Origin of the sequence: Sphaerospermopsis torques-reginae ITEP-024 (assembly GCF_019598945.1) — a bacterium.
In the GTDB taxonomy this organism is placed as follows: Bacteria; Cyanobacteriota; Cyanobacteriia; order Cyanobacteriales; family Nostocaceae; genus Sphaerospermopsis.
This window is the reverse complement of record NZ_CP080598.1, coordinates 3,690,583-3,748,253: the sequence shown is the minus strand read 5'-3', so window position 1 is coordinate 3,748,253 and position 57,671 is coordinate 3,690,583. Positions and strand designations below refer to the sequence as shown.

The 57,671-nt window shown below is 38.2% G+C and carries 52 protein-coding genes, 1 tRNA gene and 1 pseudogene (2 of these 54 only partly in view); 32 read left to right on the top strand and 22 right to left on the bottom strand.

The window, feature by feature from the left end:
- From hflX to gshB, 3 genes are all read left to right on the top strand, one after another.
- On the top strand, positions 1-521 hold the end of the coding sequence (hflX, locus tag K2F26_RS17435; protein ID WP_220611927.1) for a GTPase HflX. The gene continues 1,216 nt to the left of window position 1, outside the view; 521 of the gene's 1,737 nt are visible here — the last part of the coding sequence; the start codon falls outside the window, past its left edge; it ends in the stop codon at positions 519-521.
- Between the two features lie 143 nt (positions 522-664).
- Positions 665-934 carry a glutaredoxin 3 gene (gene grxC / locus K2F26_RS17430; RefSeq protein ID WP_220608807.1) on the top strand — a complete coding sequence of 90 codons (270 nt, stop codon included), beginning with the start codon at positions 665-667 and terminating at the stop codon, positions 932-934.
- A 448-nt stretch (positions 935-1,382) separates the two neighbouring features.
- Complete coding sequence (gene gshB, locus K2F26_RS17425) at positions 1,383-2,360, top strand: glutathione synthase (protein WP_220608806.1); 978 nt, start codon at positions 1,383-1,385, stop codon at positions 2,358-2,360.
- A 278-nt stretch (positions 2,361-2,638) separates the two neighbouring features.
- Here gshB and ftsZ read toward each other — a convergent pair whose 3' ends face one another.
- From ftsZ to K2F26_RS17405, 4 genes are all read right to left on the bottom strand, one after another.
- The gene (gene ftsZ / locus K2F26_RS17420) at positions 2,639-3,952 is read right to left on the bottom strand and encodes a cell division protein FtsZ (RefSeq protein ID WP_220611926.1); all 1,314 of its coding nucleotides are present in this window, start codon (positions 3,950-3,952) and stop codon (positions 2,639-2,641) included.
- Positions 3,953-4,535: 583 nt separating this feature from the next.
- On the bottom strand, positions 4,536-5,717 hold the full coding sequence (locus tag K2F26_RS17415) for an RNA-guided endonuclease InsQ/TnpB family protein (protein ID WP_220608805.1): 1,182 nt from the start codon (positions 5,715-5,717) through the stop codon (positions 4,536-4,538).
- Positions 5,718-6,024: 307 nt separating this feature from the next.
- Entirely contained in the window at positions 6,025-6,918 is an 894-nt protein-coding gene (locus tag K2F26_RS17410) for a cell division protein FtsQ/DivIB (RefSeq protein WP_220608804.1), read from the bottom strand.
- Positions 6,919-6,988: 70 nt separating this feature from the next.
- Complete coding sequence (locus tag K2F26_RS17405) at positions 6,989-7,354, bottom strand: hypothetical protein (RefSeq protein WP_220608803.1); 366 nt, start codon at positions 7,352-7,354, stop codon at positions 6,989-6,991.
- Positions 7,355-8,027: 673 nt separating this feature from the next.
- Here K2F26_RS17405 and K2F26_RS17400 point away from each other — a divergent pair.
- From K2F26_RS17400 to K2F26_RS17360, 9 genes are all read left to right on the top strand, one after another.
- On the top strand, positions 8,028-8,861 hold the full coding sequence (locus tag K2F26_RS17400; RefSeq protein WP_220608802.1) for a photosystem II manganese-stabilizing polypeptide: 834 nt from the start codon (positions 8,028-8,030) through the stop codon (positions 8,859-8,861).
- Between the two features lie 887 nt (positions 8,862-9,748).
- Positions 9,749-10,525, top strand: a complete 777-nt coding sequence (locus K2F26_RS17395) for an RNA polymerase sigma factor SigF (protein ID WP_220608801.1) — start codon at positions 9,749-9,751, stop codon at positions 10,523-10,525.
- Between the two features lie 158 nt (positions 10,526-10,683).
- Positions 10,684-10,908, top strand: a complete 225-nt coding sequence (locus K2F26_RS17390) for a hypothetical protein (protein ID WP_220608800.1) — start codon at positions 10,684-10,686, stop codon at positions 10,906-10,908.
- Positions 10,884-11,135: a hypothetical protein gene (locus tag K2F26_RS17385; RefSeq protein ID WP_220608799.1), complete on the top strand. Its 252-nt coding sequence runs from the start codon at positions 10,884-10,886 to the stop codon at positions 11,133-11,135. The genes K2F26_RS17390 and K2F26_RS17385 overlap by 25 nt, the downstream gene beginning before the upstream one ends.
- Positions 11,136-11,240: 105 nt before the next feature.
- Positions 11,241-14,576 (top strand): Eco57I restriction-modification methylase domain-containing protein, encoded by a 3,336-nt coding sequence (locus K2F26_RS17380; RefSeq protein ID WP_220608798.1) that lies wholly within the window; start codon positions 11,241-11,243, stop codon positions 14,574-14,576.
- Between the two features lie 448 nt (positions 14,577-15,024).
- On the top strand, positions 15,025-16,428 hold the full coding sequence (gene leuC, locus K2F26_RS17375) for a 3-isopropylmalate dehydratase large subunit (protein ID WP_220608797.1): 1,404 nt from the start codon (positions 15,025-15,027) through the stop codon (positions 16,426-16,428).
- 129 nt (positions 16,429-16,557) lie between these two features.
- Positions 16,558-17,166, top strand: coding sequence for a 3-isopropylmalate dehydratase small subunit (gene leuD, locus K2F26_RS17370; protein ID WP_220608796.1), 609 nt, complete (start codon positions 16,558-16,560; stop codon positions 17,164-17,166).
- Between the two features lie 114 nt (positions 17,167-17,280).
- On the top strand, positions 17,281-17,733 hold the full coding sequence (locus K2F26_RS17365; protein WP_246605405.1) for an EVE domain-containing protein: 453 nt from the start codon (positions 17,281-17,283) through the stop codon (positions 17,731-17,733).
- 111 nt (positions 17,734-17,844) lie between these two features.
- Positions 17,845-18,078: a DUF3134 domain-containing protein gene (locus tag K2F26_RS17360; protein ID WP_220608795.1), complete on the top strand. Its 234-nt coding sequence runs from the start codon at positions 17,845-17,847 to the stop codon at positions 18,076-18,078.
- Positions 18,079-18,253: 175 nt separating this feature from the next.
- Here K2F26_RS17360 and K2F26_RS17355 read toward each other — a convergent pair whose 3' ends face one another.
- Positions 18,254-19,660, bottom strand: coding sequence for a lysophospholipid acyltransferase family protein (locus K2F26_RS17355; RefSeq protein WP_220608794.1), 1,407 nt, complete (start codon positions 19,658-19,660; stop codon positions 18,254-18,256).
- Between the two features lie 409 nt (positions 19,661-20,069).
- Here K2F26_RS17355 and K2F26_RS17350 point away from each other — a divergent pair, with 409 nt between their 5' ends.
- A complete protein-coding gene (locus K2F26_RS17350; protein ID WP_220608793.1) occupies positions 20,070-20,702 on the top strand; it encodes a class I SAM-dependent methyltransferase in 633 nt (210 codons plus the stop codon).
- Positions 20,703-20,712: 10 nt separating this feature from the next.
- On the opposite strand, the gene K2F26_RS17345 is transcribed toward K2F26_RS17350, so the two are convergent.
- Positions 20,713-20,785 (bottom strand) — tRNA-Ala (locus tag K2F26_RS17345).
- 97 nt (positions 20,786-20,882) lie between these two features.
- Between K2F26_RS17345 and trhO the strand changes: the two genes are divergently transcribed.
- The gene (trhO, locus tag K2F26_RS17340) at positions 20,883-21,833 is read left to right on the top strand and encodes an oxygen-dependent tRNA uridine(34) hydroxylase TrhO (RefSeq protein ID WP_220608792.1); all 951 of its coding nucleotides are present in this window, start codon (positions 20,883-20,885) and stop codon (positions 21,831-21,833) included.
- 306 nt (positions 21,834-22,139) lie between these two features.
- Here trhO and K2F26_RS17335 read toward each other — a convergent pair whose 3' ends face one another.
- The 4 genes from K2F26_RS17335 to K2F26_RS17320 all read right to left on the bottom strand — a co-directional run bounded on the left by K2F26_RS17335 (position 22,140) and on the right by K2F26_RS17320 (position 24,138).
- Entirely contained in the window at positions 22,140-22,826 is a 687-nt protein-coding gene (locus K2F26_RS17335) for a Crp/Fnr family transcriptional regulator (protein WP_220608791.1), read from the bottom strand.
- A 207-nt stretch (positions 22,827-23,033) separates the two neighbouring features.
- Entirely contained in the window at positions 23,034-23,357 is a 324-nt protein-coding gene (locus tag K2F26_RS17330; protein ID WP_246605404.1) for a type II toxin-antitoxin system RelE/ParE family toxin, read from the bottom strand.
- Positions 23,358-23,360: 3 nt separating this feature from the next.
- Positions 23,361-23,627, bottom strand: coding sequence for a prevent-host-death family protein (locus tag K2F26_RS17325; RefSeq protein WP_220608790.1), 267 nt, complete (start codon positions 23,625-23,627; stop codon positions 23,361-23,363).
- A gap of 184 nt (positions 23,628-23,811) precedes the next feature.
- Positions 23,812-24,138, bottom strand: a complete 327-nt coding sequence (locus K2F26_RS17320; protein ID WP_220608789.1) for a helix-turn-helix domain-containing transcriptional regulator — start codon at positions 24,136-24,138, stop codon at positions 23,812-23,814.
- A gap of 290 nt (positions 24,139-24,428) precedes the next feature.
- Between K2F26_RS17320 and hcp the strand changes: the two genes are divergently transcribed.
- A complete protein-coding gene (gene hcp / locus K2F26_RS17315; protein WP_220608788.1) occupies positions 24,429-26,063 on the top strand; it encodes a hydroxylamine reductase in 1,635 nt (544 codons plus the stop codon).
- A gap of 59 nt (positions 26,064-26,122) precedes the next feature.
- Here the strand turns inward: hcp and K2F26_RS17310 are convergent, their stop codons facing one another.
- The 4 genes from K2F26_RS17310 to K2F26_RS17295 all read right to left on the bottom strand — a co-directional run bounded on the left by K2F26_RS17310 (position 26,123) and on the right by K2F26_RS17295 (position 29,468).
- On the bottom strand, positions 26,123-26,389 hold the full coding sequence (locus tag K2F26_RS17310; RefSeq protein WP_220608787.1) for an NIL domain-containing protein: 267 nt from the start codon (positions 26,387-26,389) through the stop codon (positions 26,123-26,125).
- 232 nt (positions 26,390-26,621) lie between these two features.
- Entirely contained in the window at positions 26,622-27,473 is an 852-nt protein-coding gene (gene cysW / locus K2F26_RS17305; RefSeq protein WP_220608786.1) for a sulfate ABC transporter permease subunit CysW, read from the bottom strand.
- Positions 27,460-28,329 (bottom strand): sulfate ABC transporter permease subunit CysT, encoded by an 870-nt coding sequence (gene cysT, locus K2F26_RS17300; RefSeq protein ID WP_220608785.1) that lies wholly within the window; start codon positions 28,327-28,329, stop codon positions 27,460-27,462. The genes cysW and cysT overlap by 14 nt, the downstream gene beginning before the upstream one ends.
- A 47-nt stretch (positions 28,330-28,376) precedes the next feature.
- The gene (locus K2F26_RS17295) at positions 28,377-29,468 is read right to left on the bottom strand and encodes a sulfate ABC transporter substrate-binding protein (protein WP_220608784.1); all 1,092 of its coding nucleotides are present in this window, start codon (positions 29,466-29,468) and stop codon (positions 28,377-28,379) included.
- Between the two features lie 292 nt (positions 29,469-29,760).
- Here K2F26_RS17295 and K2F26_RS17290 point away from each other — a divergent pair, with 292 nt between their 5' ends.
- The 5 genes and pseudogenes from K2F26_RS17290 (at position 29,761) to K2F26_RS17270 (ending at position 35,767) form a co-directional block, all read left to right on the top strand.
- Positions 29,761-30,816: a sulfate ABC transporter substrate-binding protein gene (locus K2F26_RS17290; protein WP_220608783.1), complete on the top strand. Its 1,056-nt coding sequence runs from the start codon at positions 29,761-29,763 to the stop codon at positions 30,814-30,816.
- Positions 30,817-30,964: 148 nt separating this feature from the next.
- On the top strand, positions 30,965-32,128 hold the full coding sequence (locus tag K2F26_RS17285; protein WP_220608782.1) for a GuaB3 family IMP dehydrogenase-related protein: 1,164 nt from the start codon (positions 30,965-30,967) through the stop codon (positions 32,126-32,128).
- A 353-nt stretch (positions 32,129-32,481) separates the two neighbouring features.
- Positions 32,482-32,820: pseudogene (gene trxA, locus K2F26_RS17280) on the top strand (thioredoxin); the annotation flags it as partial.
- Positions 32,821-33,085: 265 nt separating this feature from the next.
- The gene (locus K2F26_RS17275; RefSeq protein WP_220608780.1) at positions 33,086-34,156 is read left to right on the top strand and encodes an LOG family protein; all 1,071 of its coding nucleotides are present in this window, start codon (positions 33,086-33,088) and stop codon (positions 34,154-34,156) included.
- A gap of 288 nt (positions 34,157-34,444) precedes the next feature.
- Positions 34,445-35,767 (top strand): D-alanyl-D-alanine carboxypeptidase, encoded by a 1,323-nt coding sequence (locus K2F26_RS17270; protein ID WP_220608779.1) that lies wholly within the window; start codon positions 34,445-34,447, stop codon positions 35,765-35,767.
- Between the two features lie 301 nt (positions 35,768-36,068).
- On the opposite strand, the gene lptC is transcribed toward K2F26_RS17270, so the two are convergent.
- The 3 genes from lptC to metG form a co-directional block, all read right to left on the bottom strand.
- Complete coding sequence (gene lptC / locus K2F26_RS17265) at positions 36,069-37,202, bottom strand: LPS export ABC transporter periplasmic protein LptC (RefSeq protein WP_246605403.1); 1,134 nt, start codon at positions 37,200-37,202, stop codon at positions 36,069-36,071.
- Positions 37,203-37,300: 98 nt separating this feature from the next.
- The gene (locus tag K2F26_RS17260; RefSeq protein ID WP_194059606.1) at positions 37,301-37,930 is read right to left on the bottom strand and encodes a LabA-like NYN domain-containing protein; all 630 of its coding nucleotides are present in this window, start codon (positions 37,928-37,930) and stop codon (positions 37,301-37,303) included.
- A gap of 151 nt (positions 37,931-38,081) precedes the next feature.
- A complete protein-coding gene (gene metG, locus K2F26_RS17255) occupies positions 38,082-39,683 on the bottom strand; it encodes a methionine--tRNA ligase (protein WP_220608777.1) in 1,602 nt (533 codons plus the stop codon).
- A gap of 932 nt (positions 39,684-40,615) precedes the next feature.
- On the opposite strand from metG, the gene K2F26_RS17250 reads away from it, so the two are divergent.
- Positions 40,616-41,425 (top strand): alpha/beta fold hydrolase, encoded by an 810-nt coding sequence (locus K2F26_RS17250; protein ID WP_220608776.1) that lies wholly within the window; start codon positions 40,616-40,618, stop codon positions 41,423-41,425.
- A 528-nt stretch (positions 41,426-41,953) separates the two neighbouring features.
- On the opposite strand, the gene K2F26_RS17245 is transcribed toward K2F26_RS17250, so the two are convergent.
- Positions 41,954-42,253 carry a hypothetical protein gene (locus tag K2F26_RS17245; protein ID WP_193941146.1) on the bottom strand — a complete coding sequence of 100 codons (300 nt, stop codon included), beginning with the start codon at positions 42,251-42,253 and terminating at the stop codon, positions 41,954-41,956.
- Positions 42,254-42,399: 146 nt separating this feature from the next.
- On the opposite strand from K2F26_RS17245, the gene K2F26_RS17240 reads away from it, so the two are divergent.
- The 7 genes from K2F26_RS17240 to K2F26_RS17205 all read left to right on the top strand — a co-directional run bounded on the left by K2F26_RS17240 (position 42,400) and on the right by K2F26_RS17205 (position 49,302).
- Positions 42,400-43,872, top strand: coding sequence for a leucyl aminopeptidase (locus tag K2F26_RS17240; protein WP_220608775.1), 1,473 nt, complete (start codon positions 42,400-42,402; stop codon positions 43,870-43,872).
- 521 nt (positions 43,873-44,393) lie between these two features.
- On the top strand, positions 44,394-45,419 hold the full coding sequence (gene plsX / locus K2F26_RS17235) for a phosphate acyltransferase PlsX (protein ID WP_220608774.1): 1,026 nt from the start codon (positions 44,394-44,396) through the stop codon (positions 45,417-45,419).
- A 133-nt stretch (positions 45,420-45,552) separates the two neighbouring features.
- Positions 45,553-46,554, top strand: coding sequence for a beta-ketoacyl-ACP synthase III (locus K2F26_RS17230; RefSeq protein ID WP_220608773.1), 1,002 nt, complete (start codon positions 45,553-45,555; stop codon positions 46,552-46,554).
- A 150-nt stretch (positions 46,555-46,704) separates the two neighbouring features.
- Positions 46,705-47,586 carry an ACP S-malonyltransferase gene (gene fabD, locus K2F26_RS17220; protein ID WP_220611923.1) on the top strand — a complete coding sequence of 294 codons (882 nt, stop codon included), beginning with the start codon at positions 46,705-46,707 and terminating at the stop codon, positions 47,584-47,586.
- Positions 47,587-47,655: 69 nt separating this feature from the next.
- Positions 47,656-48,282 carry a nucleotide-binding protein gene (locus K2F26_RS17215; RefSeq protein ID WP_220608772.1) on the top strand — a complete coding sequence of 209 codons (627 nt, stop codon included), beginning with the start codon at positions 47,656-47,658 and terminating at the stop codon, positions 48,280-48,282.
- 8 nt (positions 48,283-48,290) lie between these two features.
- On the top strand, positions 48,291-48,749 hold the full coding sequence (locus K2F26_RS17210; RefSeq protein WP_220608771.1) for a hypothetical protein: 459 nt from the start codon (positions 48,291-48,293) through the stop codon (positions 48,747-48,749).
- On the top strand, positions 48,721-49,302 hold the full coding sequence (locus tag K2F26_RS17205) for a hypothetical protein (RefSeq protein WP_220608770.1): 582 nt from the start codon (positions 48,721-48,723) through the stop codon (positions 49,300-49,302). The genes K2F26_RS17210 and K2F26_RS17205 overlap by 29 nt, the downstream gene beginning before the upstream one ends.
- 110 nt (positions 49,303-49,412) lie before the next feature.
- Here the strand turns inward: K2F26_RS17205 and K2F26_RS17200 are convergent, their stop codons facing one another.
- A complete protein-coding gene (locus tag K2F26_RS17200) occupies positions 49,413-49,604 on the bottom strand; it encodes a DUF2795 domain-containing protein (protein ID WP_096566750.1) in 192 nt (63 codons plus the stop codon).
- A gap of 304 nt (positions 49,605-49,908) precedes the next feature.
- Between K2F26_RS17200 and K2F26_RS17195 the strand changes: the two genes are divergently transcribed.
- The 3 genes from K2F26_RS17195 to K2F26_RS17185 all read left to right on the top strand — a co-directional run bounded on the left by K2F26_RS17195 (position 49,909) and on the right by K2F26_RS17185 (position 51,121).
- Positions 49,909-50,547, top strand: a complete 639-nt coding sequence (locus tag K2F26_RS17195; RefSeq protein ID WP_096566754.1) for a lysophospholipid acyltransferase family protein — start codon at positions 49,909-49,911, stop codon at positions 50,545-50,547.
- Positions 50,548-50,648: 101 nt separating this feature from the next.
- Complete coding sequence (locus tag K2F26_RS17190; RefSeq protein WP_220608769.1) at positions 50,649-50,945, top strand: DUF2288 domain-containing protein; 297 nt, start codon at positions 50,649-50,651, stop codon at positions 50,943-50,945.
- On the top strand, positions 50,942-51,121 hold the full coding sequence (locus K2F26_RS17185; RefSeq protein ID WP_220612022.1) for a hypothetical protein: 180 nt from the start codon (positions 50,942-50,944) through the stop codon (positions 51,119-51,121). Before K2F26_RS17190 ends, K2F26_RS17185 begins: the two co-directional genes overlap by 4 nt.
- 62 nt (positions 51,122-51,183) lie before the next feature.
- Here the strand turns inward: K2F26_RS17185 and K2F26_RS17180 are convergent, their stop codons facing one another.
- From K2F26_RS17180 to K2F26_RS17170, 3 genes are all read right to left on the bottom strand, one after another.
- Positions 51,184-55,023 carry a serine protease gene (locus K2F26_RS17180; RefSeq protein ID WP_220608768.1) on the bottom strand — a complete coding sequence of 1,280 codons (3,840 nt, stop codon included), beginning with the start codon at positions 55,021-55,023 and terminating at the stop codon, positions 51,184-51,186.
- 138 nt (positions 55,024-55,161) lie between these two features.
- The gene (locus K2F26_RS17175; RefSeq protein ID WP_220608767.1) at positions 55,162-55,689 is read right to left on the bottom strand and encodes a COP23 domain-containing protein; all 528 of its coding nucleotides are present in this window, start codon (positions 55,687-55,689) and stop codon (positions 55,162-55,164) included.
- 88 nt (positions 55,690-55,777) lie between these two features.
- The gene (locus K2F26_RS17170) at positions 55,778-56,899 is read right to left on the bottom strand and encodes a S1C family serine protease (protein WP_220608766.1); all 1,122 of its coding nucleotides are present in this window, start codon (positions 56,897-56,899) and stop codon (positions 55,778-55,780) included.
- Between the two features lie 502 nt (positions 56,900-57,401).
- Here K2F26_RS17170 and K2F26_RS17165 point away from each other — a divergent pair.
- Positions 57,402-57,671, top strand: partial view of an endonuclease MutS2 gene (locus K2F26_RS17165; RefSeq protein ID WP_220608765.1) — the 5' end (the start) only. The gene runs 2,232 nt beyond the window's last position; 270 of the gene's 2,502 nt are visible here — the first part of the coding sequence; the start codon lies at positions 57,402-57,404; its stop codon lies beyond the right edge, outside the window.

The window sequence follows — 57,671 nt, the reverse complement described above, 5'->3', positions numbered from 1 at the left end:
CTGTGGCCTTGGTGGGTTATACCAACGCGGGCAAGTCTACCTTGCTCAACGCCCTCACTAACGCGGAAGTATATACAGCCGACCAACTTTTTGCCACACTTGATCCCACCACCCGTCGTCTGATTATTGCTCATGCGGATACAAATGAACCCCAGGAAACCTTAATTACAGATACTGTAGGGTTTATTCATGAATTACCAGCTTCTTTAATGGATGCTTTTCGCGCCACTTTGGAGGAAGTTACCGAAGCAGATGCCCTACTACATTTAGTAGATTTGTCTCATCCTGCTTGTTTGAGTCATATTCGGTCAGTTCGGGATATTCTTGCCCAAATGCCTATCACTCCTGGTCCGGCATTAGTTGTATTTAACAAGATCGATCAAGTCGATACTGAAACTCTGGCTTTGGCGCGAGAAGAATTTCCTTTGGCGGTGTTTATCTCAGCTAGTCAACGTTTAGGTTTAGAAACACTACGCCTACGCCTGTCCCAGTTGATTCAATATGCAGTAGACGGCGGTTGAGCTTGAAAATTGAGCTTGAAAATTTTAGATTTTGGATTTTGGATTTTGGATTATTTTTCGGTAGCTCTTGCATCGTTCTGGCCAAGGATGGGACAGAAGCTACCTTTTATAATTGAAAAGTATTTGCTCAACTTGAGGATGTTATGACTGCCAAAGTAGAAATCTACACTTGGAGTACCTGCCCATTTTGTAACCGTGCCAAAAACCTACTATTAAATAAAGGCGTTGATTTCATCGAATACAACATTGATGGAGATGAGGTAGCAAGAAATGAAATGGCTCAAAGAGCAAATGGAAAGCGTTCTCTGCCTCAAATTTTTATCAATGATCATCACATTGGTGGTTGTGATAATCTTTACACTTTAGACAGCACAGGCCAACTGGATACTCTTCTTGGAGGTTCTAAGGTTTAGGTCAAGCGTCTTGAGACTCCCCCACCAACCTAAAGGTGTAGCGGGAGATTCAAGTTTTCTTAGAAACCTGCTTTTTGGAATTATCAGTAGGGGTTGCTGAGAAAGTTTTTCCGTTAGGGGATAAGAGTCAGGAGTCAGGAGTCAGGAGGAGATTTCAAGATTTCTTTTCCATATCTCGAACTCAATAAAAGTGCAAGGCTTCGCCGTGAGCGTTAGTGGTCACTGACCACCTTTAACCTTTGATTTATCTAGGTTTTGCACTTTTTCAGCAACCCCTAAGTACCAGCAAGTATAAAAGTATAGACTGCTAGGTGTACAGGCATTGATTTGAATACCGGCATCCTTAAATCAGCTTTGCCCGCAGTTCATCACCCGTTAAACCTTGGGTTGTAACGTGATTTTTAGATCCATAACAATTAAATTTTTTTTGATAATTGAGGTAGAAAGGGTGAAACTGGCTTTTATTATTGATCCCATCCATCAGCTTGACCCTTGCCATGATACGAGTGTTGCCCTCATGGAAGCAGCGCAAATTCTTGGTCATGAAGTTTGGATAACCCAAGCGAATTTGTTAAATGTTGTGGATAGCAAAGCTTGGGCTGTTTTACAGCAAGTAGAACTTGTACCAGTGGAATTAATAGAGGGACGTTGGGTAGCCGCAAATCCTTGGTATAAGTTAGGTTCTAGCCTCTTCACTGCTTTGGAGTCAATGGACGCTGTATTTATGCGGACAGATCCACCAGTAAACGATTCCTACCTCTATGCTACTTATATTTTGGATTACATTGACCAAAATAAAACCCTGGTAATTAACAACCCCAATGGTATCAGAGCCGCAAATGAAAAAATGTATGCCTTGCAATTTACTCAAGCCATCCCTGAAACCATTGTGAGTGCTGATAAAAAGGTGATCCGCCAATTTGTAGAAGCTAAGGGTGCAACAGTTCTCAAACCATTGGGCAACAAAGCTGGGGAGGGGATTTTATTTTTACAATCAGGCGATCGCAATTTTAACTCAATAGTCGAACTCAGTACCCTCCAAGGTCGATTACCAGTAATGGTACAAAACTATTTACCCGCAGCTAAGGACGGAGACAAGCGAATTATCTTGCTCAATGGCGAACCCATTGGGGCGCTCAATCGCCTTTCTAGTGGCAGTGATTTTCGCAATAATATGGCCACGGGTGGTACTGTTGCTAAAACAGAAATTACCGCAAGAGAACAGGAAATTTGCACCTTATTGGCGGAAAAACTGCGTCAAGACGGCTTGATTTTTGTTGGTATTGACGTGATTGGTGGCTACCTCACAGAAGTCAACGTTACCAGTCCCACGGGCATCCGAGAAATTGATCGCCTAGATGGTACTCACCTTGCTCATCAGGTTATTCAGTGGCTAGAGCAGGTGACAGGTGCTACGCCACGGTGACAGGTGACTGGGGAAGAAAATTTTAGATTTTAGATTTTAGATTTTAGATTGGAATTGACAAAAACAATCCAAAATCCAAAATCCTTTCATTGAATTACCAATTACCAATTACCAATTACCACTGACTAAATAGAAAAAAACTCCAATAAAATATGGGGTAGGCAACTAAATTGCAGACCCCTATCCTGGTGATAAACGTAAAACTAAGAAATTGTATAAAGCACAAACGCCAGAACTGAGACTGCAAACTTAATCTAAAATCTCAAATCTACAATTACTTAATTTTTAGGTGGCGTGCGTCGTCGTTGGAGAAAATCAGGAATATCTAAAATCGGTTTTTCTTTAGGCTCAGGAGTTGAGGTTGGTTGATTAACAGTTGGTTGATTAACAGTTGGTTGATTAACAGTTGGTTGTACTCCTGGCTTCCTGGGAGATGGAGTAACTACTCTGGGAGTGGACACAGTTTGTTGTGGCGCAGCTTGAATTTCTCCGGTAAACCCAGTCGCAATCACGGTAATTCTGACTTCTCCTTGCAGTCTGTCATCAATCACTGCGCCGAAAATAATATTGGCATTGGGATCAACCACCTCATAAATTGTTTCCGCAGCCGCATTCACTTCATGCAGAGTGAGATCACTACCACCAGTGATATTGAAGACAACTCCTCTAGCACCTTCAATAGAGCATTCTAATAATGGTGAGGAAATCGCGGCGATCGCAGCTTCTCTAGCTCTAGATTTACCAGAACTCACGCCAATCCCCATCAATGCTGATCCTGCATCTGCCATGACTGCTCGCACATCGGCAAAGTCCACATTCACCAAACCAGGAATCGTAATAATATCAGAAATACCCTGTACCCCTTGACGCAACACATCATCCGCATAGCGAAAAGCCTCTTGTACAGGTGTTTGTTCAGGAATCACCTCTAACAACTTATTGTTAGGGATAATAATCAGAGTATCAACCCGACTTTTTAATCCTTCAATACCCTGCTCGGCTTGGCTGGTGCGTCGCCGTCCTTCAAATACAAACGGACGGGTCACTACACCCACAGTCAAAGCGCCCATTTCCTTGGCCACTTCCGCCACAATTGGCGCTGCACCTGTTCCCGTACCTCCACCCATACCAGCGGTGATAAATACTAAATCAGCACCTTCTAAAGCGGTAGCAATTTCATCACGAGATTCTTCCGCTGCCTTTTGACCAATGGCAGGATTACCCCCCGCACCTAAACCCCTGGTCAGTTTTTGCCCAATTTGCAAACGACTGGGAGCGCCAGCTAAAGTCAAGGCTTGGGCATCGGTGTTAATTGACCAAAATTCCACCCCAGAAACATCAGATTCAATCATGCGGTTAACAGCATTACCACCGCCTCCACCAACACCAATAACTTTAATATTGGCGACTCGTCCCGGAACAATTTCACCGATCCGGCTACTTTCCGTCATCTTTTTACTGTCGTTACTTTGGGCAAAGTTTAGCCCGGAACTACCAAAGGGATTATTAGAGTTAACTGGCAAAGATAACCCTGTTTGTCCCACAGATTGGGCATTTTTATAAGTAAGCTCTTGGTTATTATCAAATGTCATTGGCTTGATGAAGGTAGATAAACGACTTTTTTTGGTGTTATTCACCTAAGATTCAACTATAGTTGAGTTGGAGACTGTCACCGTCTATGACAATGTTTTTCATTGTTCTGCTCTGTAAAACCTAGACAAGTCTAGACCTTTACTTTTGACTTCAAGGGGAGCATGGGAGCGGTTATCCTTCTGTAAGTCTCTGTAAGTCTCTGTAAGTTTTGGCGCTGTCTGCGAGACGTAATCATCATTAGCTATGGGATCATTTGGCAATTTAGGCGATCGTCTATGGCTTAGAGCAAACTGGGCTGTCAGCATTGCGCTTTGCACCATCGCATAACTAATTCTAGAAAAGTATACCTACATTGTCCGAAAATCGGTTTATAAGTAGTCATGCAAAATAAATTGCACATTTCATTTACCCGTCTTCCTTGTCTGGTAAAGGATACAGAGTTTCCAAATAAGAAATTAATTTTGCACAGGTACTTATAACTTGATCTAGACATTAATAGTTTCTATACTATGTTGCTAAATTTTCCCAGTATTGCTTCGTGAATTTGATGCTCAATATCCGATACAAAAAAGCTAACTAATGCTAACAAAAGTCGGCTTTTTCTTCCTGTTTCACCCTAGCAGTGTCGGCACTATCTAGTCCACAGGCTAACACGATCAATCTGACCGCTTCTTTTTTTAAATTCATCGCAGCGTTTAAATTTCTGTCACATTCAAAACCAGATCTGTCACATTTAAACACTCTTTGAGATAATGACAGTGATGATTTTTTCTCTCCACAAGTAGATGTAGAGACTTTATATATAAAGTCTCTACTGGGATAAAATCTATCCACAATTACTAACTTACTGCCATACAGTTGTGTTTTGTATTCTAGCTGCCTTCTAAATTCATAAAAGCCCATATCCGCAATAGCTTTTGATAATTTCCCATTTGCTAACATTCCTGATACATTCAAATCTTCTATCCCTATAACCGCGTGGTTTTTGCTGATATAGGTGGTGATTTTATGTAATGTATCTTTTCTGATGTTGGCTATTTTTTGGTGTAATCTCGCTATTTGGATTTGTGCTTTTCTATAATTATTTGAACCTATGAGTTTATGTCGGTTCAAATATTGCATTCTTGCTAGTTTATCTTCATACTTTTTATAGCTTTTTACACCATTGAATATTTCTCCTATTGATAATGTCGCTAGATGATTTATTCCTAAATCTACTCCTACAAACTCTTGATTTTTCTGTGTTTGAGTCGTTCTCACCTCCTGTTTCCACGAGATAAACCACTTATCAGCTTGTTTACTGATGGTGACAGATTTCGGTTTATATCCAGTCGGGAGAATTTCATAAGTTTTCAGCCAACCAATGACAGGAACTTTTACCTTTCTGTAGTCAATTTTTATTGACCCATCTAAGGTAAAAGAATCATGTCTCCCTTTTTTCTTAAACTTAGGAAATCCTTTACTTTTTTTCAAGAAGGCTTTCAAGGCATCTGAGAGATATCTTAATGCGTATTGAGGTGCGCATTTAGACACTTCATAATACCAAGGATGGGTAGATTTAATGGCTGCTACTAACCATTTATGTAAATCTATGGCTGTGGGAAATTTGATTTTGTCTTGAGGATTAAGTTTGTTATGTAACAATACCTGTTGACAAAGTGCTAAACCTTGATTCCAAGCGTGTCTGGCTACTCCTGCGTGTTGCGCCAGTAGTAGTCGTTGTAGCTTGTTAACTTTGAGTTCGGTTTTGAATCCTAGTAGCATACAGTGATTTTACTGTAATTCTGTCACAAAGCGAAAAGATGACAGGAAATTTTCAGCAAATGTGAGTATTTGTTAGTCTTAGTTAAGAAAACAGTAGACTGCTACTAACCCTTGATTTTTCATCGACCTGCATAAAGATTATCTCCAAGAAGTTTCTATTATTTATCCTGCCATTTTAATCAAAAGTTCATGCCAATTTTTATTTCAATAGTGCGAACCGTAAAACTCACTAATATTTTTATCCTCAAAAACTGGTTTCTGCACTCAAACAGGCTAAAGCTTGTTAGGTATCTGGGAAGTTAATTTGTTATTTTTGGTTCATTTGTACTAAAGGTTGGTCAGGATTTTTGATATCAATATAGGCTAATTGTTTGGGCTTGAATTTTGCTGGTAAATGCCGCATTTGCACAAGTAACTGGATTTTTTCCGGTAATTGGGCATTAGGAACACCAAGATGCACATTTCCTAATTCTGTTGTCAAAATTAAATTTGTGGGATCTTGGCAATCAATTTCCATCACTTTAACAGAACTCTGACTGACAGCTTGATAAAGTTCAGTCCAATAGGGGCAATATTTTTCTGGTGAACCAAGAACTTTGAGGGTAGGCAATTTACCTGTGGGGTTAAGTGCAGTGTATTTTGCTAGAGGAATCAAAGCGCCACTAGCATCTAGTAAACTGACATCATCCTGTTTGCTTCCAGCAGGAGTATTTTGCAAACATGAAGATGTTGCTTGTTTGCCAGAGTTTGCCGAAGATTGAGGCTGAGTATTGCAACTGGTTATGCTTTGCTTTGGTAGGGTGTGAATCATTGCCACTGGTAATCTCTCTTGAATTTCAATAATTAAACCAGGAGGAAACAGACGACGGCTTACAGTGGCTTGTGCAATAGCGGGTTGTGCTTCTAAAGTTTCGGCAATTGCAGAAGGTTCTATTCGCCACAAAGATTGGGGATAGGACAGCGCCAACAGCGATTGAATAGTTTGCTCGGATAATAATTGATTGCCTGATTTTATGACTATTTGTGCAGGTGTTTTTAACACCCACATTGGTTGGAGTGTTACCCAGAGCAATCCACCTGCTAGACTACTGGCAGCGAGTGTTCGCCAAATAGTGTGGATGATTTTTATTTGCTGCTGCCTACGTAATTTTTTACGGCGTTGAGCTAAATTATTACGGGAAATTGATACTATACCGGACATGAAAACCCCTTTCTGGTTTGAGTCTAATTCCTGAAAACCACGGTGCTTGGTGATTGATCAACTCTTGAGCTTACCATTCTAACCAGTTATCAGTATCACAGGAGTCGTTGGTGTTTTGGATAACAGGAGTTTTTTCATTACTTTCTACTGGTAAATTCACTAGAAATTCTTGTAATCGCATACGTTCAATATAAGGCCAACCTCCCTCAGACTCAATATCTCTGAGCAGTGCGTAGAGTCTTTGGCGGTTATCAGGCAAACTATCTTGAAAAATTCCATCACGAATCTCTTTATGTAACTTTTCCAATTGTCTCAACAAAGATAATAATGCTGTAACATTGCCTTGGCAAGCTTGAGCCGCTTCTTGCACCGCAGCGGCGATCGCTTGCAACTTAGCAGATAAATTCCCCGATGGCAAATTTTGGTCATTGTTCATGTAATTTTCTGCTGCTGTTCTATAAAAGTAATACAATACCCGAAACACCCGAAAAAAGGGAGGATGGGCAGGGGTAAGAGCGAAATCACAAAAAGCCAGCGAAAATCAAGCGAAGAACTACTAATGACGAGGCGCTAATTGTCAATTGATTGATGCCAATGTGAATGGTAGTTTGAATATTGTACGTAAATTAATCCCCACAGATTTGATGTGAGGGCTTAGTTACGTTTTAGTAAATTTTGGAAATTCATTTCCGACCAACCAATAGCATCAGAGAAATCTTATGCTTGTTGGCACTATAACTTGGCTGATTTCCCTATCAAACCAGAAATTGTATGTACTAACAATACATATATAATACAGGATAATTGGGGTCATGCCGCTTTTACCTGATGTAAGAGCAAAGCGCGAAGTATAGCCTACTTCGCATTAATAACAGATGCCTTGAGGCGTTTCTGTGTTGTGGTCTACTCATCCATTTAGCCAAACCCTGCCAAATGCCACTCAGTAGACTGTTGGTTTGAAGCTAAGGAAAAAAAGCAACTTCCATCTAACTCTGATGAAAGAAACTGCTGCTTCTGAAGCTAAACCTGAAAACTCAAAACGGAATGCGTTTTATTACGTTTAGTAGAGCCGTTTTACAACTTAAATATTAATGACATTGAGGTTGACCATGAGGTATCGCGCTTTAATAGTTGCATTCTTAGCTTTATGCTTGGGGCTGATAACGGCTTGTAGTGATGCGCCTTCATCTAGCAGCAGAGACTTGCTGACTTACGAACAAATTCGAGGTACTGGCTTGGCTAACAAATGCCCTCAGTTGGCAGAAACAAGCCGTGGTTCTATTGCTTTGGATAACAGTCAGTTCTACACCATCAAAGAACTGTGCTTAGAACCTACCAATTACTTTGTCAAGGAAGAACCTGCTAACAAACGGCAAGAAGCTGAATTTGTAGCTGGTAAATTGGTGACTCGTAACACATCCACTATTGATCAAGTACAAGGTGATTTAAAAATCAACCCAGATAACAGTCTGACCTTTGTAGAAAAAGATGGTCTTGATTTCCAAGCTATCACAGTCAAACTTCCTGGTGGTGAACTGGTACCTTTCTTATTTACTGTCAAAAACTTGATTGCACAAACACAGCCTAATTTGACCAGCATTAATACTTCTACTGATTTTGAAGGTAAGTTTAAAGTTCCTTCTTATCGTGGTGCTTCTTTCCTAGATCCCAAAGGTCGTGGTGTGGTCAGTGGTTATGATAATGCTGTGGCATTACCAGCCCAAGCCGACGATGATGATTTGACACGAGCTAATGTGAAGCGTACAGAAATCCTCAATGGCAAGATTTCTTTACAAGTAGCTAAAGTAGACAGTTCTACTGGCGAAATAGCTGGTACTTTTGAAAGTATACAGCCCTCTGATACAGATTTGGGTGCTGGCGAACCTAAAGAAGTTAAGATTCGTGGTTTATTCTACGGTCGCGTAGAAACAAATCGCGGTTAAATTCCTGTTGTTATAGCACGAGTCAGGAGTCAGGAGGAAGCAGTGCGGTCTTAGTCACGCCACTCCCTTCAAGCCGGGAACCCCGTCCACAGGGGTGGCTGCTCAAATGAAGCAACTGCCGTTCAAGAGTCAGGAGTAAAACCCTTTTTTACTCAATACCTTTGCCATTTTCCCGTAGGTTGGGTTGAACGAAGTAAAACCCAACGTAAACTCAACGTATTTGTTGGGTTTCGTTCCTCAACCCAACCTACAAATCAAGATATTTTTGATTTTGGCGAAGGTATTGTTACTAGGAGTTTCATGATTAATTGATGTCCTAACTACTCTGTCTACAGCTATAAAAAAATTCATCCAACTGCCCTGCTTTTTGAGAGGGTAGTTGGTTTTTTTTTAGACTGGTAAACTTTTGGCTGATTTCTCATCACCTGTGATTTTTCCGTAAAAAAACAGTTGTCAAATTCATGTTTTGGGAAATTAGATGAATTTATTCAAATCAAATACGTACTATTACTAATCAATAATTTTTATTAATTTAGAAAAATAATAGATAGAATTTTTGGCTATTTATCAGTAAATTTTATATTTGCATTTATAAAGTTACGTACTATCACGGTTTTGAATTAGGGAAAAAATTGTATATTTTGATTCTATGCAAGTTGTTTAATAAGCTACAACAGACCAAATTGACTTCGATCACTAAAAAGCAACTCTGCTGAAAATCGCCCTAGATTTTCAACCCATGCTCAAAATCTTTTATAGCTAAAAATTTTAGTGTGACTGATGGCTTTATGGGTTGTTTAAGAAAGTGCATATCTGAATATAGCGCGTTCAAAATTAAGTTGAGGAGCGATTAATAAACACTATATTTACTAAATCCTGAATTTGCTATGCCCAATACAGCCACGAACGAACTAAAACATGAGATTTCACAGTTGTTGCGAGAATATGAGCAATGTCCTTCAGAACGCCTTCGTAATCAACTGGTGAAACTAAATTTTGGACTGGTGAGAAAAGAAGCTCACTACTGGATAAATCAATCTCATGAAAGCTATGAAGATTTGATCCAAGTCGGCTGTTTGGGTTTAATTAGAGCTATTGAGAAATTTGAACTTTCTAAAGGGCACGCCTTTAGTTCTTACGCTATTCCTTACATTCGCGGGGAAATTCAACATTACCTCCGGGACAAAGGCGTAACCATACGGATACCCCGGCGCTGGTTAGCACTGCAACAGCAAGCCATAGGTGTTTCCCGTTCTTTGCGGGAAAAATACAACCGCCAACCGACTGATGCAGAAATAGCTGGTGCATTGGAAATTTCTCAAAGTGAATGGCAGGAAATTAAATTAGCATGGGTGAATTGCTCTCCCCTGAGTTTGGATGTACCCATACAGGATGGAGAAGAAGGATCTACCAGTTTGGGGGAATTGGTTCCCGATCCCAATTACCGCAGCTTTCAATTAGCGCAAGAAGACCAAATCAGATTAAAACAAGCATTAGTACAGTTGGAAAACCGCACCCGGGAAGTTTTAGAATGCGTGTTTTTACATGATTTGACACAGAAGCAAGTTGCAGAACATTTAGGAATTAGTGTAGTTACTGTTGCTCGTAAAGTCAAAAAAGGACTGGAGATGCTGAAAACAATCATGGTAGTGCCTGAAAATTAATAGCCAATCCTCTGAAACCATGATTTGCTGGAGTGTTAAAAATAACTCTGGAAATGTAAAATTTAGTGTTATAAAGGAAACAGACTTGGCCTGTAATCACAATTTCAGGCGTGTTGATTTCCACAAGTAAACTTTCCTATAGCTTTCGAGAACAGCTAATGGGTATAAATTCACAAATTAATTCACAGATTGTAGCTGCGGCTATTTTAACTTTGGCGATCGCTGGATGTACAGTTAATGATACGCCAGAAGCTACTAACACTCCTCCCGCAGCACCAATTCCCCAAACAGCAGCAGAAAAACCAGTTCATTCATTGACAATCTGCTGTAAGTTTATAGTGATGATTTTATACTTTTTATGGAACAGACTCAACAAAAAATAGAATTTCCTAATTTTCCTTTGGCTGTATATCGAGAAATAGCGGCACATTTGCGGCAGGTGGAAGGGGTTGAAGTGGATTTAATTCCCCAAACTTCTTCAGATTTTGATTATTATCAAAGTCAAATTGCTGGTTTGTCTATTTCTTGCCAACCAAATACTAATGAGGAACAGGTGAAGCAGATTTTAGATTATTATAACAGTCTAAAAACCTTATTCTATAGCTGTTAACCCTTATGGAAATATCCCTGGTTTTCCTACCTGGGAAGTTACGCTTATTTGTTGTTTAATCACCGTAGGTTAAACTAGATAATAGTGAACCAACAGGTATCAGGTATGAGTCAGAAAGACGATAAAGCTTTATTTCAGAAAAAAGCGTTAAAAAATGCTTCAGGTGCTTTTAAATTTCCTGAAGATTTAACAGCACGTCATCAAATAATTAGCAAATGGGTTGAAGCTTTAAATTCAGGTACACTGGATAAAATCAGCGAAGTTTCTTTACAGGGAAATTTCTTAAAAGAGATATTTCAAGATGTGTTAGGTTATCAATCTGTAATTGATGGAGGTGGTAAAAAATGGGAACTTTACCCAGAGAAAAATATTGCTGATGGTGGGGGTTTTGCTGATGCTGCTTTAGGATATTTTACCGCAACAGAAAATCAAAAAGGTCAGGTAAAATTACAAGGTCAAGTTGTTGCACCCATTGAATTAAAAGGAACTAAAAATAATTTAGATCGTGCTGCATCAGGAAGGGATAAATCAGCAGTTGATCAAGGATGGCATTATGCTAATTATACCCCTGATTGTCGTTGGATTATTATTTCTAATTATCGAGAATTACGATTATATCATATTAACAAGACTCTTGCTTATTATGAAAAGTTTGTATTAGCAGATTTAGTAGATTTTCAGGAGTTTAAAAAATTCTATTTTATTCTGTGTCGGGATAATTTCTTACCTATTAAAAATGTCTCTGTTATTGATAGATTATTAACCGCTTCTGAGCAAGCACAGGAAGATATTACCAAACAATTATATGACGAATATAAACAAGTCAGATTAAACATAGTTAAACATTTTCGGTTTATTGATAAATTAGCTATTGTTAACCGTGATGGGGTATTAATTGAAAAAGCACAAAAGACATTAGACAGAATTTTATTTATTGCATTTTGTGAGGATAGGGGATTATTACCAGAACAGACTATTAATAAAGCCCATGATAGCAGAAATGCTTATAATAATCGTCCGATTTGGGAAATTTATAAAGACGTTTTTCGCTGGGTTGATCAAGGTAATGATGATCCACCAATTCCCGGTTATAATGGTGGTTTGTTTCAACATGATCCGCTATTAGATGAACAGTTGAATATTCCCGATCCTTTATGTACACAACTTAAAAACCTGACACGGTTTGATTTTGATTCGGAAGTTTCTGTAGATATTTTGGGGCGAATTTTTGAACAGTCAATTACAGATTTAGAAGAATTAAAAGCTGATGTTTCTAAACAGGAATTTGATAAAAAACAAGGTAAGCGCAAAAAATTAGGGGTGTTTTATACTCCTGCTTATATCACGCAATATATTGTCGAAATTGCCATTGGTGGATATTTACAAAAACGGGAAGCTGAGTTAAGACAGCGTTTACAGTTAGGAGAATTTACAGATCCAGAAAAACAACGAGAAAAAGAAATTGAATTTTGGTTAAATTACCGAGATGAGATATTAGTAAAAACGCGAGTTGTTGATCCTGCGTGTGGTTCGGGTGCGTTTTTAATTGCTGCTTTTGATTATTTGCAAAGTCAGTATCAACGAGTGCATGATAATTTGCGGTTTTTACAATATCAAGATTCGGAAAATCTGGAATTAGATAAAACCATCCTCAGTAATAATTTGTTTGGGGTTGATTTATCTCCAGAGTCGGTAGAAATTACTAAGTTATCTTTGTGGTTAAAAACTGCAACTCAGGGTAAAGCTTTAACTTATTTGGATGATAATATCAAAGTTGGTAATTCTATTGTCGCAGATGCACAATTTACAGATTTACCTTTTATTTGGGAAAGTGAATTTCCTCAAGTTTTTGCTGGAGGTGGGTTTGATGTAGTGATTGGAAATCCTCCTTATATTCGTCAGGAATTGTTATCACCTTTTAAACCTTATTTACAGGAGAATTATCAAACTTATGATGGTGTTGCGGATATCTATATTTATTTTTATGAAAAAGGTTTGAATTTACTGAAACCAGAGGGAATACTTTCCTATATTGTGACGAATAAATGGTTGCGTTCTGGTTATGGGGAAGCGTTGAGAAGGTTCTTTTCTCAGTCAAGTGTGTTTGAACAAATTATTGATTTTGGACACGCACCAATTTTTGAAGATGCTGATACTTTTCCCTGTATTGTTGCAGTCAAGAAAACTAATCTTTTGGAAACGGAAAAGGAAAATAAAAAAGTTGTAGTTTGTGTTGTTCCTCGTGAGGAGTTACCAAAAATTAACCTTACTCAATATGTACAGAATGAGGACAATAGTTATACTATACCTTGGTCGCGGTTTTCTGCTCATGCTTGGAGTTTAGAACCTCCTGCGGTGGATGAGTTAATGCAGAAAATTCAACGGGTAGGTATTCCGTTAAAAGAGTTTGCTGGGGTTAAACCATATCGGGGAATAATGACAGGTTTTAATGAGGCATTTTTCATAGATGATGCGACTAAGAAAAAGTTGATTTTAGATGATCCAAAATGTGCGGAAATTATTAAACCAATATTGAGAGGACAAGATATTAAAAGATGGTGTCCTGAATGGGATAATTTATGGATTATTTTACTTAAATCTAGCAGTGATTTCACTTGGAAATGGAGTGAAGATAAAAATACAGCAGAAGAAATTTTTAAATCCTCGTTTCCTTCTTTATATCAGCATTTTAAACCTTTGGAGGATAAATTACGCAAACGTTCAGATAAAGGTAGATATTGGTGGGAATTAAGGTCATGTGCATATTATGATAAGTTTGAACAACCTAAAATTATCTATCAAGTTATTCAAACTTTACCACTTTATGCTTTTGATAATTCTGGAGTTTTGGGAAATGATAAAACTTTCATACTTCCCACTCAAGATTTATTTATTTTAGCTGTTCTTAATTCTCCTTTGCTTTGGTGGTATGGTCAGCGAATTTTCACAAAAATGCTGTCTGACTCTATTAGTCCAATGGGGTATTTATTTGAAACCTTACCCATTGCACAACCCACAGTAGAAATACGCGCAGAAGTAGAAGAAATAGTCACTCGTTTAATAGAAATAACCAAACTCAACGGACAAATTTATAAAGATGTTCTCGACTGGTTGCAAGTAGAATACAAAATTGAAAAACTGGGAAATAAACTAGAAGATTTCGCAACTTTAGAATTTGCGGAATTTGTGGAAGAAGTCAGAAAAAGAATGCCCAAACCAAAGACAGCTAAAAAAGCATCTGATCCTTTAAGTGTACCAGCTTTTAAAGCTTTACGTCAAGCCCATAATGATTATGTTCCCGAAATTCAAAGTCGCAAAAATGAAGCTGTGAAATTAGAACAGCGACTTGCAGATTTAGTGAATCAAACCTATCAATTAACACCCGAAGAAATTGACTTAATGTGGAAAACAGCACCTCCAAGAATGCCGATTTTTAGATAGTCTGAATCAGGATATCCAGGATTAAAGGATTTACAGGATGTGGTTTTGATGATTTAATTGTTTGGAGGAGTTTATTTTTTAAATTGTCTGAATCAGGATATCCAGGATTAGAGGATTTACAGGATGTGGTTTTTTAGTTAATTATTTTGAGAATTTGATTATTTTGATTGTCTGCATTAGATGTTGTGATTTAACAATTCTGATTATTACAGAATTACATTAAGTCAGTTTAAGATGAACAGACTCTTATGATTAAAAATGATTTAATGTTGTATAAATCCTGAAAATCCTCAAATCCTGGATATCCTGATTCAGACAAATATTAAATCCTGAAAATCCTCAAATCCTGGATATCCTGATTCAGACAAAATAAATCCTGAAAAGTGATAAGCTGATCGCTTTTCTGATATAATCAAAAGTTCGACTCCTTTAACATAGAATTTGATGTATGAGCAAGGGAACGCTGTTTGACAAAGTTTGGGACATCCACACCGTTGGTACACTTCCATCAGGACTAACGCAACTATTCATCGGACTACACCTTATCCATGAAGTTACCAGTCCTCAAGCCTTTGCTATGCTCAAAGAGAGGGGTTTAAAAGTTTTATTCCCACAGCGGACAGTTGCTACAGTGGATCACATTGTTCCTACGGATAACCAAGCGCGTCCGTTTTTGGATAGCATGGCAGAAGAGATGATCCAGGCTTTAGAAAAAAGCTGTCAGGAAAATAACATCACCTTCTATAACATCGGTTCGGGAAATCAAGGTATAGTTCATGTTATTGCCCCTGAGTTGGGACTGACGCAACCGGGAATGACCATTGCTTGTGGAGATAGTCACACATCTAGTCATGGTGCTTTTGGAGCGATCGCCTTTGGAATAGGTACAAGTCAAGTCCGCGACGTTCTCGCTTCCCAAAGCCTAGCATTATCAAAACTCAAAGTTAGAAAAATCGAAGTTAACGGGACGCTAAAGCCCGGAGTTTACGCTAAAGATGTAATTTTACACATTATCCGTACATTAGGCGTTAAAGGTGGTGTAGGTTACGCTTACGAATATGCAGGGACCACCTTTGAACAGATGAGTATGGAAGAACGGATGACCGTTTGTAACATGGCCATCGAAGGTGGTGCAAGATGCGGTTATGTCAACCCTGATCAAATTACTTACGAATATCTGAAAAATAGAGACTTCGCCCCCCAAGGTGCAGACTGGGAAAAAGCCGTTACTTGGTGGGAATCTCTGCGGAGTGATGCCGATGCCGAATATGATGATGTAGTAGTATTTAATGCCGAAGACATACCCCCGACAGTCACCTGGGGAATAACACCCGGTCAAGGAATAGGCGTTGATCAAAAAGTACCCGCAGCAGCAGAACTACCAGAAGAAGATCGGTTTGTTGCTGAAGAAGCATATCGTTACATGGATCTTTACCCTGGTCAACCCATCCAAGGTACAAAAATTGACGTTTGCTTTATCGGTAGTTGCACCAACGGACGTATCAGCGACTTGAGAGAAGCGGCGAAAATAGCCCAAGGTCGTAAAGTTGCAGCAGGTGTAAAAGCTTTTGTTGTTCCCGGTTCAGAGCGGGTGAAGAAAGAAGCCGAAGCGGAGGGGCTAGATAAAATTTTTGTTGAAGCTGGTTTTGAGTGGCGTGAACCTGGTTGCTCCATGTGTTTAGCCATGAACCCTGACAAACTACAAGGAAGACAGATCAGCGCCTCATCGTCTAACCGCAACTTCAAAGGTAGACAAGGATCGGCATCTGGTCGCACCCTGTTAATGAGTCCAGCAATGGTAGCAACTGCTGCTATTAAAGGTGAAGTTGCTGATGTCAGAGACTTATTATAAAACCCTTGTGGAATAGGCCTGCCTGTTCAAAATACATTCCATAAAACAGGCTAGAAGCCTGTTCCACAAAAAAATCTCTCTTAAACTCTTTCCTTCGTGTCCTTCGTGCCTTCGTGGTTCATTAAAACTATGGTAAGTGAAGTAAAACAAGTATTCAGTACTGCCGTTCCTCTTATTGGCGACGACATAGACACCGATAGAATTATACCCGCCCGCTACCTAAAAGCCATCACCTTTGATGGTTTAGGAGAAGGCGCATTTATTGACGATAGAACAGCTTTAAATGGTCAACATCCTTTTGATCTTCCTCAATATCAAGGGGCGAAAGTATTAATTGTTAACCGTAACTTTGGCTGTGGTTCATCTAGGGAACACGCACCTCAAGCATTAGCAAAATGGGGTATCAAAGCTATTATCGGTGAAAGTTTTGCGGAAATCTTTTTTGGTAACTGTGTGGCAATGGGTATACCTTGCGTTACAGCCGAACCAGGTATAGTCAAACAACTACAAGATTTAGTTACCGCTAATCCCCAAGCACCTGTTACCATAGACGTAGAAAATTTGCAAGTGCAAATCAATGATTTAACTTTCCCGGTGTTTATGGGTGAGGGGACTAAAACTGCTTTTGTTTCTGGTACTTGGGATGCTTGCGGACAGTTGGTAGCAAATGCAGTACAGGTGAAGGCTGTAGCGAGTAATTTACCTTACATTGGTTGGGGTAAGTTAGCTGTTAGTTAGGTGACTGGGGACTGGGGACAGGTGACTGGGAATAAATATTTACCTTCTGAACTCCTATTCCCTATTACCTATTCCCTATTGCCTATTACCTATTCCCTATTCCCTATTTAATATATGAATTACTGGTTAATGAAATCTGAACCTTCTGTTTATAGTATTTTTGATTTACAAACCCAAAAACAAACTATTTGGGATGGGGTGAGAAATTATCAAGCAAGGAATTTTTTACAGCAAATGCAAATAGGAGATTTAGCTTTTTTCTATCATTCTAATGCTGAACCTCCAGGTATTTTTGGTTTGATGAAAATAGTGGAAACTGGTATTGCTGATCCAACTCAATTTGATACTAATAGTAAATATTATGATGCTAAGTCTACTCCTGAATCTCCCCGTTGGTTAACTGTAAAGGTGGAATTTGTAGAGCTATTTTCTCAGCCTATTTTTCTATCTACACTGAAAGAAAAATTTACTGGTGATGAATTATTAGTAGTTAAAAAAGGTTATCGTTTATCAGTAATACCAGTGATTAAAGAGGTAGCCAAAAATATTTTTGCCATGAATAATTAATTTTGCAAAAAATAGCTTATAATTACAGCACAACTAAATTCTTGTTAAGAAATTAGACCTTCTACGGACAAATTTTTTAGGCAATATATAGGCATATAGGCAATATATTTTATGCTCAACGGACCACTACATGAACAACCCCGCAACCAAAGAGCTACAGTAATTCGTACCAGTAATGAATTTATACTGCTGGAATGGTTAAAATCAACTGGTCGTTTAATAGCACGTGAACATATAGAATCTGACCTGACGAGTGACGTTGAAGAAGAAATTTCTGAGATTATCGACCTCGATGATCTCGCTTATGATCAAGATGATGATACAGATTTAGATTTAGATGATTAGTATAGTCAAAATAACTTTCTCTAGATAGGTAAAAGAGAAAGAAATTAAGGGTAATTGATAAACAAACCCTTAATTTCCCATACTTTTCCATTAAGCCCAAAACATAAAATTCTGTAGGTTGGGTTGAGGAACGAAACCCAACATTTACAGAAGTTTGTCAGGATTCACTCATCCTCTAAATCAATTCCTCTAAAGCTATCTGTAAATCTTTGGTTAAATCACTCACACCTTTTCTAGCAGCTTGTTTATTTCCCTGACATTTTTCCCATCTTTCTGTTACGGAAATCGGTTCACCGACAGTAATCATCGCTTGTTTTAAACCTAAACTTGGTCTTCCTGGTAAAGTCGAATCTTTAATTCTCGACAACATATCAAACATTAATAAAGTCGTTTCTGCAAATCTATCAGCGGTTGGTTTTTCTTGAATATAATTAGCTGTCATCGCTACAAAACTTTCAGCTATTCTCATGTGTTGCATTCGCAAATCTGCTTCCTCAGCTATCCAGTCAGCCAGACCACGTTTAAAAGGTGGTAAACTATTAATATCCTCGATATCATCACGATAAATATAATTCCAACCGGCTTCTTCTAACCGCCGACATCTATCAATAAAATTACCTTGTGCCGTCACATTAAAATATTCTTCAGCTACCTGTAAAGCTGTATCCATTAAATTTCTTAACCGAGCAATTAATACCTGATTAGGGTTTGCTGTTTCCTCACAAATAATTATTGGTAAATCTCGATGATAGAAACGAAGATAAAAGTCCTCCATTTCCGTAATTAAATATTCCGCTAAACGGAAAATTCGCTGATGTAAAATCTCTTCCCTATTCTTGCCAGTGTAACTAATTTTCGTCACTGGTAAACCGCTATCAGCTTCTAATTTTGATATTAGCCATTCTATTTTTTCCCAAGGTGGGTTAACATAACTATATTTAATAGCAATAGGAATAATATAAACTGTTTCTGGGCGGTGAGCTTTTTGCAAATCTTCTACACACCAAAAACCCATCTGTGCTACACCAGGTTCTAAAGGACTGACTATTCCACTATGACCATTTGTACCACCTTCAGGAGCGATCGCAATAGGCATTTCTGCATTTACAAATAAATTTCTCACCATTTGAATCGCATTTCTATCTACTTTTCTTCCCCTGCGAATAGGTACACCACCACAGCGAGAAAATAACCATCCTAACCAATTTCCTGCCCATAAAGTCATCCCTCTTTCATACATAAAATGACTATGAACAGGATATTTTAAATCAATGCCTTTTTCCCGCGCAACCCTGGGAACAATGCGAGAAAGCAGATACAGCATTGATAAAGGATCTTCAACTTCTGGATGCCGAAAAGCAATTAAAAAACGAACTTTACCCTCTTGAAATTCATGATATAATTTAGCTAACACTTCCGCATTTTTAGCTTCTATTTTCACAATACCAGCAGGTAGCCAAGGTCTAGTTCTCACCCGTAAAATAAAAGGGAGAAAAAAAGACATCACCTTGAGTACCAACGGTTGAAAATTTGGGGGAATAAATTTTAATGGTGGTTGGGTGGAATGAATAGACTTAGGCAAGTTTTTCTCCTGTAATGTGACAAAACAATGTGATAAATTATTGCCAATGGTAATTTATCCAAGGTATTAAATAAACAAACCGCAAAGTACGCAAAGTACACAAAGGGAAGAGGATGGAAAAGGGTCTTTTTATCCATGTTATGATTTTAGCAAAGTTTCGATGCTCACCAATTATCTCAATAGAAAGGGAGTATCGCACCTACACTAATTTTATGTAAATATTATACAAATATACAAATACAGCATATTGCAGATCAATAAGAGACAGCATCTTAATTAAAACATAGACAGCAAGAAAGTTTTATTCCTGACTCCTGACTCCTGCTATATGTAAAACTACAAAAAATCAAACTCCTGTAATTATCTGCGTTTATCTGCGTTCATCTGCGTTCCCTAAAAACTCAAAAATATGCACACAAACCCAGAACAAAAACAATTTGCACCCGCAACCCAACGCAACCGCGAACCCATTTTAGAGGTACTTCAACAAGTCTTACCCCCATCAGGAACTATCCTAGAAATAGCTAGTGGTACAGGAGAACACGCGGTATTTTTTGCACCCCCTCTAGCACCGCGAAAATGGCTACCTTCTGACCCAAACCCCTTGTTAAGAGACAGTATCACAGCTTGGTCGGAAGAATCAAAAAGTGATAATCTTTACCCACCTTTAGATATAGATGCACAGTTACCCGTTTGGACAGTTGAGAAAGAAACATTTACAGACTCGCCAATTGTCGCTATAGTCAATATTAATATGATTCACATTTCTCCTTGGTCAGCTTGTTTAGGACTCATGGCCGGGGCTGGACGAATTTTACCACCTGGTGGTATCCTTTATTTATACGGACCCTATAAACAAAACGGTCAACATACCGCACCCAGTAACGCTGCTTTTGATGAGTCTTTGCGATCGCAAAACCCAGAATGGGGAGTGCGTAATTTAGAAGATGTGGTAAAAGCAGCAAAAGCCGAAAATTTGATCTTGCAAAAAGTTTACCAGATGCCAGCAAATAACCTATCAGTTGTATTTCAAAAAAATTAAAGTAACCAAGTGGAGGTTAGCGGACTCGAACCGCTGACATCCTGCTTGCAAAGCAGGCGCTCTACCAACTGAGCTAAACCCCCATCCAAAGCTTTCAGTAATCAGCTTTTTTTGCTAATGACTGACTGCTATTTTAAACTTAAAGTAAATAATATACTATTATTCTTTTTTTGTAAACAGATGAACCCAGAAAATAACCAAAAAAATAACCAAGATAATAACCAAGATAATAACCAAGATAATATTATAGTTGTAGCTGCGCTGTATAAATTTGTCAGCTTACCCGATGATCAAGAACTGCAAGCACCGCTGTTATCATTTTGTCAGCAACAAGGCATAAAAGGCACAATTTTATTAGCCAAAGAAGGCATTAACGGAACTATAGCCGGTTCACGTTCTGGGATTGATGCGGTTTTGGGATTTCTCCGTAGTGATGAACGGTTAGCAGACTTAGAACACAAAGAATCATACACCGACACACCACCATTTGAAAAGATGAAAGTGCGGTTAAAACGTGAAATTGTTACTTTAGGAATACCGGAAGTTGATCCTAATGAAAAGGTAGGAACGTATGTAGAACCAAAAAAATGGAATGATTTAATTTCCGATCCAGAAGTCACAGTAATTGATACCCGTAATAATTACGAAGTCAGTATTGGGACATTTAAAAGAGCAGAAAACCCGCAAACTGAAATTTTCCGAGAATTTCCTGAATATGTGAGTAAAAATCTAGACCCAAGCAAACATAAAAAAGTTGCTTTATTTTGTACAGGTGGAATTAGATGTGAAAAAGCATCATCCTATATGTTGTCACAAGGCTTTAAAGAAGTTTATCACCTCAAAGGTGGTATTCTGAAATATTTAGAAGAAGTCCCAACCGAAGAAAGTTTGTGGGAAGGGGAATGTTTTGTATTTGATGAACGGGTTGCAGTGCGTCATGGCTTAGAAGAGGGAAGTTATGAGTTATGCTTCTGTTGCGGTCATCCCATTTCTGACGCAGATAAAACTTCACCTAAGTATGAGGAAGGTATTTCTTGTCCCCAATGTTTTGATAGTTTAACGGAGGAGAAAAAAGCGAGACAACAGGAGAAGTGGAAGCAATATAAGTTACAGGTGACAGGTGACAGGTGACAGGTGACAGGTGACAGTTATCTAAGTCCAGATATCACACAGAGTCGCAGAGATAAAACCTCTTTCCTTTGCGTACTTTGCGTACTTTGCGTACTTTGCGGTTCATTATTCATAAATTTTTTAAATCTCAAAAATCCAAAAATTTTTCAACTCCCTTTTTTTCGCAATAACAAGCCTCTATTCTCAATATTATTGATAATATTATCAATAATTTTACGAAGATCGGTTATTTCAGCCATTGATATTGACATACTATTTTTTTATGCTATGATGGGTGTATGATAGAAGGGAGTTGTATATCAAAATTTATTTGCTCTTGGATGTGAGTATTTTGTCAGATAATGTAATTTTTGTTCCATTAACTTCAATTTTTCCCTCTTGAGTGAGTTTATAAAAAGCGCGAGAAAGGGTTTCAGGAACAGTACCTAATAATGCTGCTAATTGGGTTTTGGGTAAGTCTAATTCTACAACATTAATATTACCGTTTTTCTGACTTAATTTTAATAAATAATTGGTCAATCTTTCTGGGACTTCCTGAAAAGAAAGAGCGTTAACTAAGTTGGTTAAATGCCTGAGATGTTTTGCGAAAGTTCCTAACATTGCTATTGCTAAAGTAGGATGTTGTTGTAAAACCATGAAAAATGAAGTTCTGGGAATAAACACAACTTCCGAAATTTCTATTGCTGCTGCGGATGCGGGAAAATGCCCACCATCAAAAGCGGGAACTTCTGCAAAATATTCTGATGTTTCAAAGATGTGTAATATTTGTTCTTTACCGTTATTTGCTACTTTAAATACTTTGATTTTACCAGATTTGATAATAAAAAATCCTGTTGCTGCGTCTTCTTCCCAAAACAGAGTTTCGTTTTTTTTGTAAGTTTGGAGAATGGCAATATTAGCAACTGCTTGGAGTTGTTCATCAATGATGTTTTCAAAGATGGGGGTTTGGTGGAGGAAGTTTTTGACTTCTAGGACTTTTTCGGTGAGAGTCATAAAGAGAATGTCAGAATCAGGATGTCCAGGATTTAAGGATGTACAGGATGAAATAGAGATTTTGTACAAGAATAATAATTACCCAATAAACATCTGTAAATATTTGATTTTCCTAAAATTAACTTCACCTATTTTCCCCATATTAGTGCTAGATAATCTACTCATTGTATTTACAATCTAAAAATTATGTATTTCAACCCATCAAAATTATTCCCCGTTTTCATCTATATAGGATTGGCTACTATGACGAATATGAATAATGGCAACAACATATTCTTCAAGGACAAATAAAACTCGATATTTTCTTTGTTTTCCAATCCAGAGTTGTCGAACTTCAGAACCTATTGCTTTGGCTTCAGGTGCTATACTACAACGCTTAGGAAATTTCTTTAATGATTCTATAGCATCTTCTAATTGATAATACCAATTATTTGCTATTTCAGGACTTGTATTATCGCACATCCAACGATAGGCAGTTTCGATTTCTTGAAAAGCGGTAGGTTGAATAATAACTTCATAATTCATGGGCATAATTCATGGGCGTGGAGGAATGTTAAACTTATTTTTTAAGGTTGCTAGAGCTTCTTCTGCGGGTATTCCTTCCCCTTGCTTAAATTCATCTAATCCTTTACGAATACCTACTATTGCTTCTAAATAATCAATTCTTTCTAATAGTTCCTGGTATGTAACTAGGGATGCTTGAGGTTTTGTTTTGAGCGATCGCAAAAAACTTAAAACATCCTCTAGTAGTTCCTGGGGAGTATTATCAATTTCTTGTAAGAGTAATTCTTTGATTGTCATTACAGTTCATTTTTAATGTTGATACTTTGATTATAGCAATTTAATTTGTCAGTATTCAGCCGTCAGCTATCAGTAATCAGCAAATAGTAATAATAGTGAGGATAATCTCTGATAACAAAGCGTGATGTATCCATATCAGGATGTCCAAGATTTAATGATGTACAGAGGAAATTAACGAAAAAATTCAGGAAGAAATAACTCTTGTTTGCACATTAATATCAACATTCAGATTTTTCCTTAAAACATTAAAAATTGCAGTTAGATTATCCATTGTTGGATTACCTTTTGCAGATAACATTCGATGAAGACTCTTACTCGGTTTAGAAGTTTCAATTGCTAACTGTTCAAAACCTACGGTTGCATTAACAATATCTCTTAAAATTAGTCTTGCTGTTTCCGGTTCACCATTGAGGAAAAGAGAGATAGCTTCATCAAATAAAGCTATGACAAACTCAGGATCTTTTTGGAATCTTGCATTAACAGTTTCTTTAAAGTCTCTAGTAAGTGTCATAATAACTACCTCTTATCTCCTGTCTCGTTTTCAGTGTCTTGCGTTTTCCTAACTTCTTTTTTTCGCCTTTTGTACTCTTGGTACAATTCCTTAGCACGATTAATATCAGATTGCTGATTTTTCTTTGTCCCTCCACCAAATAATATTATCAGTTGCTTACCATCCTGAGTTAAATCAATCCGAATACTTGAAAAAACTTTACCAAACTTTACCCAAAAACTTGACTTAAATCAAGGATATCCCCAATCGCAATCACTACACTGTAAGCATCAAGAGTTGAGGAACGAATTATGTTCTGTAACCAATGTGAACAAACCACCCGTGGAGATGTCTGTCATCAGTGGGGTGCGTGTGGTAAAAGTCCCGAAGTTGCTGCTTTACAAGATTTATTAGTACATTGTTTGCGTGGACTTTCTCAAATAGCATTACAAGCAAAATCTTTAAGTATTAATACTCGTGACACCGATGAGTTTACCTGTGAAATGCTTTTTTCCACATTAACCAATGTGAATTTTACAACTTCTGATTTTATCAATTTTGTAAATCGGGCGATCGCACTTCGTGAAAGTCTCAAGTTAAAAATTCAAGCATTGGGTAATAAAGTTGTAGAATCAACTATTAATACTTTCCAACCTGCTATTAGTTTAACAGATCAAATTCAACAAGGCAAAGATTTAGAATTTGAATTTATCAGTCAATCTGCAAACAATGTTGATATTTTCTCACTTAAACTTACAGTATTATATGGTTTAAAAGGTGTTGCTGCTTACGCTTTTCATGCCTTAGAATTAAATCAGCACGATGAAGGTTTATATACATTCTGCCATGAAGTTTTAGCTAATTTAGATGACCAAAATAAAACCTTAGAATATTGGTTAAACCTGGCTTTAAAAGTTGGGGAAATGAACCTCAAAGCAATGCAGCTTTTAGACGCAGGAAATACAGAAACCTTTGGACATCCTACACCCACACCTGTAAAATTAGGACATACAAAAGGTAAAGCAATTTTAGTTTCTGGACATGATTTATTAGCATTAAAAGCTATCTTAGAAGCAACCGCAGGAACAGAAATTAAAGTTTACACCCACGGGGAATTATTACCAGCGCATGGTTATCCCAAATTAAAAGCAAAATATCCCCATTTGTATGGACATTATGGTACAGCATGGCAAAATCAAACCCATGAATTTGAACATTTTCCTGGTGCGATCGCCATGACTACAAACTGTCTTGTACCACCCCATGAAAGCTACAAACATAAAGTATTCACATTAGGACCCGTTGGTTATCCAGGGTTACAACATTTGAGTATTTTCGATGTTACACCTATCATTAATAAAGCATTAGAACTACCAGGTTTTACAGATGAAGAAAATAGAGGAACAGTAACTACAGGTTTTGCCAGAAATGCAGTTTTAGGAGTTGCAGAAACAGTCATTAATGCAGTAAAAGCAGGACAAATAAAACACTTCTTTTTAGTAGGTGGTTGTGATGGTGCAAAACCAGGAAGAAACTACTATAGTGAATTAGTAGAACAAATTCCTAATGATTGTATAGTCTTAACATTAGGTTGTGGAAAATTCCGCTTTTTTGATAAACAATTAGGTGATATTGGTGGTATTCCCAGATTATTAGATGTAGGACAATGTAATGATGCTTATTCCGCAATTCAAATTGCCGTAGAATTAGCAAAAGCCTTTGAAATAGGAGTTAATGAACTACCATTATCAATGATATTATCATGGTATGAACAAAAAGCGATCGCCGTTTTATTAACCCTACTTTATTTAGGTATCCAAAACATTCGCATAGGTCCTACCCTTCCCGCTTTCCTATCAGCAAACGTTGTTAAACTACTATCAGAAACCTATCATTTACAACTCATCACCACACCAGAAAAAGACCTAGCAGCGTGTCTTAGTTAGACAACTGAAATTAAAAAATTAGCCCCCCTTTTTAAGGGGGGTTGGGGGGATATTGAATATTACCAATTACCTATTCTATTTTCATCCCAAACTTCCAAATTCAACTCTTGCAAATAATTTAACCCATTTTGAATTTGCGTTTCAGTTCCCTGTAAATCTAAATCAAACCAACCATCACTAATAGCATCCTGACCTAAAAAAGCAGCCTTAATATTAATAGTTAAACCATAATCAGAAACCAGACGAGAAATAACAGGTTCTTGATGATACTCCTTAGTAATTCTCATCCTAATTCTTTGACTTGTCAACACATTTTTATCACTCATAAAAACCCCCAAAAAATAAAACCATCACCATAAATAAATCTAACGTACTTACCAACTAACAACACTCACCCAAAAACCCTCTCAAACCTCTTCCCTTCGTGTCCTTCGTGTCTTCGTGGTTCGTTCAAAAAAAACTTAATATTTAACGAACCGCAAAGAACGCAAAGTAAGAATTATTCCACATCCTGAGTACGGATTATATTTTACCCAATCACCAATCACCAATCACCAATTATTCCACATCCTTAATACGAGTTTTCCTCTCCAAAATTTCCTTGATAACCAAAGTTACCACCGCCAAAAATGCCAACAAAACCGCCGCCGAAAAAGCCGCTTCCGTTTCATATTGTTTATAGGCATCCTCCACAAACAAAGGCAAACTTTGAGTCTTACTCGCAATATTTCCAGAAACAACAGAAACCGCCCCAAACTCACCCATAGCCCTAGCATTTGTTAAAATCAAACCATAGAGTAAACCCCAACGAATACTAGGTAAAGTCACACGCCAGAAAGTTTGCCATTCATTAGCACCTAAAGTTTTTGCTGCTTCTTCCTGATCTTTTCCGAACTCTTCCAAAACCGGAATCACTTCCCTAGCAACAAAAGGCATACTGACAAACGCCGTCGCTAACACCATTCCTGGAAAAGCAAAGATAATTTGAATATCAGCAGATTGTAAAAAACCACCAAACCAACCTTGTCTACCATAGAGTAAAACAATCATCAAACCTGCCACAACTGGAGAGATAGAAAAAGGCAGATCAATGATACTTAAAACAATAGCACGACCAGGGAATTTATGACGTGCGATCGCCCAAGCAGCACACAAACCAAATACAGTATTTATCGGTATAGAAATCACCGCTAATAATAAAGTTAACCAAGCAGCATGGAGAAAATCTATTCTGGTTAGGTTCTCAAAAAATGGTCCTATTCCCTTTTTAAAAGCTTGGTAAAACACATTAAGAGTTGGGATATACTGCACTAAAAATAAATAACCAACCGCTATCCCAATTAAAACCCCCGGAACCCAACTTTGCTTTTTTTGATGTTGTGCTTGTTGCTTTGGTTTACCTGTTGTCATATCTTCTTGCCCAAGCTTGTAATAAATTAATTGCTAAGAGTAAAACTAGAGAAATTGCCAATAAAACAACCCCTATTACTGTTGCACCTGAATAATCATATTGTTCCAAACGTTGGAAAATTAACACCGGTGCAATTAAATCTTGAAACGGTGTATTAGAAGCAATAATTACCGTCGAACCATACTCACCCACCGCACGGGAAAAACCCAAAGCAATACCAGTTAAAATTGTGGGAAATAAAGGCGGTAAAATTACCTTTGTAAAAGTTGTCCACTGAGAAGCGCCCAAACTCCAAGCCGCTTCTTCAATTTCCTTTTCCATCTCTTGCAGCACAGGTTGTACAGTCCGCACCACAAACGGCAAAGATATATATATCATTGCCACACCTACACCCAAACGAGTAAAAGAAACTTTAATACCTAAAGGTGACAGTAAAGAACCTATCCAACCATTATCACTATACACAGTTGCTAAAGTTAAACCTGCTACTGATGTCGGCAAAGCAAACGGTAAATCTACGGTAGCATCAAAAATTCTCTTTAAAGGGAAATCGTACCGCACCAAGACCCAAGCAATCAAAGTACCAAATATACCATTAACAGCCGCCGCCAACATAGAAGTTACAAAAGTAACATTATATGTAGCCAATGCTAATTCACTGGTAGCAATTTCCCAAAATTTTGCAGGTGGTTCTGTACTTGCTTTGAGGAACATGGCCACAATAGGCAAAAACAACATAAAAAAAAGGTATAAAATTGTTATTCGCCAAGTCCAGGGGAGACGAATAATTTTATCTAAAAAAACCTTCCCAACAGGGTCTTTTTTGCGAGTTTCCAAATTCGTAGATACAGCCATAATTCAAACTTTTTCACAATTAACAATTACCAATCACCAATTACCAACTACTTTTTCTTAGCTTGAATTTGATCAAATAACGCTCCATCATCAAAAAACTTTTTCTGTACAGTATCCCAACCGCCTAAGTCTTGAACTGTACTCAAATTTTTAACTGGGGGGTATTTATCAGCAAATTCCTTTGATTTTGCTACGGTTTCATCTACAGGACGAAAACCAACTTTAGCAAATTCTATTTGTGCTTCAGGAGTAAATAGGTACTTCACAAACGCCTCTACTACTTCCCTATTACCATGTTTATCTACATTCTTATCTACAACAGCAATCGGGTTATCAATAGATATATTCACATCAGGAATCACATAATTAACCTTCACTCCCTTTTCCTGTGCCAAGACAATTTCATTTTCATAATTAATTAACGCATCACCTTGACTCTGTTTAAAAAAAGCATCTGTAGCTTCACGTGCATCTCTAGTTAAAATCGGTACATTATTGTAAGCCTTGGTGACAAACTCTGTAGCTTTAGCCTCATCACCACCAGTTTTAATTACTGAGTTCCACAAAGCCAAGAAATTCCAACGCGCTACCCCTGAAGTTTTTGGATCAGCAGTGATAAATTTTACGCCATCTTTACCTAAATCTGCCCAAGTTTTGATACCTTTGGGATTTCCTTCACGAGTCACCAAAGCAGCAACAGACTTAGAAACAATCGCATTATTAGGAGCTTCTTTTTCCCATCCTGGTTGAATTAAACCCGCTTTTTCAATTTTTTGGGTATCCAAACCCAAAGCTAAATGAACAATATCCGCTTCTAATCCATCAATTACAGCCCGTGTTTGTGAACCTGAACCGCCATAACTTTGTTTAAATGTCACCCTTTGTCCATGTTCCTTCTGCCATTTTTCCACAAACTTAGGGATAATCGCTTCATGTGCTGCTTTTGTCACCGCAAAAGACACCAGGGTAATTTCCACATCTTTTTTTGTAGAATCTGTAGCCGTGGGAGTTTGGGAATTATTCTCATTACCGCCTCCGCAAGCAGCAAGTACCGAACTCAGCAAAACGCCTACCAAAAACAGAGATAAAAAGCTTTTTAGTGAATTTATACGCACCCTTGGACGTTGCCACCAACTCATATTGTCTTCTCCTAAATATCTGAATTGTATATAAACTTGACTTTTACGATAGGGAATATGGGGATTTTAGCAGATGTGGAGAGACATCAATAATACAGGATCTTTTTATAACTTATTTTTATTTAATATACTATTTAACATTTTAAAAACAAATACACCGATTTGCCGATAGATTTTTTGTGTTTTATGTCTTGATTTTGGCGATCGCATCTGATAATCTCTGTTTTTGTAACAAACAACTAATTACCTATCGAATTACCGTAGTTTATTCACAAATCCAGGAAAAGCACCCATGACAAACAAATCAGTAATTAAAGCTACAACCGCACTCATCACCTTTGAATTAAGTGTAAATACGGTATTACCTGTATTTGCACAGACAAAAAATCAACCCAACCTCATCAGTCAAAAGCCCAAGAAAGTAGAAATTACCCTAGTATCCTACGCAGTCACAAAAGCTGCTTACAGTAAAATCATTCCCCAATTTGTAGCCAAATGGAAACGAGAAAAAGGACAAGACGTAACCATCAGAGAAAGCTATGGAGGTTCAGGATCGCAAACCCGCGCCGTTATTGATGGTTTACCAGCCGATGTAGTAGCATTAGCACTAGGACTAGACACAAAAAAGATTGAAAAAGCAGGTTTAATCAATTCAGGTTGGGAAAAAGAAGCACCCAACAACTCAATAATTACCCGTTCAGTAGTAGCATTAGAAACCCGTCCTGGAAATCCCAAAGGCATCAAAACCTGGAATGACCTAGCTAAACCAGGAGTAAAAATAGTCACAGCAAATCCTAAAACTTCCGGTGGTGCAAGGTGGAATTTTCTAGCTTTGTGGGGTGCAATAACAAAAAACGGAGGCAACGAAAACCAGGCATTAAACTTTGTGCAACAAGTATTTAGAAATGTAGTAGTATTACCTAAAGATGCCAGAGAATCAAGTGACGCTTTTTTCAAAAAAAATCAAGGTGATGTACTAATAAACTATGAAAACGAAGTCATCTTAGCAGCACAACAAGGAAAAACAGATACAACCTACGTAGTACCATCTACGAATATATCCATAGAAGGACCCGTAGCAGTAGTTGATAAAAACGTAGATAAACGCGGAACTCGTGAAGTATCAGAAGCATTCGTCAAATTTTTATATACACCAGAAGCCCAGAGAGAATTTGCCAAAGTTGGTTTTAGACCAGTTAACCCCACAGTAGCCAAAGAAGTACAGAACAGATTTCCCAAAATCAGCAAACTTTATACTGTCAGTAGTTTAGGCGGTTGGGATGCTGTACAGAAGAAATTTTTTGATGACGGTGCTATTTTTGACAAAATCCAATCTAGAAGGCGTTAACGAAGGGAGGGGGCAGGAGTTCAGAAGAATAAAGAACTAATTGTCCTCCCCCACACTCTACACCCTACACTGTAAATTAAAAAAATCCCTCCCAATATTCCCATAATTTTGATACCCTAGCTTAAACAGATTTGAGAAAAGTGAAAGAGTGGAAATTCAACTTGGGCGGGGAAAAATGGCTCGCCGAGCCTACGGCATTGACGAAATAGCTTTAGTCCCCGGTAACAGAACATTAGATCCGAGTCTAGCGGACACAAAGTGGAAAATTGGTAATATTGAACGACAAATACCGATTATTGCCAGTGCAATGGATGGTGTAGTAGATGTTGGTATGGCGGTGCGTCTATCCCAGTTAGGAGCTTTAGGAGTTCTTAACCTAGAGGGTATTCAAACGCGATATGATGACCCAAATCCGATATTAGATCGCATTGCTTCAGTAGGCAAAGATGAATTTGTGGGACTGATGCAAGAACTTTATGCCGAACCGATCAAGCCCGAACTCATTGAAAAACGTATTCAGGAAATTAAACAACAAGGCGGTATTGCGGCAGTTAGTGCAACACCAGTCGGAGCAAGCAAATATGGTGAAGTAGTAGCTAAAGCTGGGGCTGATTTATTTTTTATCCAAGCTACAGTAGTTTCTACAGACCATGTTGCACCAGAGTCTATCACACCACTGGATTTAGTGGCATTTTGCCAGTCTATGCCCATACCTGTGATACTAGGTAACTGTGTTACTTATGAAGTCACCTTAGAATTAATGAAAGCAGGTGCAGCAGCAGTATTAGTAGGTATTGGACCCGGTGCAGCTTGTACATCCCGTGGAGTTTTAGGTGTGGGTATACCCCAAGCCACAGCAGTTGCCGACTGTGCCGCTGCCAGAGATGACTTTTATCAAGAAACCGGCAAATATATACCTGTCATTGCCGATGGTGGTTTAATCACCGGTGGCGACATTTGTAAATGTATTGCTTGCGGTGCTGATGGCGTAATGATTGGTTCACCCTTTGCTAGAGCCGCAGAAGCCCCAGGACGGGGTTATCATTGGGGAATGGCAACTCCTAGCCCAGTGCTGCCCCGTGGTACTCGTATTCGTGTAGGTACAACTGGAACTCTAGAACAAATACTCAGAGGTCCAGCAGCATTAGATGATGGTACTCACAACCTACTAGGCGCATTAAAAACCAGCATGGGTACATTAGGAGCAAAAGACCTCAAAGAAATGCAGCAAGTTGAAGTAGTTATTGCTCCTTCCTTGTTAACAGAAGGCAAAGTGTACCAAAAAGCCCAACAGTTGGGCATGGGTAAATAAATAGGTGATAGGTGATTGGTGATTGGTGATTGGTGATAGGTGATTGGGAAGAATAATATGTTACTTCCTATTCCCTATTCTCTATTCCCTGTTCCCTGTTCCCTCCAACAAAAATTTTTTCCCAGCAAACCTAAACAATCACTGGAAAAATCCCAACTGTAGCCTACAATAGAAATAGCGGAGACAAATGTTTCCGTTCACTCCTCACACCACACTCCGCCCGGACTACTGTTCGGGCGGTTCCTTATAATTATCCATAAATTCCATAGCTTCTTTGCAAATGTACATCCTTCACTCCCAAGCTGATGTTTTTGCTATGGTAGAATTTTCACTAAACTCATAAATATAATAGGCAAAGGTTTTTAGGAATGTCAGCAGCAGCACAAGTTACAGATTCTAGTTTTAAGCAGGAAGTGCTAGATAGCGAAGTACCCGTTTTAGTTGACTTCTGGGCTCCCTGGTGCGGTCCTTGTCGCATGGTAGCTCCTGTTGTCGAGGAAATCGCCAGTCAGTATGAAGGTCAAGTCAAAGTAGTCAAAGTTAACACTGATGAAAATCCTCAAGTTGCCAGTCAGTATGGCATCCGCAGCATTCCCACATTAATGATTTTCAAAGGTGGACAAAAAGTGGATATGGTTGTCGGTGCCGTGCCTAAAAGTACATTATCTCAAACTTTGGAAAAGCATCTTTAAACCTAAAGTGGCTACAAATTTTATTCATTTGTCTGCTTTTAGGTGAATATTTGTTAATTTGTTTCAGAGGCGCAAAGTTTGCGTCTCTAGAACACTTTATACACAACAAGCCAGAAAATTTGCAATTGATGATTTTTCGGGAAACCGGAAAAATCTTGACCCTATGACCACCTAAATTATACAAACCCCTTTTGGGGAAATGTTTACGCTTGCGGCAGCGTAGGTAGTTCACATAAAATATAATGCCATTGTTGTGGCAGTTCTCATGACCTCTAAAGAGTCCTTTGAAATACTAGAGTCTCTCCAAGCTGATATTGCTGAATTAATAGATCGTTTACCGACTTTAAAACATCGGCAATTTATCCAGCAAGCACTTGCTACCATAGTTCGTTTAGCTGATAGTGAAATTGATCGTCTGGATTGGAAGATACTATCTGCGGCTTTAGCAGATATGGAAAGAGGCTTCCAACTCTTTTATGATTATCGACACACTCGCAAAGTTACTATCTTTGGTTCTGCTCGTTTAGCACCACAAACCCCTGATTACCAAATGGCAGTTCAATTTGCTCGCGCTGTATCTCAACTAGGATTTATGGTGATGACAGGTGGTGGTGGTGGGATCATGCAAGCTGGTCAAGAAGGTGCAGGAAGAGACAATTCTTTTGGTTTAAATATTCAGTTACCTTTTGAGCAACAGGCTAACCCTTTTATTGAAGGTGATCCTAAGCTCATTCACTTTAAATATTTCTTTACCCGCAAACTCTTTTTGCTCAAAGAAAGCGATGCTGTGGCTTTGTTTCCCGGTGGGTTTGGCACTCAAGATGAAGCTTTTGAATGTATGACACTTAGCCAAACAGGTAAATTTGGTCCTGTACCTGTGGTTCTTATCGATCCTCCCGGTGGTGATTATTGGCACTCTTGGAGTAAATATATTGATGAGCAATTGGTGGCAAAAGGTCTTGTCAGTCCAGAAGATCCTAGTCTGTACACAGTTACAGATAATCTAGAGATTGCTTGCAATGCCATCACCCGTTTTTACCAAGTTTATCACTCTAGTCGCTACGTAGGTGATCAGTTGGTGATTCGTCTCAGACACGAGTTATCCAATGAATTGGTGGAACAATTAAATGCTAACTTTAGTGACATTCTTGTCCAAGGCAGAATTGAAAAAAGTCAGGTATTACCTCAAGAGGGTCAAGATGAAACATCGGATTTACCCCGCCTTATTTTATACTTCAATCAAAGAGATTTAGGGCGTTTATATCAGATGATTGCAGCGATTAACCAATTAGGTATTCCTACCCCAGAGGAAACAGCCCATCCAGAAAGAAAGTAGGTTGGTGATTGGTGATTGGTGATTGGTGATTAGCTAAAAATAACTAATAACTAATAACTAATGATTAATAGACCTCTCCGAAAATGAATGTAGAGACGTTCCGGCGGAACGTCTAAAGGTTTCAAGCCACGCACATTTAATTACCGGAGATGTTTAATGACTAATGACTAATGATTGAGTTTTCCTGGTGGCAAGTTTTCCAGATAGTAAGAAGTGGAATTAAAAGGCATAATATGCCAACACTGCAAACAATTATTAGATATCTGAACAAAGATAGAGGAATTAAATATGCTGGAATTATTAGGTTCAGGTTTGGTTTCACTTTGGCTCGATATGGCTGGAGTTAAAATCCAACCTGTAAATGCTTTAGAAGCATTGGTTTGGCAAAGTAGTCCTGGCTTTGTCATTGCCCCTGATCCTAACCCAGCCGGAGCTATGACAGTACAGGAATATCTCAAGGAGTTGATGACTTCCAAGCTGGTTACGGAAAATCTGATCAAGCAACAGGGAGTTTGGTTGCAGTCGGGTCCGATGTTAATGGCTAATCACCAAGGTACAATTCCTCTACCCGCAGCATCTTTAACTAAGGTGGCCACTTCATTAGCAACTTTTAAAAGTTTGGGACCAAACCATCAATTTGAAACTTTGGTTAGTGCTACAGGTCCTATTGTCAATGGGGTAGTAAATGGTGATTTGGTGATTAATGCTGGTGGTGATCCGATGTTTGTTGGAGAGGAGGCGATCGCTGTTGGTAATGCTCTCAATAAAATCGGTATTAAGCAAGTCAAGGGAAATTTGGTAATTACTGGCAATTTTGCCATGAATTTCTATACTAATCCTACCGCAGCCGGTCAATTACTCAAACAAGCTTTAAATCACAAAAGTTGGAATCGTTCTGTGATTTACCAATATTCCCGAATGCCCAAGGGAACACCTAAGCCCCAAGTGGTAATTAATGGTACGGTGCTGGTGACAGCACAGCCTAACCCTAAACAAACTTTACTGGTACGTCATCTCTCTTTACCCCTACATCAACTCATTAAAGAGATGAATGTTTACAGTAATAATGATATAGCTGAGATGTTAGCTCAATCAGTGGGAGGGGCAAATGTAGTTAAATCTACTGCTGCTCAACTGGCTATGGTTCCACAGTCAGAAATTCAATTAATTAATGGTTCTGGTTTAGGAAGAGAAAATAAGATTTCTCCTAGAGCCGTCTGTGCTATGTTTATGGCACTACAACGGGAAGCATCCGCCCATAATTTGACCTTGGCTGATTTGTTCCCTACCTCTGGCTTTGATAATCGTGGGACAATGCAGTTTAGAAGTATGCCATCGGCCACTGTGATGAAAACTGGAACTCTCAGTGATGTTAGTGCTTTAGCAGGAGTTGTACCCACACGCGATCGCGGTTTAGTCTGGTTTGCTATTATCAATCGCGGTTACAATGTACCCAGTTTTCGCTCTGAACAGGATCAGCTTTTACAACATCTGGTGAAACAATTACAAGTATATACTGGTGTTCCTACAGTCCTGACTCCCCATTCACCTAAAAATTATTTACCAAAATTAGGTGTACCCAGCCGCAATGAAATTTTGTATAGAGGTTAGTCATTGGGCATTGGGCATTGGGCATTGGTAAAAATCTTTTCTTCCCCAGTCCACAGTCCCCAGTCTTCACAAGGGTAGGTATTTTACATTGTCGTGAGGGCAAGACTTGGAGGACAAGGAAGGACAGTGGACAAGGGAGGAAACCCGTGCAAATAATGTACAATTGGTCACAAAAACCGACGCTCAACAGACCATTTTTTGTATAAAATCTTCCTTGTCTACAATACCTCCTTGTCTTCCAGGTCCTGCCTTAACAGATAATATTAAAAACCTACCCCTGTGAGAGTCCCCAGTCCCCAATTTAATACTGGGGTATAATTTCTGTTACCACTCTGTTACCTGAACTACCGCCTTTAACAACAATATTTTCTGTTTCCAGATTACCGACTGCTGTTGTACCTTGAAAGTTTAATGGTGGTTCAACTTGACGATAAACTACATTTCCCTGTGCTTCTAATAATTTTTTCTCTAAATACCAAGTGAGTTGATTTGATTTTAAAGATTGATTCTTTTTGCCCACGGCATTTACATTGCCTGTTAAATAAACTGTTTTTTCTGGTATTTTCATTTCGGCTTTATTACCAGTAACAGTGACATTTTCAGCTTGATGAACAACACTCACAGGGGCATTTGCTTTGACAATTTCTTCATTTATATTCCATGTCATCGAATTACTAATGATTTGCATAGGTGGTTCTAGCAAGTTTAATTGGGCTTTGGGTTCAAGAGTGGCAACTTTGGTTTTCAAGTTAACTTGAGCACCATTTCCTCTACCACGTCCAGTTATTTGATTATTTTCATACCGGTCAATTTCGATGGGGCGATCGCCAATTAATTTTTCTTCTTTAAGAAGCCAAACTAACCGCTCAGTTCGCATTTGTAATTGCGGATCACCTGATGTAGCAACGACTTTTCCCGAAAATTCTATTCGCTGTTCACGGGTTTTTACTCTTGCTTCCTGTGCTGTGGCTTTTAATTGTTTATGATTACCATTAAATTGATTACGAACAATCAATAAATCTTCTTCAGGTCGCCATTCTAATTCATTACCTTGTAATACTACTCCATTACGCGGATCTGTAGCTCTAATTTTCCCTTTGAGTAACAGTTGTTTACCATCTTGCTTAATATCGGCGGTTTCGGCTTTAATGGTGTAAACTACTTTGCCATCTTGATAAAGTTCACCTTGGGGATTTTGGGCTTCACCAATTTCTGTTTCTTTGGTATACTTGGCTTGTTGAGCTTGGACTTTCCAAATAGGTCTACCTTCTTCATCAAACTGCTCTAAAGCTACACCGAAAAAAGTTAACTTACTATCTTGATTTTGGTTAGCTGAACTGTCCGGTTCTGGTTTTGTAGGAGATGGATTTCCGCAAGAATATAAGCCAAGTAACAATAATAAAATCCAAGACAAATAAGAGAAATTTCTCAGCATTTGTAAAATATAAGAATACAAGCGGGGGGAGTTGGATTTACTTCCCCTCTGAAGTTGTGAACATTCTCTCCGCTGATTCCCGCTTTGTGGATTTTGCATTATTCTGGAATTTCTAAATGTCCTTCACTATCTCTAGGATCGTCCAAGAACCCCATACTAGATAATGGTCTATAGGGATAACCAGGACGGGGTGTTTTTTGGATATCTTCCTTGATAGCTTCTAAATCAATATAGCGATCGCTCACATTAATTAAGCTATCACTGGTCATTGACCTTAAACTCACCACTTCAACCCTAACACCACGATAGCTGACAGAATTTACAGCATAAGCCAAATCGCCATCACCACTCACTAAAACTGCGGTATCATAGGAATCGACTAACGCCATCATATCCACAGCTATTTCCACGTCTAGGTTAGCTTTTTTTGAGCCATCCGGTAACTGCACTAAATCCTTAGCAATGACTCGATAACCATTGCGACGCATCCACAACAAAAATCCCTGCTGCTTCTCATTTGTCCGGTCTACACCAGTATAGAAAAAAGCCCGCAATAGTCTAGAACCTCCAGTTAATCGACACAAAAGCTTAGTATAATCAATTTCGATTCCTAACTGTAAAGCCGCATAAAATAAATTCGACCCATCAATAAATATAGCCACCCGACCCCGATTCTCTAAAACCTGTTCCGGCGAAAAAATCGAGTCATTTTCCAAATTATTCAACATCATTGTCATACCTCGGTTGTTATCCATGTTATTGCCGATAGAAATCATTAACTTTTACACTCTTGCTAGATTGGCTTATGATAAATTCCGGGGCCAACAAACAAAGTAGGCCCCCGATTCGGTTTTTACACTCAATCAAAAATGGAAAGTGTTAATTGTTTTTTGGTAGTTCTATCCGTTTAAAAATTGGTTGAGGTGTACCCAACTGTTGTTTATCTGATAGTACGCCCCATGTTGCATGGGTAGTAAAAGGCGCAACCATTGAACTTTCTTTTTGATTGTTAAAATTGATTCCCCAGCCTAGTTGTTGATAAATATCGCTGCTAATGTTGGGAATAATTGGGGAGAGGAGATAAGCTGCTAGTCTCACTGATTCGAGAACCGTATACAGCACTACTTCCACTTCTTCTTGCTTGCCCTGTTTATATAATGTCCAAGGTGCTTGTTCATCTATAAACTTATTGCTGGCTTGAACTAATGACAAAACAGCGTAGCAAGCTTCGTTGAAAGCTAAGTTTGTATAAGCTTGTTTCACCTGTTCCCCTAGCCCCAAACCAATCGCTTTTAAAGCATTCTCAGCGGGAATAACTTCTGGAGCGATCGCAGGAACTTTACCAGCGCAGTATTTTTTCACCATGTTCAAAGTACGATTTAACAAATTACCTAAATCATTTGCCAAATCTGCATTTAGAACATTGATGAACCTAATTTCATTAAAATCTCCATCCTTGCCAAATTCGATTTCCTTAAGGAAGTAATAACGAACTGCATCACTACCATAACCTTGAACTAAAGCTACAGGATCAAGGGTATTACCCAGAGTTTTCCCCATTTTTTGACCATCTTTAGTCAAAAATCCATGTCCAAATACTCGCTCAGGCAAAGGTAAACCAGCTGACATCAGCATTGCTGGCCAGTACACTGCATGAAACCGCAATATATCTTTACCAATTAAGTGCAGATTGATCGGCCACCATTTTTCTAAAGCATTCGCTAAAGTTGGTTCTGCATCTGGTTCTAATAATGCGGTTACATAACCCAGCAGAGCATCAAACCACACATAAAGGGTATGTTTAGGATCTACAGGTACAGGAAAACCCCAATCAAGATTTACCCGCGAAATGGAAAAATCCTGTAAACCTTGACTGACAAAACTGAGGACTTCATTACGGCGACTGGCAGGTTGAATAAAATCTGGCCTAGACTGGTAAAATTCCTCTAGCTGGGTTTGATACTTGGATAAACGGAAAAAGTAATTTTGCTCGTCTCGCCACTCTACTTCTTTGGTAGTATGAATAGGGCAACGTTTACCGTCTAACAAATCACGTTCTTCTTTAAATTCTTCGCAGGATACACAGTACCAGCCTTGTTGTTGTCCTTGATAAATGTCGCCATTTTCCCAAACTCTTTGGAAAAATTCTTTAACAATTGCCTGGTGATTTAAAGCGGTAGTGCGACTAAAGCGATCATATTGAATATTCAGCACCTGCCACAAGTTGATGAAACTGGGTACAATTTGATCACAAAATTCCTGTGGTGGTTTTTCTAAACTTGCTGCTGACCTTTGAATTTTTTGCCCATGTTCATCTGTACCCGTAATCAGCAGTACCTGATTTCCTAACAAGCGTTGAAATCTGGCTACTACATCTGCTGCCATTGTAGTGTACGCACTACCAATATGGGGAACATCGTTTACATAGTAGAGAGGTGTAGTCAGGGCAAAGGTTTTTGAAGTTTTATTCTCTAGATTCATAGGAATTAAAAAACAAATTATTAAACAGTTTTGTTGGTTAGTTGCTGCTGTAAAGCCAGGTAATTATATAATATTGCCACTATTTTTTCAAACAATAACTTAATATTAGCAAATATATCACCTCAATCATTGTTTTGCCATATTTAGAACTTCTACTCATTGCTCTTCAAATCACGGTAAATAGTTGTTATTAATCATGTTGTCAACTGTTCATTCCTCCATTTTGATCATCCATTCAACAAACCAAAACTCAAAAAATAAAGCTAAATCTCTGATTTATACATTTCTACCTGATAACTCAGCTTGGCGTTAGCTATAGATAGTGAAAGTTATAGTAAAGAAATGTAAAAATAATATCAAGAAAAAATGCGATATTTTTCACAAAAGATACAGTAATTAATAGGATAATTAATTGGGGATGCGGACTGACTGGTTCAGTAAATTTTAGTTTTTAGTGTGGAAATTTGAGATTGTTGAGATTGTAGTCAGTGAAATAAAATCTAAATACAATCTAAAATCTAAAATCTAAAATTGAATCACCAATTAACAATTACCTAGGTTGAGTGAGTTTGTGAAGGATCGGTTAAGCGATTTCACTTATTTATATATAATTCATTCAAACTTCACTAAAATCTGTAATCATAGTTTCAGACTCGACTGATTTTTATCTAGAAAAGCTGATTTTGGTAATGGGTAATGGGTAATTGGTAATTGGTAATGGGTAATGGGTAATGGGTAATTGGTAATTGGTAATTGGGAAAGAAGGGAACAGGGAACAGGGAACAGAGACAAATAAAATTGATTACCCAGTCACCAGTCACCAGTCACCAGTCACCAATCACCAATCACCAATCACCAGTCCCCAGTCCCCATAATTCGCAGTGAAAAGGTACAGTTAAACAAGGTCAAATAGATAGAGACACACGGGCAAAATGACAGACGTTGAACTTAAACCTTGTTTCCTAACTCCCAAAAGAGTACAACCAGAGTATCCGCTGTTTGTCTATTTACCAGGAATGGATGGAACTGGTCAAATGTTGCGATCGCAAACAACTGGCTTAGAATTGGGTTTTGATGTCCGTTGTTTAGCGATCCCCAGACAAGACCTCACTACCTGGGATGTGCTGACTAAGAACGTTTTAGACTTAATTCACGCAGAATTAGAAAGAAGTTGTCATCGCCCAGTTTATCTGTGTGGTGAGTCCTTTGGGGGTTGTTTGGCTATGAAAGTCGCTACCCAATCACCACAATTATTCAAACGTATTATTTTAATTAATCCTGCTTCAGCCTTTCAATTACGTCCTTGGCTCAATTCTTTATCTCAACTAACTGACTTTGTGCCATCATGGTTTTATGATATTGGTGCATTAGGATTACTACCATTTTTGGCATCTTTATCACGGATGTCTAGTAGTATTCGCCATGAACTGTTAAGAACTATGCGTTCTTTACCCGCAGAAACGGTAAATTGGCGGTTGTCATTGTTGCGGGAGTTTCAAGTTGAGCAGGAAAAATTGCAACAATTGACACAACAAGTATTACTGATTGCTGGGGGGAGCGATCGCTTGTTACCTTCTGTGAGTGAAGTGGAACGGTTAGATCAGATTTTACCTAATCCTAAGAAATTAATTTTACCTGATAGTGGTCATGCTTGTTTATTAGAGGAAGATGTGAATTTGTATAAGATTTTGAAGGATCATGAATTTGTAGAATCTTTAAAATACAGTCATGCTACTAAGTAGGTAAACAGAAAAAACCGAAATATGTAACGAAAAGTAAAATCGACGTAAAATTAAACCTTCAGCAGCGTATCTTATACATGATACGCAGTAATCACTATTTTCTGATCAGGACTATAAATAGATTCTACCCTTGGATATTGATCATGAATCCACCAAACTTTAATTCTATTACCTTGGGCTGGCGCAGTACCTGATATTGAGTAACCAGCATCAATCATTAATTTCTCAAATTGAGTTGCGCTTAATGTTTGACATTTGAACTGTGGTAGTCCCTGGATTTTATGCTTGTTTAGGGTCATGGGTAGCCTGGTAAATTATGAATATTTTGTATCTTACTACCCTACGCTTTTCACAACTTGTAAAGCAATAAACCAGATTGTACGTAGTCCAATTAATTATTGGACATAGTCCAATTAAATAGGTAGCCTGATAAATTATGAATATTTTGTATCTTACTACCCTATTTTTTTCATAACTTGTAAACCAATAACTCATATTGGATTTAATCCAATTCAATCTTTTACGTTACTAACCTATCCTTTTCTCAACCTCATCTCCAAATGAGTCATAAGTACCCTGATAAGTTGTAAAAATCTTATACCCTGGTAATACTAAAGCCATCCCTGCATGACTGTGAATCTTACCTGGATATCTATAAGGTTGATCATCAGGAACAGCACCACCAAGGCGAATCTGTATTCCTGGTAGCCATAAGTATAAGCCAGGAATTAATAAATCCATGCTATAAGCAATTTCTCTCATAGCTTGATTGTCATCAAGAGAGTTATTAGCAATAAAGCTCAACCTAGTGTTTATGATATTTAACATAGTTTTTTTCATCCCCAAGCGGGGAACTTTGACAAGATGGCTTAGTTTCAATCCCTAATAGGGATTATCTTAACAGGAGTTCCCACACCCCGGAAATTTTGAGCAATACTGGTACAAGTAAGGAAGGTTTACAGAACATTACAAAAATGACGATTCAACCTACAAACACAGCATTATTAGATTGGAGTGGTGATACTTTAGCAGTTGGCTTGTTTGAAGATGCAGTAGAGTTAACAGGCGATTTAGCGACTCTGAATGAGAAATGCGGCGGAATTTTCTCAGAAATCATTGCCGAAGAAGAATTTACAGGTAAAGCTAACAGCACCGTTGTTATTCGCGTAGGTGCTAGTCATCCCGTGCGGAAGGTGATTTTGGTAGGTTTGGGAAAACCGGATGCTTTGAAATTAGAAACTTTACGCCGTGTTGCTGCTACAATAGCTCGCACTGCCAAAAAGCAAAAAACCAAAACTCTGGCAGTGAGTTTACCAGTTTACAACAACGATCCAGCAGCTACAGCCCAAGCGATCGCAGAAGGCGCACAACTGGCACTTTACCAAGATACTCGCTTTAAATCTGAACCAGAAGATAAAAATCCCAACATCGAAACTATTGATTTATTGGGTTTAGCTGGACAAGAAGCGGCTATTACCCGTGCAGAACAAATTGTTTCTGGGGTAATTTTAGCTAGGCAGTTGGTAGCTGCTCCCGCTAACGCTGTGACACCGATTACAATGGCAGAAACCTCCCAAGCAATAGCTAAAGAACACGGTTTAGAATTACAAATTTTGGAAAAAGAAGATTGTGAAAAATTAGGTATGGGGGCATATTTAGGAGTAGCCCAAGCTTCTGACTTACCACCTAAATTTATTCACCTCACTTACAAACCAGCTACCACACCCAGACGCAAATTAGCAATTATTGGTAAAGGTTTAACTTTTGACTCTGGTGGTTTGAACATTAAAGGCGCTGGTAGCGGTATTGAAACCATGAAAATTGACATGGGTGGCGCTGCGGCAACTTTAGGTGCTGCTAAAGCTATCGGGCAGTTAAAGCCAGATGTAGAAGTTCACTTTATCTCAGCCGTCACCGAAAACATGATTAGCGGTAAGGCAATGCACCCAGGAGACATCTTAACCGCATCCAATGGCAAAACAATCGAAGTCAACAACACCGACGCAGAAGGGCGTTTAACCTTGGCTGATGCTTTGGTTTATGCGGATAAGTTGGGTGTAGATGCGATCGTTGATTTAGCGACTCTCACAGGTGCTTGTGTGGTAGCTTTGGGTGATGATATCGCCGGTTTATTTACACCTGATGATGGGGTAGCTTCCCAACTGCAAACCGCCTCAGAAACAGCAGGTGAGAAAATTTGGCGGATGCCAATGGAAGAAAAGTATTTTGAGGGGTTAAAATCTGGTATTGCGGACATGAAGAATACCGGACCCCGCTACGGTGGTTCTATTACTGCGGCTTTGTTTTTAAAGCAGTTTGTGAAGGATACCCCTTGGGCGCACCTGGATATTGCTGGTCCAGTTTGGGCTGATAAGGAAAATGGTTACAACGGTGCTGGGGCGACCGGTTTCGGGGTGAGAACTTTGGTTAGTTGGGTTTTGAGTTAGTTTTTCGGTTTGATACAGCAGGAGTCAGGAGTCAGGAGTAAAACTCTCTTTCTGTCTAGGTTTTAAGTAAGAATCTGTACCAGATTGATCTGTAATCTGCTGTAAATTATTAAAGGTTCTGCTTTGGGTGTAATCCAAGGTAGAGCCTTTTTATATGCTCAGAATATTAAACGCAGATAAACGCAAATAAACGCAGATGAGAAATAAGAGATTTTTAATACCTTGAAATTAAAATTTATTTAGGGGTTGCTGTATCGCTAAAGCGAAAGCTTCGCTAACGCGTAGCGTGCCGTAGGCATAAAAGTCTTGTCGTGATGACTGGTGACTGGGGCAAAAATTTTAGATTTTAGATTTTAGATTGGAGATAACAAAAACAATCCAAAATCCAAAATCCAAAATCCAAAATCCAAAATCAAAAACTCCTGACTCCTGCTATAGTTTTTCATGCCATTTTTGGGAATTTTTAATTGTTAAGTGTTGCGATCTGATAAAATTTGTAAGGTTTCTTTGAGCTAGGAGCAATGGGATCGACTGGTGTAAGCATCGCAATTGACGCTATGGGAGGGGATTACGCACCCGCTGAAATCGTCGCTGGCGCATTACGAGCGAAGGAAGAATTGGGTGTGAAAATCTTGTTGGTAGGTGATCAGCAACAAATCGAAGCTGTCATACCGCCAAAAACCAATATGGTGGGATTAGAGATTGTTCCTGCACAGGAAGCGATCGCAATGGATGAAGAGCCTTTAAACGCAGTTAGAAAAAAGCGTAAGGCTTCAATCAACGTAGCGATGGATTTAGTGAAAAATAATCAAGCAGATGCAGTATTTTCTGCTGGACACTCTGGGGCAGCAATGGCATCCGCTTTACTACGTTTAGGCAGATTACCAGGAATTGATCGCCCAGCCATAGGTACAGTATTCCCCACCATTAAAGCAGGTAAGCCAGTATTAATACTGGATGTTGGTGCAAATGTAGACTGTCGCCCTAAATTTTTAGAGCAGTTTGCAGTCATGGGTTCAATTTATAGTCAATATGTTTTGGGAATGCCTGAACCCAAAATAGGATTATTGAATATCGGTGAAGAAGACACCAAAGGTAACGAAACTGCCCTTCGCGCCCATCAATTATTAAGGGAAAATACCCAAATAAATTTTAGCGGTAATGCGGAAGGACGTGATGTATTATCAGGAGAATTTGATGTTATAGTCTGTGATGGCTTCGTTGGTAATGTGTTATTAAAATTTGCCGAAGCAGTAGGAGGAGTAATTTTACAAATTCTGCGGGAAGAACTACCTCAAGGTATCCGGGGACAAATTGGTACTGCAATTTTAAAACCTAACCTTAAGCGCGTTAAACAACGCATGGATCACGCAGAACATGGGGGAGCATTGCTATTAGGCGTAAATGGAATTTGTTTTATCGGTCATGGAAGTTCTCAAGCGCCTTCTATATTTAGTGCTATTCGCATGGCCAAAGAAGCTGTAGATAATCAGGTATTGCAAAGACTACAGTCACAATATCAACTTCTACAAAGCGAAAGCGAATAGCCTGATTTGATATAGATTCCATAGTCATTTGTCATTAGTCATAGTCATTCATGAATGGGGTTTGCTGACTGCTGACTGCTTCTTGACAACTGACAATTGACAATTGACAATTGACAACTGCGGAGATTTAGGAGTGCAGAATTTATTCAATCAAGGCATAGCAATTATAGGAAGTGGTTCGGCTGTACCAGCAGCTTCCTTGGATAACCAGACTTTGACTCAACTGGTGGAAACTTCAGATGAGTGGATTACCACAAGAACAGGAATTAGTCAACGGCAGTTAGCATTACCGCCAGAATCATTGACTACATTAGCTACTGATGCCAGTAAACAGGCGATCGCAGCCGCAGGAATTAAAGCAGAAGATATAGATTTAATTTTGCTGGCAACATCTACACCAGATGACTTATTTGGTAATGCTTGTCGCATTCAAGCTGAATTAGGAGCAGTTAAAGCAGTCGCCTTTGATTTAACCGCAGCCTGTTCGGGGTTTGTATTTGGACTGGTGACAGCAGCCCAATATATTAGAACAGGTGTTTATCAAAATGTACTGTTGATAGGAGGAGATATCCTCTCTCGTTGGGTAGATTGGCAAGATCGGCGCACTTGTGTATTATTTGGTGATGGTGCTGGGGCGGTAGTATTGCAAGCAAATAAGAGCGATCGCCTATTAGGATTTTCCCTGAAGAGTGATGGTAGTCAAAATCCCCATCTCAACCTGGGTTATCAAGGCACTACAAAACAAGTAACACCAGATATTCACGTACCTACAGGCACTTATCACCCCATCACCATGAACGGTAAAGAAGTATACCGTTTTGCAGTTCAGAAAGTGCCAGAAGTTATAGATAAAGCTTTATTTGAAGCTCATCTCAGCGTAGATCAAATAGATTGGTTAATATTACATCAAGCGAATCAGCGTATTATTAACGCTGTAGCTGATCGGTTAAATATTCCTGAACATAAAGTAATCAGTAACGTTGCCCATTATGGGAACACCTCCGCCGCTTCCATTCCCCTAGCATTAGATGAAGCAGTAAGGCAAGGAAAAATCAAACCTAATGATATTATAGTTACCTCCGGTTTTGGCGCTGGTTTAACCTGGGGTGCAGCCATTTTTCAATGGGGAAGATAGGTGACAGGTGACAGGTGACAGGTGACAGGTGACTGGGTAATCAATTTCATTTTTCCCAATCACCAATTACCAATTACCAATTACCAATTACCAATTACCAATTACCAATTACCAATTACCAATTACCAATCACCAATTATCAATTATCAAATGACAAAAACTGCATGGGTGTTTCCCGGACAAGGTTCACAAACCTTAAACATGGGAATGGATCTACTAGATATAGCGTCTGCTAAGGCAAAATTTGAAGAAGCTGAAGCAATTTTAGGGTGGTCTGTGAGTGAAATTTGTCAAAATGACGAAGCAAGATTATCACGCACACTTTACACCCAACCTTGTTTATATGTGATCGAAAGTATTCTTGCGGACTTATTACGAGAAAAAGGAGAAAAACCAGATTTAGTTGCCGGTCACAGTTTAGGAGAATATATTGCTCTTTATGTTGCTGGTGTTTTTGACTGGTGTACAGGTTTACAATTAGTTAAACGTCGTGCAGAAATTATGGATAATACTGCTGGGGGAATGATGGCAGCATTACTTAATTTTGATCGGGAACAATTAGAAAAATTAATTGCAGAAACCCCGGATGTAGTGTTAGCAAATGATAATAGTCCCGCACAAGTCGTAATTTCAGGAACTCCCGAAGCTTTACAAACTGTAATGTCTAATGTCAAAGCAAAACGGGCATTACCTTTAAAAGTTTCCGGTGCATTTCATTCCCATTTAATGCAAGCAGCATCACAGGAATTTCAAGAAATATTAGATAGCATAGTTTTCCAAACAGCAGAAGTTCCCGTTTCTTCTAATGTTGATCCTGTGCCTACAACTGATGCAGAAATTTTAAAACAGCGTTTAACTCAACAAATGACTGGTTCAGTACGGTGGAGAGAAATTGCATTACAATTACCAGAATTTGGTATTACAAAAGTAGTAGAAATTGGACCAGGTAACGTTTTAACTGGTTTGATTAAGCGGACTGTTGATGGTGTGGAATTGAAGAATATTCGTAATACTGGAGAGTTGCCAAGTTAGACAAGAAAGCAGTTTTTTAATATTAAGCTTAATGCAGAACTATATTTCTCACGCAATGGAGTAACAAGAGTGCTGAAAATAGTAGTAAATGCAACCAAGGGTGGAGTAGGAAAAACAACAGTTGCTACAAATATTGCTTTACTACTAGCCCAGCAAAACTACCGTGTTTGGGCTTTAGACTTGGCTGGAAGAAGCCGAATGGGTAAGTTCTTAGAATCTACAGGTCACTTTGCAAATGACAAAAATAAGATAGATATTAGAGAAACAGAACCCTTACCAGATTCTTTTCCTGGTGCAAATAATTATGACTTTCTGGTTGCGGATACAGACGATTACTATGAAGTACCTGTTACTGTAGTTACAAAACCAGGATGGAGGTTAATTGTTCCTGTTGTACCTCAGTATGATCCTATAGGATTAGAGGATATAGTTAAAGAAACGGCATCCCTCCTGAACTTTGGTCTTCTGGTTGATATTGTTCCGAAAGCCAGAATTATTGTTAACAATAGATTTCCGGCTAATGATGATTATGAGCAACTTCACCAGAACGTATCCAAATTGCTACAAAACTCTGGAATTGAGGAATTTTTATCTTCTCATTGGTTGCCGTTTGTAAACTTGTCCCCTTTAGACTTTACATCGGATGAAATATTCTCGCAAAGTCTACGCTCTGTTCTTGCTGAACTTGATATGTGAGAAAATTTATGTCTAAGCTGACTGAGACACTACAAAACCAAGTATCAGGAAATTTAAAAGGGATATCCATCACATTCGACTCGAATTTACTTGAGCAAGAGTTGATTGATAAACTCGGTAATTATCTTTCTACAAAGTCAGTAGACAAACTAATTGAATTAGCCTTTGCTATTACTTCTACAAAAAAATTAAATATTCAACAGAGTATCATAGATCAGATACAGTATAAATCAGCTAAAAAATTAATAGAAGTAATATCTCAAAAGTCAACTACTAACATGGAGAAGTTACAGCAAGTAACAATTCCACGATGGATGGTCTTAATTCTGGGTTCTGAAATTCAGTTTCTGAATGGTAAATATCCTTTAACAACAGAGGATGTTATTAATCTTGTCTTGCGTCTTTGTTTAGATTTATTAGCACATTCAATCGGTAATAATGGGCAATCTACAAAAAAAGTTAGTTGAACATTTAATTTCTTTAACACCTGAAGAAAAACGTGAGATTGCTAATCGTATTGTTCAAGTTTTAGGGGGTGATCCTACACCTCAAGTTACTGGACTTCCTCAACGTAGAGGTCATACAGACGGAGGTATAGATGGCAGAATTCCCATTCGCATTAAGGAACGTATTATTAGACAGAAATTAAAGCGTATGTTAGATGGTTCCGAGATAGCTGTAGAAACAGTTAATGAGAAATTTACATGGGTAGAAACTCAAGCTGGTTTTAACATCAAGATCGAAAAAGATAAATTTTCAAGAAAGACGCTGAATGCGTTTGTGGAAGATTTACGACGTGAGCATATTTTTGCAGGAGTTATTATTACAGCAGTCGAATTATCTCCAGATGCTCAAGCAGAGTTTCAACGTCATAATTCAAATAATATGGATTTGTGTCATATTCTTTTAGAAAATTTGCTCAGTGGAGATATATCCTGTCCAAATATTTGCTTCGTTGCTGGTGATATTAGTGAAAATATAATAAAAAATCTGAGAGAATTTATAAAAATCAATGAATAGTGGGACTTAAACATAAATTATCAATATTTTTTGCCTAAGTCCCACTATGAATTAAATGCCAAAAAGTAGCTAATGAAATAGACAGACAAGAACAGAACCTTATTCAAAAATTATCTAACTTGACCAAATTCGTGTTCCACGTCTGCCATGTTTTCATATTCACGCTCTGGCATTTGTCGGAGAACGTCAATTACTTCCTGACTTGCATTTTTCTGTCTGGCATGGTTAACCAAATCTTCTTTATTTGCAGGAAAATCTATGCCACTAAGACTTCTGGAAATATCAATTGCTGATACTGCCATAACCTAACCTCTATATAATAATTGGTCGTTTAATATCTAGGCTATTAGTGTTCTCTCCATATATTCTCTGCCTGCGGTTGCATCTTATTTTGATGTTTATGTTGAATATTGAGCATATCTTTGAGGATAGGGAATAGGTAATAGGGAATAGGGAAGATAAAACAATTAAAAGTAATTAGCCGGATATAAAATGCACCCTTGAAAACGCTTTCATCTGTAAATATGCTAAATCTACCTTTGTTCATTGACGAAAAGCGATCGCCATAGCTTATTCTAAATAATAGTCTTATTTAAAATATCTTCCGTGACCAGAGAACGCGAACCTTTTATTAGTTTGGCACTTTACCACGCTTTCAAGTGGTCAGTGGTTAGCCCCATGCTACACGCTTACTTCGGGGGTAAAATTTATGGGGTGGAAAATGTTCCCAAAACTGGACCATTGGTGGTAGTTAGCAACCATGCAAGTTATTTTGATCCTCCCATAGTTTCTAACTGTGTATGTCGGCCAGTTGCATACATGGCCAAGGAAGAATTATTTAAAGTGCCTGTTTTAGCCCAAGCTATTAAATTATACGGTGCTTATCCCGTCAGTAGGGGTACTGCTGATCGTGCGGCTATTCGTGCGGCTTTAGAATATTTAGAGAATGGTTGGGCTGTAGGTGTGTTTTTAGAAGGAACTCGCACCCCAGATGGTCGTATTCATGACCCCAAAAGAGGTGCAGCACTGTTAGCTGCAAAAGCCAAAGCGCCTTTATTACCGGTGAGTTTGTGGGGGAGTGAAAACGTTGTCCAAAAAGGTACACCTATTCCTCGTAAAGTCCCGATGACTATTAGAATTGGTAAATTGATTGATGCGCCAACTTCTACAAATAAGGAAGAATTAGAAGCTATAACTCGTAAATGTGCAGATGTAATTAATGAAATGCACGATTTAGGAAGATAGGTGATTGGGTGAAATTTAACTAATGACTAATGACTAATGACTAATGACTAATGAATTGCAAATTATGTACAATTGAGATCCTAACAAAACTGTGAAAAATTATGTCTGATTTAAGAGAACAATTAAAAGAAAATCTGGATGAAGCGGAATGGGATTGGCTAATTCCCCATGCACAAAGAGATGTAATAATTATAGTTGCAGATGGTTTGGATTTGTTGGATGTGGGAGAGGCGATCGCAACTGATAATATTCCCTCTGTGCAAAATTGGATTGATGAACAGTTGATTACTAAACCTTCACCAGAACAATTAGGAAATTGGAATAGCGATCGCACAAAACGGTTTAATGCTTTGATTGTTGAACCTTATGTTTTGGTACAAGAAAAAGCTGTTGCATGATACGACAACCCCACGATCAACTAGCGAAAGAATACCTAGAGGAATTATTAGCACCTCTAGGAGAAGTCAAAACTAGTAAAGATGTAAAAAGCGAAGTTCAAGAAATAGATGTTTGGTTTATTCCCACAACCACATCTGCAAATTGTGAGTTAGGAATATTAGGAAAAATGGCGTAAGGTTGATTAGATAGCTCTGAAAAAATGTTAGAGACGTTGCATGAAACGTCTCTACATTGCTTTTAAATCAAACTTTTCATCCAAGGATTATTCAAAAATTCCTGACTATCTTTTATCAACTTTTCACCCCAACCATTTTCTTTGAGAAACTCAATCTTTCCAAAACGTTTATCTAATTTTAATGCCGTTTCTGCGGATTTCAAACCCGCTTCTTTGTCACCTTTAGCATACAAGGCTACACCCAATGCTAAATGTGCTTCTGCAAAATTGCTGTTGATTTTTACCGCATTTCGCCAATAATTAATTGCTGTTTCTACTTCTCCTATTTCATAGGAAACTATACCTAAGTTCGTGTAAGCTTCGGGATAGTCTGGTTTTAATTTAATGGCTTGATTCCAATCATTTATTGCTTGTTTGTAGTCTTTTAAGAAATAGTGAGCAATACCCCGATCATAGTAAGCTTCAGTAAAGTCGGGTTTTAATTTAATGGCTTGATTCCAATCATCAATCGCTTGTTTGTAGTCCTTTAATTCAGAGTAAGTAGTACCCCTCGCATTGTAGTATATTGCATTTTTGGGATCAAGTTTAATGGCTTGAGTGTAATCATTAATCGCCTGTTTGTAGTCCTTTAATTGAAAGTAAGCAAGACCACGACCGACATAGTATATTGCATTTTTATCGTCAATTTTAATGGCTTGAGTGTAATCATTAATCGCTTGTTTGTAGTCCTTTAATTGAAAGTAAGCAAGACTACGACTGGCATAGTATATTGCATTTTTATCGTCAATTTTAATGGCTTGAGTATAATCAGCTATGGCTTGTTTGTAGTCTTTTAATTGTAAATAAGCAAGACCCCTATCACGATAGTATGTTGCATCTTTAGGATCAATTTTAATGGCTTGAGAGTAATCATTAATCGCCTGTTTGTAGTCCTTTAATTCAGAGTAAGTAGTACCCCTCGCATTGTAGTATATTGCCTTTTTTGGGTCAATTTTAATGGCTTGAGTGTAATCATTAATCGCCTGTTTGTAGTCCTTTAATTGAAAGTAAGCAAGACCACGACCGACATAGTATAATGCATCTTTAGGATCAATTTTAATGGCTTGAGTGTAATCATTAATCGCTTGTTTGTAGTCCTTTAATTGAAAGTAAGCAAGACCACGATTCTTATAGTATTCTGCATTTTCGGGGTCAATTTTTATGGCTTGGGTGTAATCATCAATCGCTTGTTTATATTCTTTTAATTCAGAGTAAGCACCACCCCTATTTGCATATACAATACTAAGCTGTGTATTGTAAGAGCTAATAATAATTTTATTATTTTTAAATTCAGAGTATCTGAGACCTCCTACAGTGTATGGTGCATTTTTAGGGTCACGACGAATAGTTTCTGTTAAATCAGATATAGCTTGTTTGTAGTCTTTTAACCCCAAGTAAGCAATACCCCTATCTGCATAGTATAAAACACTCTTATCGTCGAGACGAATAGCTTCTGTTATATCTTCTATGGCTTTTTTGTAGTCTCCTAAACTTCCGTACTTCAAACCTCTGATGTCGTAATATTCAGCATTTTTAGGGTCAAGCTGAATGGCTTTAGTCAAATCATCTATGCCTTGTTGATACTTCTTTAATCCAGAGTAAGCACCACCCCTGTGGCTGTAATATTTAGCATTTTTAGGGTCAAATTGAATAGCTTGGGTAAAATCATCAATTGCCTGTTGATGCTTATTGAACAAACTGTAAGCAAGACCCCTTGAGTAGTAATATTGAGCATTTTTAGGGTCAAGTTGAATGGCCTGAGTCAAATCATCTATGCCTTGTTGATAGTGTAAATCGAAAACGTAGCACAAACCACGTAAAAGATAACTGAGTTGAAAGTCGGGATAAATTTTAATAGCTTGAGTATAAGCCTCAATTGTTTCAGAAACACGATTTAAGCTAGAAAGCGATGAACCTCGGAAGAAGTAAAGATCAAATTGATTAGGACTTAGGGCAATGGCTTTGTCAAAAGATGCTAAGGCTTCGGAATATTTATCTAATGTAAACAGCAATCTACCCCGATCTTTCCACGCTTGAGCAAAGTTGGGATTAATTTTAAGAGCTTTATCATAAGCAGCAATTGATTCTGGGTATTTTTTCTCACTATTAAATATCACACCCTTGAAATACCAAGCTTGATAAAAATCCGGTTTTTTCCCAATCGCTTTATTAACAGCTTTTATCGCTTCTGCATATTTCTGAGAACGCCATAGTTGATTGGCATAATTTAGCCATGATATTTCATCATCGCTATTTTTAGGAACTTCATCCAATGGTAATAAATATTCACTAATTACATCCTCTTCCGATTTTTTTAGTGTAGCTGGTGCAGTAGTTTCGACTTTTAAATCTGAATCTATTCCTGCTTGTTCAACCAAATTTAAAAATGTCCTAATGGGAACACCAGAACTACTACCTAAATTGATTTCACCATCAAAATCGAGTGATATTTCACCTTCCACTCTGCCATGAATACCAATTAATCTTCCTTGGGTATCTAAAACCGCACCGCCACTCATTCCGCCTTTAGTAATATTACTATAGAGTAGATCATAACCATCACTTAAAACAGTTTGTATTTGCACAGGTATCAGAGAACTTTGATTATTGAAACTTACATAAGTATTCAACCTGATTAATTCTGGTTGGCTCAAAACTCCCGCTGTTAAAATCCGATGAGGTTTGTTTTTATTTTGTTGTTTATTACCAGGAAAACCAGAAACAAACACTTTTTGACCTTTAGTATTTAAACTATAATTTGCTAAAGTTGCAACTCGATATTTTTGATTACTGGTAAACTGCACAACGGCTAAATCAACTCCAGGCATTCTTTTCGCCTTGCTGATATTTATAGCATATCGTTGATTATCAGGTGCGACTATTTCTAACTTATCTTTTAATTTTTTTTCATCACGATTCCAGATAACATGATCCGCAGTCAACACATAATAAATATTACCTTTTTGGGCAATAATTACCCCAGAACCAATATCTTTAGGGTTAGCATTAGGAATTAAAACCGTAATTTCTTGGGCAATTTGGTCAATATTTTGGATTAAACCTTTTTTCGCTATCAAACCAGAATCATCAACCTTTTTAGGAGATTTAGCAATAACTTCATTGACTACTTTAGCAACACTATAAATCGGTAAACCCCAACTATATTGACGCATTTGCTGGCGTTCGGCTGCACTGGGTTTACTATTATCAATATAAGTATATATTTGATCAGAAATAGGATAGGCATGAACGGCATTAATACCAATAACTTCACCTTGATAATTTAATATGGGTCCGCCGCTCATTCCCGGTTGAATTTTGTTATTATAACCAATGCGATAACCTCCTTGAAAACTTTTATCTGGTAATAGAGAAATTTGTCCTTCTGTGAAAACTAATTTAGCACTATCACTCACAAATCCAGCGGCGACAATTTTTTGATTTACTGCTATAGGTGCAGAAATTCCTAAGGTAGCTATGGTATATTCTACTGTTGATTGAAACTGGAATAAAGCGGCATCTTGATTTTTTAAAGATTGAGGTTTTTCTTTAATCACAGTAGCAGGATATATTTTTCCATCTGGTGTTTGAATGCGATAAGATTCACCTGGATTAATCACATGATCATTGGTTAAAATAGTGTAATTATTACCATTTTTAGCAATTAAAGTTCCTGAAGCACTGCCATTTTTAGTTAATATTTTTACAGTGATAGATTTAGCTAAATCTTGTAATTGTGCTGAAGTTAATACTTTTTTTGCAGTTTCTTGTGCGGTAACTGGTTGAGGAGAAATCAATAACAATTGCTGAGGAATAGTTAATAAAGCAGTTGTGCAGATGAGGGTGAAAAATAGGTGTTTCATGATCTTTTTTTGTTTGAGTAAATTAGGAGATGAATATTTGTAGGTTGGGTTGAGGAACGAAACCCAACACACCTAACACTTCCGTAAATTTGTTGGGTTTCACTTCGTTCTACCCAACCTACAATTATCGAATCTTCGTTATTTCATCTTATTGGATGGTGGTGTATTGAGAAATTGGCGAATATCAATGTAAAACTTTGCTTCTCCAGAACTTTGTGGAATAGGGTCTGTAATAGTAGTACCAAGCCAGAGTTGATTTAATTGTGTGAGAATATTTTTTGAACTGTCTTGAGGGCGTAGTGTAAATAATACAATATCACAACCACCATCAATTGAACTCACAGAACAAATAACTTTGCTTCCATTTTGAACAGCATTTGTAATGTAATTGAGACTGCCATTATTGAAAGCTATTTGGAAATTATCAGAGACTTTTTGACAACGTTCTTGTGGTTGATATCCACCGAAAACAGATGTCCAAGTTACCATTGCTTTTTTGAAATTTGGTGTCCAAAGAACTGTAGTAGGAACACGCTTTTGAGTTTGGAAGTTTAAGGTTTCTGCACATAAGAAGCGAATTTGATTATTTGACTCTTCTTGAGCAAAAGCAGGAGCAGATGCTAAGGTTGTAGTTAAAAATAGTGTGGCTAATAATGCTAATTTCATGGTTGTTAAAGTCTCCTGATTTGATTTATTTTTGTGAATTTTGCTATGGGTTTAACATTGCTAGACCCCTACCAATGTGTTGGTTTTACTAAGGACTAGAAATAGCTGTAATGGTATAATTACCCGTTTGTAATCTACCTGAGATGCCTAATTTAGATGCGCCGGCAATAACGGTGTAGATATCATCTTCTGGTAAATTTCCAGCAATTCTGGCATTCAAATTATCAGGTGCTATGTCGTCATTTTCTGCCAATACTCTCCCCTGGGAATCGAGAATTAGCAAATATGGATCAATTTCACTGCTATTCATTTCAATTGATATTTGTTGACCTTGTTTACCCACAAATATGTAACTTTTAAAGTAGCTATTATCCTCTAAAGTGTTATCGCGTTGACTGAGATTATCATTTATCGCTCTACCATTCATAGTTAATGATTGAGCAGAATTTTTGATATCTAATTTTGATAACGTACTCACAGGAGAAATATTACCTTGACGAAGTGCAGTTAAAAATTCCTCAAGTTTGTTGACAGAAATAGCAATACTAATACCACTATTGACCCTATTTTGATCAAGTCTCACAGCAGTATTGACACCGATAACTTGTGCTTGATAGTTGAGTAATGGACCACCAGAATTACCGGAATTAATTCGGGCATCGTGTTTAATTACTCCTGTTAAAGTATCAATATTGCTAAGAACACCTGCGGTAAAATTATTCTGATTGTCATAACCAAAGGGACTACCAATAGCATATACAGACTGTCCCACTTGGGCTGATTTTGCTAAGGATAATGTGGGTAAATTACGCTGGTTACGAATTTTAATTGCTGCTAGATCTAGACCATTTTTAGCAAAGCCAATGATATCAGCCGGCAACCTTCTCCCGTCGGAGAGAATAACGGTAACGGTGCTGCTAGAAGCATCTTCTAAAACGTGAGCATTGGTAATAATTAAACCATCTCGACTAACAATAAAACCACTACCACTTGATTTTTCTGTATTAATATATACAACGCTGGGACTTGCTGCCTGGTTTACCCGAATTCGCGTTTGTTCCTCTGAATTTTGAGCTAGAACAAGGTTTGAATCCTGTTTTGGTAGGGGATTTGGTTTGGAGAGTGTAAAGCCGGTTTGTAATGTCAGAACCTGTATGGACAAAACAGTCATCCCTGTGATGGTTGCTGTCAGATATGGTTTTGTGTTCATTAGACCTCTCTGGTAATTAAATGTGCATAATCTGAAACCCTTGTAGGGACAATTCACGAATTGTCCCTACATTCATTTTCGGAAATGTCTATTGGTGAACAGGGGGACTAAGGTAGCTATGGCACTGTATTTAAAGGATTATGCACGATATACACCAAAATCAAGCCCCTGTTACTATTTTTGTAACAGCAGTACCATAGCGGACTCTGGGTAGCCTCCAGACACAATATACAGAATTACAAAAGTTTTCGCCTAATTGCACTGTAAAGAAGTTTCATGGAAAGTCTCTACAAGGGTTTTACAGCAGTTTTCATGTATTTAAATCACAATTATTAGACCTAACCCCCAGCCCCTTCCCTTGCAGGAGAGAGGTTTACCAGAGAGGTCGGCTCTGAGATTTCATTCCTAGCCAGAGTCTAGGAACGAGGAATTTTCATTCTCAAAGACTTAGCTTTCTTGTTACCAGAATTGTTACCATAGTTTCAGATTAGATGTTGAAGCCTTGATTCAGTCTGAAACCTTAGAACTATTAGAATGGCCTCGCCTCTGCCAGCACCTTTCCACCTTTGCGGCAACTAAGTTAGGGGCGATAGTTGCCCGTGCCTTGCCAATTCCATCAACTCTGGAGGAAAGTAAAGAGTTGTTGGCACAAACCAAAGAAGTCTATCAACTGGAAAGCCGACTCACACCAGGATTATCCTTTGAGGGCATTCAAGATATTGGTGACTCCTTAGAACGTGCGGAATTACAAGGAATTTTATCAGGTGAGGAA

Bases quoted from the DNA above. Each gene is read 5' to 3' on its own strand.
- grxC (WP_220608807.1), top strand. From the start codon at position 665: ATGACTGCCAAAGTAGAAATCTACACTTGGAGTACCTGCCCATTTTGT.
- ftsZ (WP_220611926.1), bottom strand. From the start codon at position 3,952: ATGACATTTGATAATAACCAAGAGCTTACTTATAAAAATGCCCAATCT.
- K2F26_RS17415 (WP_220608805.1), bottom strand. From the start codon at position 5,717: ATGCTACTAGGATTCAAAACCGAACTCAAAGTTAACAAGCTACAACGA.
- K2F26_RS17410 (WP_220608804.1), bottom strand. From the start codon at position 6,918: ATGTCCGGTATAGTATCAATTTCCCGTAATAATTTAGCTCAACGCCGT.
- K2F26_RS17405 (WP_220608803.1), bottom strand. From the start codon at position 7,354: ATGAACAATGACCAAAATTTGCCATCGGGGAATTTATCTGCTAAGTTG.
- K2F26_RS17400 (WP_220608802.1), top strand. From the start codon at position 8,028: ATGAGGTATCGCGCTTTAATAGTTGCATTCTTAGCTTTATGCTTGGGG.
- K2F26_RS17395 (WP_220608801.1), top strand. From the start codon at position 9,749: ATGCCCAATACAGCCACGAACGAACTAAAACATGAGATTTCACAGTTG.
- K2F26_RS17390 (WP_220608800.1), top strand. From the start codon at position 10,684: ATGGGTATAAATTCACAAATTAATTCACAGATTGTAGCTGCGGCTATT.
- K2F26_RS17385 (WP_220608799.1), top strand. From the start codon at position 10,884: ATGGAACAGACTCAACAAAAAATAGAATTTCCTAATTTTCCTTTGGCT.
- K2F26_RS17380 (WP_220608798.1), top strand. From the start codon at position 11,241: ATGAGTCAGAAAGACGATAAAGCTTTATTTCAGAAAAAAGCGTTAAAA.
- leuC (WP_220608797.1), top strand. From the start codon at position 15,025: ATGAGCAAGGGAACGCTGTTTGACAAAGTTTGGGACATCCACACCGTT.
- leuD (WP_220608796.1), top strand. From the start codon at position 16,558: ATGGTAAGTGAAGTAAAACAAGTATTCAGTACTGCCGTTCCTCTTATT.
- K2F26_RS17365 (WP_246605405.1), top strand. From the start codon at position 17,281: ATGAATTACTGGTTAATGAAATCTGAACCTTCTGTTTATAGTATTTTT.
- K2F26_RS17360 (WP_220608795.1), top strand. From the start codon at position 17,845: ATGCTCAACGGACCACTACATGAACAACCCCGCAACCAAAGAGCTACA.
- K2F26_RS17350 (WP_220608793.1), top strand. From the start codon at position 20,070: ATGCACACAAACCCAGAACAAAAACAATTTGCACCCGCAACCCAACGC.
- trhO (WP_220608792.1), top strand. From the start codon at position 20,883: ATGAACCCAGAAAATAACCAAAAAAATAACCAAGATAATAACCAAGAT.
- K2F26_RS17335 (WP_220608791.1), bottom strand. From the start codon at position 22,826: ATGACTCTCACCGAAAAAGTCCTAGAAGTCAAAAACTTCCTCCACCAA.
- K2F26_RS17330 (WP_246605404.1), bottom strand. From the start codon at position 23,357: ATGCCCATGAATTATGAAGTTATTATTCAACCTACCGCTTTTCAAGAA.
- K2F26_RS17325 (WP_220608790.1), bottom strand. From the start codon at position 23,627: ATGACAATCAAAGAATTACTCTTACAAGAAATTGATAATACTCCCCAG.
- K2F26_RS17320 (WP_220608789.1), bottom strand. From the start codon at position 24,138: ATGACACTTACTAGAGACTTTAAAGAAACTGTTAATGCAAGATTCCAA.
- hcp (WP_220608788.1), top strand. From the start codon at position 24,429: ATGTTCTGTAACCAATGTGAACAAACCACCCGTGGAGATGTCTGTCAT.
- K2F26_RS17310 (WP_220608787.1), bottom strand. From the start codon at position 26,389: ATGAGTGATAAAAATGTGTTGACAAGTCAAAGAATTAGGATGAGAATT.
- cysW (WP_220608786.1), bottom strand. From the start codon at position 27,473: ATGACAACAGGTAAACCAAAGCAACAAGCACAACATCAAAAAAAGCAA.
- cysT (WP_220608785.1), bottom strand. From the start codon at position 28,329: ATGGCTGTATCTACGAATTTGGAAACTCGCAAAAAAGACCCTGTTGGG.
- K2F26_RS17295 (WP_220608784.1), bottom strand. From the start codon at position 29,468: ATGAGTTGGTGGCAACGTCCAAGGGTGCGTATAAATTCACTAAAAAGC.
- K2F26_RS17290 (WP_220608783.1), top strand. From the start codon at position 29,761: ATGACAAACAAATCAGTAATTAAAGCTACAACCGCACTCATCACCTTT.
- K2F26_RS17275 (WP_220608780.1), top strand. From the start codon at position 33,086: ATGACCTCTAAAGAGTCCTTTGAAATACTAGAGTCTCTCCAAGCTGAT.
- K2F26_RS17270 (WP_220608779.1), top strand. From the start codon at position 34,445: ATGCTGGAATTATTAGGTTCAGGTTTGGTTTCACTTTGGCTCGATATG.
- lptC (WP_246605403.1), bottom strand. From the start codon at position 37,202: ATGCTGAGAAATTTCTCTTATTTGTCTTGGATTTTATTATTGTTACTT.
- K2F26_RS17260 (WP_194059606.1), bottom strand. From the start codon at position 37,930: ATGTTGAATAATTTGGAAAATGACTCGATTTTTTCGCCGGAACAGGTT.
- metG (WP_220608777.1), bottom strand. From the start codon at position 39,683: ATGAATCTAGAGAATAAAACTTCAAAAACCTTTGCCCTGACTACACCT.
- K2F26_RS17250 (WP_220608776.1), top strand. From the start codon at position 40,616: ATGACAGACGTTGAACTTAAACCTTGTTTCCTAACTCCCAAAAGAGTA.
- K2F26_RS17245 (WP_193941146.1), bottom strand. From the start codon at position 42,253: ATGTTAAATATCATAAACACTAGGTTGAGCTTTATTGCTAATAACTCT.
- K2F26_RS17240 (WP_220608775.1), top strand. From the start codon at position 42,400: ATGACGATTCAACCTACAAACACAGCATTATTAGATTGGAGTGGTGAT.
- plsX (WP_220608774.1), top strand. From the start codon at position 44,394: ATGGGATCGACTGGTGTAAGCATCGCAATTGACGCTATGGGAGGGGAT.
- fabD (WP_220611923.1), top strand. From the start codon at position 46,705: ATGACAAAAACTGCATGGGTGTTTCCCGGACAAGGTTCACAAACCTTA.
- K2F26_RS17210 (WP_220608771.1), top strand. From the start codon at position 48,291: ATGTCTAAGCTGACTGAGACACTACAAAACCAAGTATCAGGAAATTTA.
- K2F26_RS17205 (WP_220608770.1), top strand. From the start codon at position 48,721: ATGGGCAATCTACAAAAAAAGTTAGTTGAACATTTAATTTCTTTAACA.
- K2F26_RS17200 (WP_096566750.1), bottom strand. From the start codon at position 49,604: ATGGCAGTATCAGCAATTGATATTTCCAGAAGTCTTAGTGGCATAGAT.
- K2F26_RS17190 (WP_220608769.1), top strand. From the start codon at position 50,649: ATGTCTGATTTAAGAGAACAATTAAAAGAAAATCTGGATGAAGCGGAA.
- K2F26_RS17185 (WP_220612022.1), top strand. From the start codon at position 50,942: ATGATACGACAACCCCACGATCAACTAGCGAAAGAATACCTAGAGGAA.
- K2F26_RS17180 (WP_220608768.1), bottom strand. From the start codon at position 55,023: ATGAAACACCTATTTTTCACCCTCATCTGCACAACTGCTTTATTAACT.
- K2F26_RS17175 (WP_220608767.1), bottom strand. From the start codon at position 55,689: ATGAAATTAGCATTATTAGCCACACTATTTTTAACTACAACCTTAGCA.
- K2F26_RS17170 (WP_220608766.1), bottom strand. From the start codon at position 56,899: ATGAACACAAAACCATATCTGACAGCAACCATCACAGGGATGACTGTT.